General features: G+C 41.0%; 57 protein-coding genes and 4 tRNA genes (2 of these 61 running past the window's edge). 30 read left to right on the forward strand and 31 right to left on the reverse strand.

Features of this window, described 5'->3' with window-relative positions:
• Together ACJ7Z2_RS11075 and ACJ7Z2_RS11080 are read left to right on the forward strand one after the other, a co-directional pair.
• A protein-coding gene (locus ACJ7Z2_RS11075) for an ABC transporter ATP-binding protein (protein WP_409500329.1) crosses the window boundary here: on the forward strand, positions 1-603 show its 3' end. The gene continues 993 nt to the left of window position 1, outside the view; the window shows 603 of its 1596 coding nt (coding positions 994-1596); its start codon lies beyond the left edge, outside the window; it ends in the stop codon at positions 601-603.
• Between the two features lie 180 nt (positions 604-783).
• Positions 784-1179, forward strand: a complete 396-nt coding sequence (locus ACJ7Z2_RS11080; protein ID WP_409500330.1) for an adhesin — start codon at positions 784-786, stop codon at positions 1177-1179.
• Between the two features lie 199 nt (positions 1180-1378).
• Here the strand turns inward: ACJ7Z2_RS11080 and ACJ7Z2_RS11085 are convergent, their stop codons facing one another.
• Entirely contained in the window at positions 1379-3538 is a 2160-nt protein-coding gene (locus ACJ7Z2_RS11085; protein WP_409500331.1) for a TonB-dependent hemoglobin/transferrin/lactoferrin family receptor, read from the reverse strand.
• A gap of 129 nt (positions 3539-3667) precedes the next feature.
• Between ACJ7Z2_RS11085 and ACJ7Z2_RS11090 the strand changes: the two genes are divergently transcribed.
• Genes ACJ7Z2_RS11090 through ACJ7Z2_RS11100 form a run of 3 tightly spaced genes read left to right on the forward strand, consistent with a single transcriptional unit; the run spans position 3668 to position 6325 of the window.
• Positions 3668-4522: a hemin ABC transporter substrate-binding protein gene (locus ACJ7Z2_RS11090; protein WP_409500332.1), complete on the forward strand. Its 855-nt coding sequence runs from the start codon at positions 3668-3670 to the stop codon at positions 4520-4522.
• A 10-nt stretch (positions 4523-4532) separates the two neighbouring features.
• A complete protein-coding gene (locus tag ACJ7Z2_RS11095) occupies positions 4533-5519 on the forward strand; it encodes a FecCD family ABC transporter permease (RefSeq protein WP_409500333.1) in 987 nt (328 codons plus the stop codon).
• Positions 5519-6325 (forward strand): ABC transporter ATP-binding protein, encoded by an 807-nt coding sequence (locus tag ACJ7Z2_RS11100; RefSeq protein ID WP_409500334.1) that lies wholly within the window; start codon positions 5519-5521, stop codon positions 6323-6325. Before ACJ7Z2_RS11095 ends, ACJ7Z2_RS11100 begins: the two co-directional genes overlap by 1 nt.
• Positions 6326-6345: 20 nt before the next feature.
• On the opposite strand, the gene purN is transcribed toward ACJ7Z2_RS11100, so the two are convergent.
• The 9 genes from purN to ACJ7Z2_RS11145 form a co-directional block, all read right to left on the reverse strand.
• Entirely contained in the window at positions 6346-6984 is a 639-nt protein-coding gene (purN, locus tag ACJ7Z2_RS11105) for a phosphoribosylglycinamide formyltransferase (protein ID WP_409500335.1), read from the reverse strand.
• A gap of 106 nt (positions 6985-7090) precedes the next feature.
• On the reverse strand, positions 7091-9334 hold the full coding sequence (locus ACJ7Z2_RS11110) for a TonB-dependent receptor domain-containing protein (RefSeq protein ID WP_409500336.1): 2244 nt from the start codon (positions 9332-9334) through the stop codon (positions 7091-7093).
• An 8-nt stretch (positions 9335-9342) separates the two neighbouring features.
• Complete coding sequence (locus tag ACJ7Z2_RS11115; protein WP_409500337.1) at positions 9343-10140, reverse strand: ChaN family lipoprotein; 798 nt, start codon at positions 10138-10140, stop codon at positions 9343-9345.
• Between the two features lie 196 nt (positions 10141-10336).
• The gene (glyA, locus tag ACJ7Z2_RS11120) at positions 10337-11599 is read right to left on the reverse strand and encodes a serine hydroxymethyltransferase (protein ID WP_409500338.1); all 1263 of its coding nucleotides are present in this window, start codon (positions 11597-11599) and stop codon (positions 10337-10339) included.
• 276 nt (positions 11600-11875) lie between these two features.
• Positions 11876-12097 (reverse strand): hypothetical protein, encoded by a 222-nt coding sequence (locus ACJ7Z2_RS11125; RefSeq protein ID WP_154704686.1) that lies wholly within the window; start codon positions 12095-12097, stop codon positions 11876-11878.
• Between the two features lie 87 nt (positions 12098-12184).
• Positions 12185-13216 carry a methionine synthase gene (locus ACJ7Z2_RS11130; protein WP_409500339.1) on the reverse strand — a complete coding sequence of 344 codons (1032 nt, stop codon included), beginning with the start codon at positions 13214-13216 and terminating at the stop codon, positions 12185-12187.
• A gap of 106 nt (positions 13217-13322) precedes the next feature.
• Positions 13323-14300: a DUF1852 domain-containing protein gene (locus tag ACJ7Z2_RS11135; protein ID WP_409500340.1), complete on the reverse strand. Its 978-nt coding sequence runs from the start codon at positions 14298-14300 to the stop codon at positions 13323-13325.
• 140 nt (positions 14301-14440) lie between these two features.
• A complete protein-coding gene (locus tag ACJ7Z2_RS11140) occupies positions 14441-15325 on the reverse strand; it encodes an NAD(+) kinase (protein WP_409500341.1) in 885 nt (294 codons plus the stop codon).
• A gap of 9 nt (positions 15326-15334) precedes the next feature.
• A complete protein-coding gene (locus tag ACJ7Z2_RS11145; RefSeq protein ID WP_409500342.1) occupies positions 15335-16369 on the reverse strand; it encodes a TrmH family RNA methyltransferase in 1035 nt (344 codons plus the stop codon).
• Between the two features lie 180 nt (positions 16370-16549).
• Between ACJ7Z2_RS11145 and suhB the strand changes: the two genes are divergently transcribed.
• From suhB to ACJ7Z2_RS11165, 4 genes are all read left to right on the forward strand, one after another.
• Complete coding sequence (gene suhB / locus ACJ7Z2_RS11150; protein WP_409500343.1) at positions 16550-17362, forward strand: inositol-1-monophosphatase; 813 nt, start codon at positions 16550-16552, stop codon at positions 17360-17362.
• Between the two features lie 44 nt (positions 17363-17406).
• Positions 17407-19260 carry a 1-deoxy-D-xylulose-5-phosphate synthase gene (gene dxs, locus ACJ7Z2_RS11155; protein ID WP_409500344.1) on the forward strand — a complete coding sequence of 618 codons (1854 nt, stop codon included), beginning with the start codon at positions 17407-17409 and terminating at the stop codon, positions 19258-19260.
• 185 nt (positions 19261-19445) lie between these two features.
• The gene (locus tag ACJ7Z2_RS11160; protein ID WP_409500345.1) at positions 19446-21032 is read left to right on the forward strand and encodes a carbon starvation protein A; all 1587 of its coding nucleotides are present in this window, start codon (positions 19446-19448) and stop codon (positions 21030-21032) included.
• 60 nt (positions 21033-21092) lie between these two features.
• Positions 21093-21887, forward strand: coding sequence for a TatD family hydrolase (locus ACJ7Z2_RS11165; RefSeq protein WP_409500346.1), 795 nt, complete (start codon positions 21093-21095; stop codon positions 21885-21887).
• On the opposite strand, the gene ACJ7Z2_RS11170 is transcribed toward ACJ7Z2_RS11165, so the two are convergent.
• Positions 21878-22636, reverse strand: a complete 759-nt coding sequence (locus tag ACJ7Z2_RS11170; RefSeq protein WP_409500347.1) for a BPL-N domain-containing protein — start codon at positions 22634-22636, stop codon at positions 21878-21880. The genes ACJ7Z2_RS11165 and ACJ7Z2_RS11170 overlap by 10 nt on opposite strands.
• A gap of 80 nt (positions 22637-22716) precedes the next feature.
• Here ACJ7Z2_RS11170 and ACJ7Z2_RS11175 point away from each other — a divergent pair, with 80 nt between their 5' ends.
• The 3 genes from ACJ7Z2_RS11175 to thrS all read left to right on the forward strand — a co-directional run bounded on the left by ACJ7Z2_RS11175 (position 22717) and on the right by thrS (position 26936).
• A complete protein-coding gene (locus tag ACJ7Z2_RS11175; RefSeq protein WP_006252126.1) occupies positions 22717-23283 on the forward strand; it encodes a biotin transporter BioY in 567 nt (188 codons plus the stop codon).
• Positions 23284-23486: 203 nt separating this feature from the next.
• A complete protein-coding gene (locus ACJ7Z2_RS11180; RefSeq protein WP_409500348.1) occupies positions 23487-24836 on the forward strand; it encodes an MFS transporter in 1350 nt (449 codons plus the stop codon).
• 168 nt (positions 24837-25004) lie between these two features.
• The gene (gene thrS / locus ACJ7Z2_RS11185; RefSeq protein WP_409500349.1) at positions 25005-26936 is read left to right on the forward strand and encodes a threonine--tRNA ligase; all 1932 of its coding nucleotides are present in this window, start codon (positions 25005-25007) and stop codon (positions 26934-26936) included.
• 80 nt (positions 26937-27016) lie between these two features.
• On the opposite strand, the gene lolE is transcribed toward thrS, so the two are convergent.
• The 10 genes from lolE to rmuC form a co-directional block, all read right to left on the reverse strand.
• Positions 27017-28282, reverse strand: coding sequence for a lipoprotein-releasing ABC transporter permease subunit LolE (gene lolE, locus ACJ7Z2_RS11190; protein ID WP_409500350.1), 1266 nt, complete (start codon positions 28280-28282; stop codon positions 27017-27019).
• Positions 28279-28962 carry a lipoprotein-releasing ABC transporter ATP-binding protein LolD gene (gene lolD, locus ACJ7Z2_RS11195; RefSeq protein ID WP_006249575.1) on the reverse strand — a complete coding sequence of 228 codons (684 nt, stop codon included), beginning with the start codon at positions 28960-28962 and terminating at the stop codon, positions 28279-28281. Before lolD ends, lolE begins: the two co-directional genes overlap by 4 nt.
• Before the next feature lie 16 nt (positions 28963-28978).
• Positions 28979-30151: a lipoprotein-releasing ABC transporter permease subunit gene (locus ACJ7Z2_RS11200; RefSeq protein ID WP_409500351.1), complete on the reverse strand. Its 1173-nt coding sequence runs from the start codon at positions 30149-30151 to the stop codon at positions 28979-28981.
• A 146-nt stretch (positions 30152-30297) separates the two neighbouring features.
• Positions 30298-31245 (reverse strand): 2-hydroxyacid dehydrogenase, encoded by a 948-nt coding sequence (locus ACJ7Z2_RS11205; protein ID WP_409500352.1) that lies wholly within the window; start codon positions 31243-31245, stop codon positions 30298-30300.
• A 222-nt stretch (positions 31246-31467) separates the two neighbouring features.
• On the reverse strand, positions 31468-32322 hold the full coding sequence (gene kdsA / locus ACJ7Z2_RS11210) for a 3-deoxy-8-phosphooctulonate synthase (RefSeq protein ID WP_126302650.1): 855 nt from the start codon (positions 32320-32322) through the stop codon (positions 31468-31470).
• 86 nt (positions 32323-32408) lie between these two features.
• A complete protein-coding gene (locus ACJ7Z2_RS11215; RefSeq protein ID WP_126302651.1) occupies positions 32409-33275 on the reverse strand; it encodes a SirB1 family protein in 867 nt (288 codons plus the stop codon).
• 8 nt (positions 33276-33283) lie between these two features.
• The gene (gene prmC, locus ACJ7Z2_RS11220) at positions 33284-34150 is read right to left on the reverse strand and encodes a peptide chain release factor N(5)-glutamine methyltransferase (protein WP_409500353.1); all 867 of its coding nucleotides are present in this window, start codon (positions 34148-34150) and stop codon (positions 33284-33286) included.
• Positions 34151-34185: 35 nt separating this feature from the next.
• Positions 34186-35268, reverse strand: a complete 1083-nt coding sequence (prfA, locus tag ACJ7Z2_RS11225; protein ID WP_154704703.1) for a peptide chain release factor 1 — start codon at positions 35266-35268, stop codon at positions 34186-34188.
• Positions 35269-35363: 95 nt separating this feature from the next.
• Entirely contained in the window at positions 35364-35948 is a 585-nt protein-coding gene (locus tag ACJ7Z2_RS11230) for an anthranilate synthase component II (protein ID WP_409500354.1), read from the reverse strand.
• A gap of 183 nt (positions 35949-36131) precedes the next feature.
• Positions 36132-37751: a DNA recombination protein RmuC gene (rmuC, locus tag ACJ7Z2_RS11235; protein ID WP_409500355.1), complete on the reverse strand. Its 1620-nt coding sequence runs from the start codon at positions 37749-37751 to the stop codon at positions 36132-36134.
• A gap of 97 nt (positions 37752-37848) precedes the next feature.
• Here rmuC and ACJ7Z2_RS11240 point away from each other — a divergent pair, with 97 nt between their 5' ends.
• The 12 genes from ACJ7Z2_RS11240 to ACJ7Z2_RS11295 all read left to right on the forward strand — a co-directional run bounded on the left by ACJ7Z2_RS11240 (position 37849) and on the right by ACJ7Z2_RS11295 (position 43949).
• Positions 37849-38823, forward strand: a complete 975-nt coding sequence (locus ACJ7Z2_RS11240) for an aminodeoxychorismate synthase component I (RefSeq protein WP_409501147.1) — start codon at positions 37849-37851, stop codon at positions 38821-38823.
• Positions 38801-39421, forward strand: coding sequence for an aminotransferase class IV family protein (locus ACJ7Z2_RS11245; RefSeq protein ID WP_409500356.1), 621 nt, complete (start codon positions 38801-38803; stop codon positions 39419-39421). The genes ACJ7Z2_RS11240 and ACJ7Z2_RS11245 overlap by 23 nt, the downstream gene beginning before the upstream one ends.
• 100 nt (positions 39422-39521) lie before the next feature.
• Positions 39522-40628: a recombinase RecA gene (gene recA, locus ACJ7Z2_RS11250; RefSeq protein WP_126302657.1), complete on the forward strand. Its 1107-nt coding sequence runs from the start codon at positions 39522-39524 to the stop codon at positions 40626-40628.
• 58 nt (positions 40629-40686) lie between these two features.
• Entirely contained in the window at positions 40687-41163 is a 477-nt protein-coding gene (recX, locus tag ACJ7Z2_RS11255; protein ID WP_409501148.1) for a recombination regulator RecX, read from the forward strand.
• The gene (gene yqfB / locus ACJ7Z2_RS11260; RefSeq protein WP_409500357.1) at positions 41156-41467 is read left to right on the forward strand and encodes a N(4)-acetylcytidine aminohydrolase; all 312 of its coding nucleotides are present in this window, start codon (positions 41156-41158) and stop codon (positions 41465-41467) included. Before recX ends, yqfB begins: the two co-directional genes overlap by 8 nt.
• A 9-nt stretch (positions 41468-41476) precedes the next feature.
• Positions 41477-42013 carry a topoisomerase DNA-binding C4 zinc finger domain-containing protein gene (locus tag ACJ7Z2_RS11265; RefSeq protein ID WP_409500358.1) on the forward strand — a complete coding sequence of 179 codons (537 nt, stop codon included), beginning with the start codon at positions 41477-41479 and terminating at the stop codon, positions 42011-42013.
• Positions 42006-42560 carry a Sua5/YciO/YrdC/YwlC family protein gene (locus ACJ7Z2_RS11270; RefSeq protein WP_409500359.1) on the forward strand — a complete coding sequence of 185 codons (555 nt, stop codon included), beginning with the start codon at positions 42006-42008 and terminating at the stop codon, positions 42558-42560. The genes ACJ7Z2_RS11265 and ACJ7Z2_RS11270 overlap by 8 nt, the downstream gene beginning before the upstream one ends.
• Before the next feature lie 6 nt (positions 42561-42566).
• Positions 42567-43391 carry a shikimate dehydrogenase gene (gene aroE, locus ACJ7Z2_RS11275; protein WP_409500360.1) on the forward strand — a complete coding sequence of 275 codons (825 nt, stop codon included), beginning with the start codon at positions 42567-42569 and terminating at the stop codon, positions 43389-43391.
• A gap of 166 nt (positions 43392-43557) precedes the next feature.
• Positions 43558-43634: transfer RNA gene (locus ACJ7Z2_RS11280), tRNA-Met, on the forward strand.
• A gap of 2 nt (positions 43635-43636) precedes the next feature.
• Positions 43637-43721: transfer RNA gene (locus ACJ7Z2_RS11285), tRNA-Leu, on the forward strand.
• Positions 43722-43746: 25 nt separating this feature from the next.
• A tRNA-Gln gene (locus ACJ7Z2_RS11290) sits at positions 43747-43821 on the forward strand.
• A 53-nt stretch (positions 43822-43874) separates the two neighbouring features.
• Positions 43875-43949, forward strand: a tRNA-Gln gene (locus ACJ7Z2_RS11295).
• Positions 43950-44100: 151 nt separating this feature from the next.
• On the opposite strand, the gene uvrD is transcribed toward ACJ7Z2_RS11295, so the two are convergent.
• From uvrD to argR, 3 genes are read right to left on the reverse strand one after another with little or no spacing between them, the layout of a single operon-like run.
• On the reverse strand, positions 44101-46299 hold the full coding sequence (gene uvrD, locus ACJ7Z2_RS11300; RefSeq protein ID WP_409500361.1) for a DNA helicase II: 2199 nt from the start codon (positions 46297-46299) through the stop codon (positions 44101-44103).
• A 45-nt stretch (positions 46300-46344) separates the two neighbouring features.
• Entirely contained in the window at positions 46345-47241 is an 897-nt protein-coding gene (locus ACJ7Z2_RS11305) for a TIGR01777 family oxidoreductase (RefSeq protein ID WP_409500362.1), read from the reverse strand.
• 49 nt (positions 47242-47290) lie between these two features.
• Entirely contained in the window at positions 47291-47752 is a 462-nt protein-coding gene (gene argR / locus ACJ7Z2_RS11310; protein ID WP_154704714.1) for a transcriptional regulator ArgR, read from the reverse strand.
• Between the two features lie 194 nt (positions 47753-47946).
• On the opposite strand from argR, the gene mdh reads away from it, so the two are divergent.
• Together mdh and ACJ7Z2_RS11320 are read left to right on the forward strand one after the other, a co-directional pair.
• Positions 47947-48909, forward strand: coding sequence for a malate dehydrogenase (gene mdh / locus ACJ7Z2_RS11315; protein WP_409500363.1), 963 nt, complete (start codon positions 47947-47949; stop codon positions 48907-48909).
• Between the two features lie 73 nt (positions 48910-48982).
• Entirely contained in the window at positions 48983-49270 is a 288-nt protein-coding gene (locus tag ACJ7Z2_RS11320) for a hypothetical protein (RefSeq protein WP_126302667.1), read from the forward strand.
• A gap of 40 nt (positions 49271-49310) precedes the next feature.
• Here ACJ7Z2_RS11320 and ACJ7Z2_RS11325 read toward each other — a convergent pair whose 3' ends face one another.
• From ACJ7Z2_RS11325 to serB, 3 genes are all read right to left on the reverse strand, one after another.
• A complete protein-coding gene (locus ACJ7Z2_RS11325) occupies positions 49311-49496 on the reverse strand; it encodes a DUF5363 domain-containing protein (protein WP_409500364.1) in 186 nt (61 codons plus the stop codon).
• 84 nt (positions 49497-49580) lie between these two features.
• Positions 49581-50072: a YajQ family cyclic di-GMP-binding protein gene (locus tag ACJ7Z2_RS11330; protein ID WP_006249599.1), complete on the reverse strand. Its 492-nt coding sequence runs from the start codon at positions 50070-50072 to the stop codon at positions 49581-49583.
• 15 nt (positions 50073-50087) lie between these two features.
• On the reverse strand, positions 50088-50951 hold the full coding sequence (gene serB / locus ACJ7Z2_RS11335) for a phosphoserine phosphatase SerB (RefSeq protein WP_409500365.1): 864 nt from the start codon (positions 50949-50951) through the stop codon (positions 50088-50090).
• Positions 50952-51036: 85 nt separating this feature from the next.
• Between serB and ACJ7Z2_RS11340 the strand changes: the two genes are divergently transcribed.
• Together ACJ7Z2_RS11340 and infA are read left to right on the forward strand one after the other, a co-directional pair.
• Complete coding sequence (locus tag ACJ7Z2_RS11340) at positions 51037-51696, forward strand: YtjB family periplasmic protein (protein WP_006249601.1); 660 nt, start codon at positions 51037-51039, stop codon at positions 51694-51696.
• A 108-nt stretch (positions 51697-51804) separates the two neighbouring features.
• Positions 51805-52023, forward strand: coding sequence for a translation initiation factor IF-1 (gene infA / locus ACJ7Z2_RS11345; protein WP_005705342.1), 219 nt, complete (start codon positions 51805-51807; stop codon positions 52021-52023).
• Between the two features lie 52 nt (positions 52024-52075).
• On the opposite strand, the gene ACJ7Z2_RS11350 is transcribed toward infA, so the two are convergent.
• The 4 genes from ACJ7Z2_RS11350 to ACJ7Z2_RS11365 form a co-directional block, all read right to left on the reverse strand.
• On the reverse strand, positions 52076-53269 hold the full coding sequence (locus ACJ7Z2_RS11350; RefSeq protein ID WP_409500366.1) for an NAD(P)/FAD-dependent oxidoreductase: 1194 nt from the start codon (positions 53267-53269) through the stop codon (positions 52076-52078).
• A complete protein-coding gene (locus ACJ7Z2_RS11355) occupies positions 53269-53637 on the reverse strand; it encodes a DsrE/DsrF/TusD sulfur relay family protein (RefSeq protein ID WP_409500367.1) in 369 nt (122 codons plus the stop codon). Before ACJ7Z2_RS11355 ends, ACJ7Z2_RS11350 begins: the two co-directional genes overlap by 1 nt.
• A 108-nt stretch (positions 53638-53745) precedes the next feature.
• Entirely contained in the window at positions 53746-55041 is a 1296-nt protein-coding gene (locus tag ACJ7Z2_RS11360; RefSeq protein ID WP_126302672.1) for an NCS2 family permease, read from the reverse strand.
• A gap of 96 nt (positions 55042-55137) precedes the next feature.
• The gene (locus ACJ7Z2_RS11365; RefSeq protein ID WP_409500368.1) at positions 55138-56124 is read right to left on the reverse strand and encodes an oxidoreductase; all 987 of its coding nucleotides are present in this window, start codon (positions 56122-56124) and stop codon (positions 55138-55140) included.
• Positions 56125-56365: 241 nt separating this feature from the next.
• Between ACJ7Z2_RS11365 and ybfE the strand changes: the two genes are divergently transcribed.
• Together ybfE and fldA are read left to right on the forward strand one after the other, a co-directional pair.
• Entirely contained in the window at positions 56366-56641 is a 276-nt protein-coding gene (ybfE, locus tag ACJ7Z2_RS11370; RefSeq protein WP_409500369.1) for a LexA regulated protein, read from the forward strand.
• A gap of 5 nt (positions 56642-56646) precedes the next feature.
• Positions 56647-56879, forward strand: the beginning of a protein-coding gene (fldA, locus tag ACJ7Z2_RS11375; RefSeq protein ID WP_006250414.1) for a flavodoxin FldA. The gene runs 292 nt beyond the window's last position; 233 of the gene's 525 nt are visible here — the first part of the coding sequence; the start codon lies at positions 56647-56649; its stop codon lies beyond the right edge, outside the window.

Raw genomic sequence — 56879 nt, forward strand, 5'->3', positions numbered from 1 at the left:
ATTATGCAGATTTTGGATTATCGCGGCAATATTACGTTTGCAGGTAAGAATATGGCTAATCTGAATAAAGCCGAACGTCAAGCCCTGAAAAAAGATATGCAAATGGTGTTCCAAGACCCGTTCAACTCGCTTTCACCTCGCTTAACGGTAGGGGAAATTATTGCCGAAGGCTTAACCGTACATTGCCCTCAAATGAGCAAAGCCGAACGCCGAGAGAAAGTAATGAAAATGTTGGAAGAGGTCAATCTCAACCCTGCAATGATTAACCGCTATCCGCACGAATTTTCGGGCGGACAACGCCAACGGATTGCAATTGCCCGAGCCATTATTTTAGAGCCAAAATTTGTATTGCTTGATGAGCCGACCTCCGCACTCGACCGCTCTACCCAAATCACTGTAATTGAATTGCTTAACCGCTTACAGAAAAAATACGGCTTAAGTTATATTTTCATCAGCCACGATTTAGCGGTAATTAAAGCACTCAGCGACCGAGTGATTGTAATGAGCCAAGGTGAGATTATCGAAAGCGGTGATGTAGCACAAATTTTTGAAAATCCACAACAAGAGTACACCAAGCGGTTAATTTTGGCCTCTAATTTGTAACTCCTTCCAAAAGGTCTTATTCTACTAAAGAATAAGACCTTATCATTTTATGCTAACAAAACATTATAATTCTCATATTTTATTTCAATTTTTTAAAAAAATATGGAACTTTATATAAAGCTCTCTTTCTAAATAATATGTTATCTGAACTAAGATAATGTATTATTTAAAGGAGAATATATGAAAAAATTGATGATATTCGCAACAACTGCCATGATTGTAAGCAATTTAGCCCATGCAGCAGGTGAACAAAGTGATGCAAGAGAAGCTCATGAAAGCACCGTAAAGACTTCAACAGTTAAGTATAGCTGCCAAAGCGGCAAAAAATTAAATGTGAAGTACGGCTTCAATAAACAAGGCATTCCAACCTATGCAGAGGCGAAATTAAATGGCAAAACACGTTTTATGCCAATAAATCTAAATACAACTAATGCAAGTGGTACAAGCTTTGGAGACGAAAATAATTTCAGTCTTTACGGTGATGCAATGGAATTTGCCAGCCACCGAAAAGCATCAGTAAATATCCAAAGTCCTGCAAGTGAAATTTTATATAAAGGTTGCACACCTCAAAAATAGAATGAGTCCGCTCTGATAAGTGGCTTTTTAATAGCTGTTTATTGCAGGTAGAAAAGCATTTTGTTTTTTATCTACTATCCAGAAACAAGCGGTTAAATTTGTTTAATTTTTTACAAAAAATGTGCCAAAATTAACCGCTTGTTTATTACTATCAAGAAATAAGTACGTAAAAGTTAGTTCTTACATTTAATACTTATCTCTAAAATTTAAACTCCACTGATGCCATTGCATAGCGTTCTGGCGCAAGATAACGATTCAAACCTTCAGCTGTTACGCTGTTTGCAACTCCGGGGCTGGTCATTCCAATAGTTCTTAAACTATCCCAACTCCAATATTTTTTATTAAAGAGATTATAAACCCCAACTTTAACAATCGCTCTTTCCCCAAACTTTTTGTGTGCAACTAAGTCAAATACGGTCGCTGAATTACTTAAGTATGGGTAAGTGGTTAATGATTTATCGTAACTTAAATAACCAGTATTGGCTAAAATAGCATACTGTTGTGCATATTTTGCTTTTTTGCCTTGTGTATATGTACCGTTTAAATGCACTGCCCAGTCATTATTGGCTGCTCGATAACCTATACCAAATAAGGCTTTTAACGGCTGAACTGTGAGTAAATCAGCACCATCATTGCGTTTGCCACGAGCATAGCCAAATCCGCCATTAAGCTCAAAGCCTTGTGGAATTGCATTCCACGCTGTATTTAAGTCTAAAGTTCCGTTAATATCAACTCCTTTGATTTTAGCTCGGTTGACATTTTGCGATTGGTAAATATTGTTACCAATAGTGGCAAGATCAATCAGATTTCTATAGTGGGTATGGTAAGCGGTTACGCTCAAGTTGCCTAATGAACCATTACCTACCAGTGAAATTTCATTACCTAAGCTTGTTTCCGGTTTTAAGTTGGTATTTGCTAAGAAAGTTTGGCTTGCTCCACGCCCTTGAACTTCACGGTTAAAGAACATTTCACTTGCGGTAGGTGTTCTAAAACCACGGCTGAGTTTATAACCGATTTGCCATACAGGAGAGAGCTGATAATTTAAACCAATATCTCCTGCCCAATTGTTAAAGGTTTTATCTGACAAACTATTATCATCAGAATGTAATTTCGACTGCTCATATCGAGCATTTAAATGAGCAGATAGATTTTGTGTCAGTAAAATAGAGTCGCCCATCAAAATATGGAAAGACTTGTTTTTTGCCGGAGACTGCATATTTTGATCGGTTGGTGTAATACCTGCTGTATAGGTTTGCATATTAAAACTGAAATCAGATACACCATAGCCTAATTCCGTTGACAATTTATGTTCGGTATTACCTAGATCAACAGGCTTGAATGTAACACCTAAGCTACCTTCAACATTTTTAGTATTAAAAGCCCGTTTGGTATTATCTGTTTTTGTACCACGGGCAATAGTGATTTGATCGTTAATACCTGAAATTTCAGTATCCTGTTTGGTTACCGCAACTTTAATATTTTCAAGAATACTGTTTTTTGGAGTGTATAAATAAGTAACGCCATAAGTTTCAATTTCCTGCACATCAAAAAAATCACGTAATGTGACGGTAGAATAAGAAAGCTCTTGACCGGCGTTTTTACTGCGTTGCTTAGAAGTTTTTAATTCAAGGCGATTTTCATCATTCCATTTTAGCCCTAATTTTGCCAAGTAGCTGTATTGATTATTTTTGTAAGGATTTGGTAAACCACGACCACTTCCCATAATATCCGGACCTTTAGACGTTGTTTGTGTTTCGTGTCCTTGACGGTGGCTATACATAACCAAAGCATCCGCATATTGACCATCCGCAGCAATACCTGCCGTCTCAATATTCTCTTTATTTTGACCGTTATAGGTATATTTCAACATCCCACCAAATTGGCGACCTTTCATTAAAATATCACTTACGGTTTTAGTTTTATAGTTCACAGAGCCGCCTAATGCCCCATTGCCTACTTTTGTGCTTGAGCCTTTTTCAATGGTTACATCGCTCATTAATTCAGTATCGATTTCAGGGCGAGATTTATTGTAGTAACTATAGCGACTAAAGGTGGCATAGTTATTTGATGCTGCTTGCGATATGCCATCAACTGTTACTGCCACTTGATTGCCTTCAACACCACGGATATTAAACCCTTGTGGGCCAAAGCGACCTGTTTGCGGAACGCCCATATCGGTGCTATAACGTACTAAATCTTCATTGCTCATCACCGCTTGCTGTTTAAGTAGGTTCTCCTGCTGCTCATTTACTTCAATAGTATCTAGTTCAATGCTACTAATCTTTGTTTCTTGAGCTAAGGAGAGTTGAGAAATAAAGGGAGTAATCGCTATTGCTAATACAGTTTGCTTTATTTGCATATTTTAGATCCTCTAGTTAGTTTAATCCGTTTAATGTTAAAAAAATGTTAACACTATATCATTTTAATTGAAAATTGAAATAATAATAATTATTATTTAAGTTTAGCTAAAAATCAAATGGAGTATAAAATGAGAACCTTACTTTTTTCTTTCATTGCCCTATCAATGTGTTTAAATACCACAAAGGCGGCAGAAAAAATTGTTTCAACTGCGGGCTATGCTTCCGAAATTGTCGCAGCACTAGGAAAAGCTGATAAGTTAGTCGGTGTGGATACCACTTCAGTTAAACCTCAAACGATAATGGAGAAAAAACCTAAAATCGGTTATCGTCGCCAGCTTTCTGCTGAAGGTATTCTCTCTTTAACCCCAGATTTGATTATTTTAGCCCCTGATGCCGGCCCTAACGCAGTTATTGAGCAAATCAAAGCCAGCGGTATTCCATTACTTCACTTAGGAGAGAAACCAAGCTTAGCAGGGATTCGTGAGGATATTCAGCAAATTGCTAAGGCGATTGGTGCAGAATCGGAGGTAAAACAATTAACAGAAACCATTCTGGCAGATGAAAAAAAATTAGCGGACATTCGTAGCCAACATTCTCCTGACAAAGAAGCCTTAGTGCTGATTGACACCGCATCGCAAGGCATCTTTGGGCTAGGGAAAAAGAGTGTAGGTGAGCATTTCTTAACCTTGTTAAATCTCAACAATAGTTTCAATGCCGAAGGCAATAAACCACTCTCCAACGAGGCTTTAGCCGCAAGTAAAGCAGATGTTATTCTATTAGCCTCCCGCAATCAGGCAAAAGAATCTGCAACAATCAGCAAATTAGCAGAATCCAGCCCACAATACGCCCAACTCACAAATACACAAGCGGGCAAAAAAGGCTGTGTTTTTGCAATCAATATTTTAGATGCCTTGAGCTTTGGGCCTTACACTGCTCAATATGCACACCAAATTCTCACCACTATTCAACCTTGTTTAAAATAACGGATACGCTTTGAAACTGCATTTAACCTTAATTTTCACTTTAATTATCAGCTTAGTGGTTTGTACCCATTTAGGGGCGATGTCATTACCCCTATCCGCTTGGCACTGCAACAATGCTGAATGCGAAAGTGCAGCCTATATTTTATGGCAAATCCGCCTGCCTCGATTACTAGGGGCATTATTCATCGGGGCAGCTCTCGCTATTAGCGGAGCAACAATGCAAGGGCTGTTTCGCAATCCGTTAGTAGATCCGGGGATTATTGGTGTCTCTTCAGGTGCTGCATTGGCTGCGGCATTATATATTGTGGTGATTCAGCCACTACTGCCGGAATCAATCAGCTATTATGCTCTACCTATTGCCGCCTTTTTAGGGGGCTGGCTGGTAACTTTTATGCTCTATTTACTTTCTCAACGTAACGGGCAACTACATATCGCCATTATGCTATTAATTGGTATTGCTCTGGCTGCATTTAGCGGTGCTTTAACCGGCATACTGATTTACATTGCCGATGATAACCAACTGCGCAGTTTAACCTTTTGGAGCATGGGATCTTTAGCCGGTATGAATTGGCAAATGGTGGCAATGATGGCTACCGTTGTCTTCATTTGTAGCCCGCTTATTTGGCGGGAACACCGTGCGTTAAACGCCTTAACATTAGGTGAAGAAGATGCACAATACATTGGTTTTGACATTGCAAAAGTCAAACGCCGTCTTGTATTTTACGTTGCCTTATTAACCGGCACAAGCGTTGCCTGTGTCGGCGCTATCGGCTTTGTCGGGCTGGTTATTCCACATTTAATGCGTTTACTGGGAGGCAGTAACCACCGCCATTTATTACTCAATAGTTTGGTTTGCGGTGCAATCTTATTAATGATTGCAGATACTCTTGCCAGAACCCTAGCCGCTCCGGCAGAAATCCCGATTGGTATTTTTACCGCCTTATTTGGTGCGCCATTCCTTGCAGGAATGGTATGGAAAAGTGGGAAACATATCTAATGAGCAATTTATTAACTTGCCAAAATTTAAGCATCGTTCATCAACAAAAAAAGTTGCTGGAGATTCAAGAAATTGCCTTTGAACAAGGAAAATTTACCGCTATCATCGGTCCAAACGGAGCCGGCAAAACAACCTTACTCAAAGCCTTAAGCGGTAATAATGCACAAACTAACAGTGCCGTATTTTATCAACATCAATGCTTAACCAACTTAAACGGATATGCTCTGGCTCAAAAACGGGCAATGCTAAGCCAACAGAGCCAAATTGCCTTTCCCTTGAAAGTAGAAGAATTGGTACAACTCGGAAGAGAGCCATATCGCCAAAGTGAATTTGCAAAATTTAATGAAAAAATAACCGCTTGGGCTATGGAAACAATGTCTTTAACCGCATTAAAAGAAAGAAGTAGCACACAACTTTCCGGTGGAGAACAACATCGAGCACATATTGCCCGAGTGTTGGCTCAACTCGTTCCCGAACCGAATGCCGATTTAAGCGGAAGCTGGCTTTTGCTTGATGAACCCACCAACCATTTGGATATTCATCACCAATATCAGCTTTTCGCTTTACTACAAAAGCTGAAACAACAAGGCTTAACCATCATTGCGATTTTGCACGATCCTGCATTGGCGATAAATCAAGCCGATCATATCTTAATGCTAAAAAATGGGGAAAAATTTGCTGAAATGTCCGCTAAAGCCGTTGCAGAAAGTTGTTTATTAGATGAGCTGTATGAAATGAAAATGGGCTGTCGCTATTGCCCTCACAGCGGGCAATATTATCTTTGCCCTGCATTAGCTGAAAGTTAGGGTGCGATGCACCCTATCGTTTAATCTTCAGCATATCCACAAGCAGGCAGTAGTTTACCGTCTAAATACGCTTTGCCGTGCTGAGAAACTAATCTACCCGAACAGAACCACTCAATCACCAACGGATAATATCGATGTTCTTGCTCAACCACTCGAGCCATTACATCTTCAATCTCATCTTCAGGATAAATCGGCACTTTAGCTTGTAATACCACCGCACCCGCATCCACTTCTTCATTTACGAAATGAATGGTCGTGCCGTGTTCACTCTCCCCAGCCTCAATCGCTCTTTGATAAGTGTTTAGCCCCGGGTATTTAGGTAATAAGGAAGGGTGAATATTGAGTATTTTGCCAGCAAAACGTTGCGTAAATTCAGGCGTTAAAATTTTCATATAGCCGGCTAATACAATTAACTCAGCTCCTAACTGCTCAATTTGTTCGGCAATGGCAAGATCCATTTCCACATTGCTTTGGTAATCTTTACGAGAAAATACAAATGTTGGGATTCCCGCCTGTTTAGCTCGAATCAGCCCATAGGCATCTGCCTTATTGCAAATTACACCACAAATCTGACCGCTTGTATCCGCAGATTTTTGCGCATCAATCATTGCTTGTAGGTTAGAACCATTCCCTGAAATTAAAACCACAAATTTTTTCATATTACACACCGGCTGAATATTCATCGTTCTGGATATTATGCCTTGAATCTCAACATCAGTACAGGAAAGAAAAAGGGCTTATTGGTTAAAATAAGCCACTTTCAAGCTAGAAACGCACCTCTGCCCCTAGTGTGTAAGTTCGACCTCTGGCACTATTTGTGAAACGATAGGTGTCTGTATCATAGTCATACTCTTCTGCGGTGGAAGAGTTATACGCATTTAAGGCATCAAGATAATTTCGGTTCATCACATTTTGTACCCCGGCTTTTAAGGTTAAATGTTTATTCACTTTGTAATTTGCATATAAATCGATAATCACCGGAATATTCGGTAACTGCTCGTGAATAATGTTGCCATCTTCGTCTAAATCAATACCGACACGTTTCGCTTTGCCTGTATATTTAAAAATGCTAGACAGTGTTAATTTTTTATCCAGCAATTTAGTTCCTAGCTCCAAAGTCGCATAATCTTTTGGTAGCTGGGTATAAGCTTCGGTGCCAAATCCATAAAGAATCGTCGCACCTTTTGAAGTGGGTGCTGTGCTTTCAGTTCGGGTATAACTACCATTGACAAAAAAAGCATCGGAATCGTAAGCCAGCTCGACTTCCCAACCTCGATTTTTAACCTTTTCAGGGTGATTCACATAAATTTGGAACTGTATAGCATCGGTAGCATCACTTGAATTTCGACATACTGTTGGTCCGCAACCATACAGCGAGAGGTTATACAAATAGTCTTTAATGCGTGAGTTAAAATATACCGCTTTTAGCCCCAAAAGATCATTATTGAGTAATACATTATCTTGATGAATATTAAACCCAATCTCATAAGTTTTCGCACTTTCCGGTTTCAAAAACGGGTTCACACTCAAGCCATTTCGACTGGTATTAAACATTTCTTGCACATTAGGCGAACGGGAGGTTTGTTTGTAACTGACAAACGGTTGAAACCAATCAACAACCTGAAACGCTAAAGTAGCAGAAGGATTCAACTTGTAGTGTTTTTTATTAACATCAAACCCAAAAGAAGGGAAACAATAATCCATATCATCGCTATCACATTCTGGCTTATATCCTTTTAACTGATAGCGTGAATAGTGAAGACTTGAATTTAAAGTGACAATGCCGTATTTCCATTCGGTGTCTAGGTAAAGGGAATCAATATTTTGCTTACCTGCTGGCCCAAAAGCGGCATTGCTAATCGCTCCATCATTATTCTTACTTTCCGGTAAATCACGGGAATATTTATTTCGCATTAAATTTATACCATAAGTCAATAATGCTGATAATTTCCCAGACTCAAAACGGCTGGTGTTATTCAAATCAAACATCCACATTTTGTTTTTGGTTGAGGCATCTTCTAATGTCCATAGTTTTGCATCATCGTGGAAATCTTGCTTAGTTTCTGTCACTGCCGTCAGGAATTTCAGATCAATCCAATCAGATTGAGGCTGGTAACTGGATTCTAAGGAATAGGTCGCACTATCAATATTACGCCCCACTAAGCTATTTTTATATTGACGTCCGGACAATTTAAACTCTGAGTCTTGATTTGGCTTAAAGGCAATTTTTCCCATATAAGATTCAGGGTGATTTTTTAACCCTTGCATATAAGCAGAATCCGTTGCCATTGTGCCATTACCTCGGCGATAATTTTGACTGATACTACTTTTGCTAAAAGCCAATAAACTGCCAAGAGAGCCACTTTCCAGCACATCAACTTTTCCGGCTAGCGCAAGCATTCCGTTTTTACCTAGATCATTATTACCATAATTAAAACGGCTTAAAACGCCAACTTTATGTTGTTCTAGTAGAATATCTTCGACATCAATCGTTTTAAAATTAGCACTACCGGCTAAAGCATTCAATCCGGCTGCACCATTGTTGTAGCCTTTCGCAATATCAACTCGGGTTAAAAAATTTTGATCAATTAAAGTGCTGAATTGGCTCATCGGTCCGTTACCATCAGTGTGGAACTTACCACCTCCGTTTGCTGATGTACCAAGCTGTGTTTGTGGCACGCCATCAACTAAAGTATTTACCCGACCAAGACCACTCATATTACGAATATTAACACTCACGCCCCCTTGCCCCGGGTCAATTTGGGTATAGCCACCTGCGACAGAACGGACAATACTATCTAAACTTTGCATTGCATTCACATTCATTGCTCGAGAACTCACCGAGCCGGCTTTACTGAAATTCTCAAAATTAGGGTTTTCCATACTGCCATAAACCGTTACCGTATCAAGTTCCGCAATATTTTTCGCCTTTTCCTCTGCCAATGCAGCTTGCGATCCCCCCATACACAAAACCGGAAGCAAAATGCGTGTGATTATATTAAATTTCATAATTCTCCTTATTGAGTGACCCAAAGATAATCTGCCTGTGAAGAAGTAATTTCTTCTCTCTCTGTTTTAAGCATTAGCACCGCTACTTTTTTTGTTCGGTCATATTCCGCAATATGCAACGGAACGCCAAGATCTTTGCGAACGTGATGGTTGCCGGCAATCAGCAAGCTAGTCGATAACGCATTTTTTACTAATTTTTCTGCCATTCTGCGATCACGGAATTGTTGTACTGCCACCATATTTTCCATCGGATAAGCCATTCCGTGATTCATTGACAGCAACAGTTGTGCGATCTTTTGCTTAACTTCAGAGGAAGTGGATACAGAACCTTTCAAGGGTTCCGCTCCATTTAATAAAATTTCAACCTCTTTATTTGTTAAGTTAGTGGCTAAAACACGGCTATTTGAACGCAAACTCTCTACCACTAAATCTTGATACATCTTCCAATCCCATTTTTGCCATTGAATTGCTTCTCTTAAATCTGTGGCTGATAAATTAACCGGTCGGTTAAACTGAATGCGATCAATCGCAGGCTGCTGATCCACATTTAACATCTCCAACGCAATTAAATGTAACTTGGCTTTCTTCGTAAGTTGATTAAATAAATACAATTCAATTTGGTGGTGAATTAACTGAGTATGTTCCTCACCAACTAAAACGTAATCTTGAGAAGATAGACGGGAAAGTAGTTCAGTAAATGAAATCGTTTGATTGGTATTCAGATCAATAATTTGGCCGATAGAGTCCACATTTTGTTCATTAAGGGGCTGTGTTGAAACCGAGCAGCCTAAAAGAAAAAAAGCCATAAAAAGGCTAGCTAAAAAAGAGGAAATACGAGGTAACATAACAAAAAATAAATTAATGAGAATTATTATCATTATGTTATGTAAAAAAAGAAAAATCAATTCATTTTCAGAAAACAGATAAAGAAAATGATTGATAAAACAAAAAGCGGTAATATTTCTAAAAAATATTACCGCTTGAAAAAGTGTAAAGTTGAGATTATGCGTACACTGGTAAACGTTTACAAATGTCTAAAACTTTCGCTTTAGTCTCTGCAATCACCTGTTCGTGATTATCCTTACCAATGCTATCTAGCACATCACACATCCAGCCAGCTAGTGCCGTCACTTCTGCTTCTTTAAAACCACGGCGGGTCACAGAAGGCGTACCCACACGAATACCTGAAGTCACGAATGGTTTTTGAGGGTCGTTCGGCACCGAGTTTTTATTCACGGTAATGTTCGCAGCCCCTAATGCAGCATCTGCCGCTTTGCCGGTTAAACCTTGTTTTACAAAGCTAACAAGGAATAAATGGTTTTCCGTACCGTTTGAAACAACATCAAAACCACGTTGCTTAAATACCTCAACCATTGCTTTCGCATTTTTCACAACCTGCTGCTGATATGCCTTAAATTCCGGCTCTAAAGCTTCTTTAAAACAAACCGCTTTTGCCGCAATAACGTGCATTAACGGACCACCTTGACCAGCTGGGAATACAGCAGATTGCAGTTTCTTATACATTTCTTCATCACCAGATGCAGATAAAATCAAACCGCCTCGAGGGCCGGCTAAGGTTTTATGGGTTGTTGTCGTCACGACGTGAGCGTGTGGAAGCGGATTTGGATAAACCCCCGCCGCAATTAAGCCGGCAACGTGAGCCATATCCACAAATAAATAAGCCCCAACTTCATCGGCAATTTCACGCATTTTTGCCCAATCCATAACTTGCGAATAAGCAGAGAAACCTGCAACAATCATTTTCGGTTTCACGTCTTGGGCTTGTTTACGTAATGCATCATAATCAATTAAGCCTTCATCAGTAATGCCGTATTGCTCTGCTTTATAAATTTTACCGGAGAAACTGACCGAAGCACCGTGAGTTAAATGCCCGCCGTGTGCTAAACTCATTCCTAAAATGGTATCGCCCGGATTAAGCAACGCCATATATACGGCTGCATTCGCTTGTGAGCCTGAATGCGGTTGAACGTTGGCATAATCTGCCCCAAATAATGCTTTTGCACGGTCAATTGCGAGTTGTTCTACAATATCCACATACTCACAACCACCATAGTAACGTTTACCCGGATAACCTTCTGCATATTTATTGGTTAATTGTGAGCCTTGAGCCTGCATTACACGTGGACTTGCATAGTTTTCAGATGCAATTAATTCAATATGTTCTTCTTGACGGCGATCTTCATCTTGAATTGCTTGCCATAATACTGCATCGTAATCAGCGATATTCATATCACGTTTTAACATTTTTGGACTCCTAATAAGCTTAAGTAAACGTTTGCGTAAGTTGATTTCACGTTATTTTACGCATTTTTTAGTTTCATAGATAGTATTATTTATATAAAAATTAACTTCGAGTGAAAGAAAAACAAGCGGTCACATTTTGTAAAAAATTTACCAAATATGACCGCTTAGTATTATTCATTGAATTAATGATTATGATCTTTTAAATGCTTTGCCCATTGCATTGCAGCAAATCCTAAAATTGCTAAAACTAACAAACCAATAGTTAATCCATCCATTTTACATTTCCTCCGCTGTCTCTCTAAATGCCCTGGCGGTTGTTAAAAAAGAATATATGACCGTAAATAATGTAGCCAAATGCACAAACTTCATCAATAGTGAATATTCTCCATAGAGAATAACAGGAATTGCTAAAATTGCAACTTTTGCCACGTCGTCCATTAGCTTTGCCCAAGCCTCAAATGAGCTTTTCTTAATTGGCTTTTTAAATAGATTTAGCATAATGCCTCCGTTATTTCCAGTTATTTTGGAAGAAAATCTGGAAACGAGCAAAAGGCAAAGTTGATATTTTCGATGCAGATCGCAAAATTATTTTGCTAATTCCGCACGCAAAATCGCAGCCCCTTGGCTGAGTGCCTGCAATTTACCTCGTGCGACTTGGCGTGAAAGTGGTGCCATTCCGCAGTTGGTGCTTGGGTAGAGTTTATCTGCATCGACAAATTGTAATGCTTTGCGTAACGTATCTGCCACTTGTTCCGGTGTTTCGATAATGTTGGTTGCTACATCAATCGCTCCCAGCATTACTTTTTTGCCACGCACTAATTCGATTAAGTCCATTGGCACACGGGAGTTTTGGCACTCTAATGAGATAATGTCGATTTTTGATTGTTGCAGTTTCGGGAAACTCTCTTCGTATTGACGCCATTCGTTGCCGAGGGTCTGTTTCCAGTCGGTATTGGCTTTAATGCCGTAGCCGTAGCAGATATGCACCGCCGTTTCGCATTTTAAGCCTTCCGCCGCACGCTCTAACGCTGCCACGCCCCAGTCATTCAGCTCATCGAAGAAGACGTTAAACGCCGGTTCGTCAAATTGAATAATATCGACACCTGCCGCTTCCAACTCTTTGGCTTCTTCGTTGAGGATTTTGGCAAATTCCCACGCCAGTTTTTCACGGCTTTTGTAATGACCGTCATAGAGGGTATCGATCATCGTCATCGGGCCGGGTAATGCCCATTTAATTGGCTTGTCGGTATGCGCACGCAAGAATTTGGCATCGTCCACAAACACCGATTTCGGACGGGAAACTGCCCCTACCACGCTCGGCACGCTGGCATCGTAACGGTTACGAATACGCACAATTTCACGCTTGCTAAAATCTACCCCTTCTAAATGCTCGATAAAGGTGGTCACAAAGTGCTGGCGGGTCTGTTCGCCATCGCTAACAATATCAATCCCTGCCACAGTTTGTTCGGCAAGAGAGACCAATAGGGCATCTCTTTTAGCCTGTAGTAGCTCATCGCCACTAAATTTCCATTCCGACCACAATTTTTCAGGCTCGGCAAGCCAAGCCGGTTTTGGTAAGCTGCCGGCGGTAGAGGTTGGGAGAAGAATGTTGCTCATAATTTGTGTTCCTGTAAATGCGTAGAGGCGGGGTTTAACCCACCCGAAAAATTAACCGGAGATGGGCGGGTTAAAACCCGCCCCTACGAATATGGTAAAGGCAGAATTATTTTTCTGCTGCCCAAGCCTCTAAAATCGCTTGGTAACGTTTAATAAAATGTTCTTCGGTGTATTTACCCTGTTTAATTGCCAGCTGGGTGCGTTCTTCACGGTCATATTCCACTTTGGTAACGGAATAATCTTGGTAAGTCAGGCTACCTTTATATACCTGCCCTGCCACCGAATTGGCATTGTAAATTTCCGGACGGTAGATTTTTTGGAAGGCTTCCATAGTTGCAATAGTGCTGATTAGCTCTAAGTTAGTGTAATCATTGAGCAAGTCTGCATTCTCATCAAAATAGAACGCATAGGGTGCAACGGATTTTGGCGGCATAAAGTAACGCACTTTTAAGCCCATTTTCGCAAAATAGTCATCGGTTAAAGAGTAATCATTTTGTACATATTCCACACCTAAAATCGGGTGAACATTGGTGGTACGGTGGTAAGTTCGAGTGGTTGCCACGCTTAAACAGATCACCGGTGGTTTTTTATATTTTGCGGTATATTCAGGCGATGCCAATAAATGCTTAAACAGCTTGCCGTGTAACTCGCCATAGCCTTCCGGCACGCTAAATTGCGGTTTGTCTTTATTGTGATCTAACAATAATACGCTGAAATCGTAATCACGCACGAATGATGAGAAGTTATTGCCGATAATGCCGTCAATGGTTTTGCCAGTTTTGTGGTCGATAACAGAGGTTTTCAGCCACTCAATCGCGGGGAAGAACTCGCCTTTGCCTTCGACATCAATATCTAATGAGACAATATCTAATTTCACTGAATAACGATCCGCATTCGGGTTATCCCAGTTCGCTAAATCGTTAAAACGGTTGTTGATCATCGCAATCGCATTTTGCAGGTTCTGCTTGCGGTTTTCGCCACGGGCAAGGTTGGCAAAGTTGGTGGTTAAACGGGTGCTTTGCTCCGGTTGGTAATCTTCATTAAATTCAATGGTATGCACTTGGCATTTAAAATTTGTTGTCATTTTATTGTCCCCTCTATTTTTCAAGATGACTTATTGAACCACAAATTTTTATTGAATAAAAATGATATATTTTTGAAATTTATATGAAAGCAATTCATATTGAATTTGCAAATTTAAGTAAAAAAAGCACCGTTTGTCATTTAAAACAGCTTACTTGCCCAGCCTAATTTAGAGCCTAATACGGTAAAGTAGTTATAATCTTTTAAATGCAGTAGTTGTAATTTATCTGGGCTTTTACGCACCAATACTCTATCTTCAGGCGTAAAGTGCATATTCACCTGCCCGTCACAAATCACTTCCAAATCAGGGGTATTATATTTGGCAAAACGAAGTGAAATTTGGCTATCGCCATCAACCACTAAAGGACGAGAAGAAAGAGTGTGAGGGTGCATCGGTACTAATGCCATTGCATTCATATTCGGGGTTAAAATCGGGCCACCAGCAGAAAGTGAATAGGCGGTTGACCCCGTAGGCGTTGCTACAATCAAACCATCTGCACGTTGTGAAAAAGCGAATTTTCCGTCAATATACACCTCAAATTCAATAATCCGAGCCACTTGGGTTGGGTGAACCACAATTTCATTCAAGGCATTATTTGCGGCAATAATTTTACCGTTTCGCTCAATGAAAGCCTCTAACAGGAATCGCTCTTCAATCACATATTCATTTTTTACTAAGCAACTATAAAGCTGTTCAAAAGCCGTTTGAGGTGCAATATCGGTTAAAAAGCCCAGATTTCCCCGGTTAATGCCTATCAATGGCACTCGGTATTTAGCTAAAGCTCGGGCGATGCCAAGCATATTACCATCACCACCAATCACAATCACCAACTCTGCACGCTGACCAATCTGATCTAAGCTGTAGCTTTCCTTAAGCTGTAATTGCATGGCAACCTCTGTTTCCACTAAAATTTGATAATCACGATCTTTTAACCAATTATAAACGGCAAGATGTGTTTCAAATGCACTATCGTGTCGAGGTGTGCCAACAATCGCAATCACTTCAAACGGTTTTTGCTGATTCATTTCGATTCCTTAAAGAATGTGAGTTTGATACCATTGATTAAGTAGAATACCTGCGTTTACCGCCACATTTAAACCACTATTTAACGGATTATTAAAGGAAAGCTGTACTGTTGTATCTTCTGTGTAAGCCACATCACTTGCTGGAATCTCACTTAGCACAAAGACTACCTTTTCCGCCAGCTTAATTTTGGTTAAAGAAGGGGCTTGCTTATGGCGTGTGAGGTGTACGATTTGGTAACCAGCTTGGCGTAGCTGTACCAAAGCAATATGCTTGTTTTTAGTTTCTAACGCCCGCACAAATTCCAAGCCACCTTCTGCAACACGAGCTGCGGCACTGGAATTTAAACTATCTACATTTTCGGTAATAATACCTTTCACCCCATAAAAAGCACAAGTTCTGATGATTCCACCTACATTCTGTGCATTATTAACACCATCTAACAGTACCAAACAATCTTGTTTTTTCGGCACTTGTAAATAGCCCTCTAACACAAACGACGCAGATTTTTTGACTAATAAGCACATATCGCCGTGATGTTCAGTGCCGGTAACACGCTCCATCTCTTCACGGTCAATAACGTGATAGGCTTTTTTGTTCTGAGCCAAATAGCTCATTAAATCGCCTAATTTTTTGGCTCCTTCCACTGTTGCCCATAAACGCACAATAGATTCAGGACGCTGTTGGAACAAGCTGATACAAGCATTTTCGCCATAGATTTTCATCTCTTCCAAACGATTTTTCTTAATTTTCTCAGGCGCTCGTGGTGAAAGCGGGCCGGTTTTCTTCTGTTTAACTGAGCTATTCCCACCTTTTACCCAAATTTGCACGCTACCCTCACCGCTGGCTTTTTTGCCTTCGGTTGGATAAATCTGTTCCGTGCTTGAATAAGTCTCTTCACGCTTAAAATGTAGCTTATGCGGTCTGTCACTTTTAACTTCATTTCCTCGCATTTTGCCTTTATCTGAAAAACGGGGAGAACGCTCATCTGAACGGCGTTCTTCTCTTTGTTTAAAACGAGGTTGGTTATTTTCTTTAAATTGCATTTTTAGTACCTAAATGGGTGGCTTGAATGGGAGGTATTATAACGAATCCAAACTACAAGCGGTTAGAAAAAGCCATTTTTTTGCAAAATTTTTCACAGATTAGACCGCTTGTTGTTTCTTTATTTCGCTACATTCTTTATAATTCGTACTTTATTATGTTCTTTAAAATCTGGTGGAAATATGAACCCAATGTTAAACATTGCTATTCGTGCTGCACGAAAAGCAGGCAATATTATTGCCAAAGGCTATGAACAATCGCCTCAAGATACACAAGTTTTACAAAAAAATACGAATGATTATGTGACTGAAATTGATAAAGCAGCGGAAGCGGCAATTATTGATGTGATCCGTAAATCTTACCCTGAACACTCGATCGTGACCGAAGAGTCCGGCGTGTTAAACGGTAGCAATGAAAATGTACAATGGGTGATCGATCCATTAGATGGTACAACCAATTTTGTAAAACGCTTACCTCATTTTGCTATCTCGATTGCCGTGCGTGAAAACGGACGTACGACAGTAGGGGTAGTTTATGATCCTATCCGCAACGAGCTTTTCACTGCGGTGCGTGGCGAAGGGGCTAAATTGAACGAGTTCCGTTTACGCATTGATGCAGAACGCCGTGATTTAAAAGGCACTGTGATTGCAACCGGTTTTCCTTTCAAAGTCATCAGACATCGTGATGCACATTTAAATATGCTTGAAAGCTTAATGAATAACGAAGTAGCTGATTTCCGCCGTACCGGTTCTGCCGCTTTAGATCTTGCCTATGTTGCAGCAGGTCGTGTTGATGGCTTCTTTGAAATCGGCTTAAAACCGTGGGATTTCGCAGCCGGTGAGCTCATTGCCCGTGAAGCCGGTGCGATTGTGACTAACTTTGTTGGCGGAACAGACTACTTGAAAACAGGTAATCTGGTTGTTGGTAATGGCCGTGTGGTTAAAGAAATTTTAAATAGCATTCAGCCTACTTTGACCGAAGAACTCAAAGCTTAATTTAATATCATCTATTATTTGATGGTTGTGGGTAATAAAACATTATGGAAAAGAAGTATCCTCTGTTAAGCGAAATCAACTCACCGGAAGATTTACGTTTACTTTCTAAAGACCAGCTTCAAACCGTAGTTGATGAACTGCGAGCCTATTTATTGGAATCAGTCAGTCAAACTAGCGGACATTTAGCCTCTGGCTTAGGGGTAGTGGAGCTTACGGTAGCTTTGCATTATGTTTATCAAACGCCTTTCGACCAATTAATTTGGGACGTTGGTCATCAAGCTTACCCACATAAAATCCTTACTGGACGTCGGGATCAAATGCACAGTATTCGCCAAAAAGATGGTATTCACCCCTTCCCTTGGCGTGAAGAAAGCCCTTACGATGTATTAAGCGTTGGGCATTCTTCCACTTCGATCAGTGCAGGTCTTGGCATTGCAGTAGCGGCAGAAAAAGAAAATGCCGGACGTAAAACCGTCTGTGTAATCGGTGATGGTGCAATCACTGCCGGAATGGCATTTGAAGCATTAAACCACGCAGGTGCATTGCATACCGATATGTTGGTTATCTTAAATGATAATGAAATGTCAATCTCTGAAAATGTCGGAGCATTAAACAACCACCTTGCCCGCATTTTTTCTGGTTCGCTCTACACTTCCGTTCGTGATGGCAGTAAGAAAATTTTAGATAAAGTACCTACTATCAAAAACTTTATGAAAAAAAGCGAAGAGCATATGAAAGGAGTCATTTTCTCCCCTGAAAGCACTTTGTTTGAAGAGTTAGGCTTTAATTATATCGGCCCGATTGATGGGCATAATATTGACGAGTTAGTCAAAACCTTGAGCAATATGCGTGAGCTGAAAGGTCCGCAATTTCTGCATATTCGCACGAAAAAAGGCAAAGGCTACACACCAGCAGAAAATGATCCGATTGGCTACCACGGCGTACCTAAATTTGACCCAACAGCAGCAGAGTTACCAAAATCAAAAGCAGCACCTACTTATTCCAATATTTTTGGCGATTGGTTATGCGAAATGGCAGAGCGTGATCCGAAAATTATCGGCATTACGCCAGCAATGCGTGAAGGCTCTGGAATGGTGGAATTTTCCAAACGTTTCCCAGAGCAATATTTTGATGTAGCGATTGCCGAGCAGCACGCAGTGACTTTCGGGGCAGGCTTAGCAATCGCAGGTTACAAACCGGTAGTCGCAATTTATTCCAGCTTCTTGCAGCGAGCTTATGACCAATTAATTCACGATGTCGCTATTCAAAACCTACCGGTGATTTTTGCGATTGACCGAGCCGGAATTGTCGGTGCTGACGGGCAAACTCACCAAGGTGCATTTGATTTAAGTTTTATGCGTTGTATTCCCAATATGACCATTATGGCACCGAGCGATGAAAATGAAATGCGCCAAATGCTTTATACCGCTTACACGATGAATACACCAAGTGCCATTCGTTACCCTCGAGGCAATGCTAAAGGGGTAAAACTTGAGCCAATGCAAAGACTTGAAGTAGGTAAAGGAAACATTATTCGTGAAGGTAAAAAAGTTGCGATTTTGAATTTTGGTGCTTTGCTTGATGAAGCCAAAATTGTGGCTGAAAAACATAACTACACGTTGGTAGATATGCGTTTCATTAAACCATTAGATGAAGCATTACTTCAAAAAGTGGCGGATTCACACGAGTTGTTAGTTACGCTTGAAGAAAATGCTATTCAAGGTGGTGCAGGTAGTTTTGTGAATGAATATTTGCAAAATATCGGCAAAATCAAACCGCTTGTAATGCTTGGTATTCCTGACTTTTTCGTTCCCCAATCTACTCAAGCTGAAGCTTATGCCGATCTTGGATTAGATGCCCAAGGCATTGAAGCAAAAATTCAAAAATTCGATATTTAACTTTAAAAAGTCCCTTTGATTGATGCAGAACAAAGGGATTTTTTGATGAACCTCACATTTTCAGTAAATTATTCACACAAATCTAACAATTCATTTTACTTTATCCTCACTCCTCACTTACAATGGCACGCCTTTAGCAGTTCTGCTAAAAATGATCATTTATCTCAATTTATAGGATTTCTACTATGTTGTGGTTCTTTTTCTGTGTAGCCGTGCTTGTGCTTGGCTATTTCACTTATGGGAAAATCATTGAAAAAATCTTCGTGATTAACCCAAAAAGATCGACACCGGCTTACTCTATGAATGACGGTGTGGATTATATGCCAATGTCTAAAACTAAAATTTGGCTGATTCAATTATTAAATATTGCCGGTACAGGTCCTATCTTTGGACCAATTTTAGGGGCATTATACGGGCCGGTTGCGATGCTTTGGATCGTATTAGGCTGTATTTTTGCCGGTGCTGTACACGACTATTTCTGCGGTATGTTAAGTATCCGTAATGGTGGTGCGACAATGCCAAACCTTGCAGGTAAATTTTTAGGTCGCCCTGTTAAATTATTTATCAACGTAATGGCACTTATCTTACTTTTATTAGTAGGCGTAGTATTCGTTGCAAGCCCTGCTCAATTACTCTCTACCATCACGATGGATATTGCAGGGGCAACTCAAGGGGCAATGGAATTAGGTGATGTGGAAGCGGTGAAAGAAGCCGTTGCAGCGGGCGGTATCACCGTTTGGGGAATGGATAAGGCAACCGTCATTTCTGTGTGGACGTTAATCATTTTTGCTTACTATATTCTTGCTACATTACTACCTGTTGATAAAATTATCGGTCGAATTTATCCTTTCTTCGGAGCATTATTACTCTTTATGTCTGTAGGTATGGTATATGGTCTAGTCAGTGCTCACTTAAGTGCGACTGATCCTATCGACTTCTTCCGTACAGTGAATGCAGACGGTCAAGGCTTAACGTGGGAAAAATTCACCCAAAACTTCCAAGTGAAAGGTGATGTTCCAATTTGGCCATTACTATTCTTAACTATTTCTTGCGGAGCATTATCCGGTTTCCACGCAACCCAAACCCCATTAATGGCTCGCTGTGCGCAAAATGAGAAAGAAGGCCGTTTTATTTTCTACGGTGCAATGATTACTGAAGGGGTAATTGCATTAGTATGGTGTGCAGTAGGTCTTTCATTCTATGAAAACCCACAAGCCTTACAAGATGCGATCTCTGCCGGTTCACCGTCTAAAGTGGTATATGACAGCTCGTTACACTTCTTAGGGTTTATTGGTGGTATTTTTGCCGTATTAGGCGTTGTAGTATTACCAATCACCTCAGGTGACACTGCATTCCGAGCCGCTCGTTTACAACTAGCGGAAATCTTTGGTTTAGAACAACGTACCTTAGTAAAACGTTTGTATATTGCCGTACCATTATTCGTACTTGGTTTCATTGTCTCAAAAGTTGATTTCAGCGTATTATGGCGTTACTTCACTTGGGCAAACCAAATGACCGCAATGGTAATGTTATGGACTGCCGCAGGTTATTTATACCGCTATAAAAAATTCCACTGGGTATGTTCAATCCCGGCGTGGTTTATCACTACAGTGTGTGCAACTTATTTAGCAAATAACAAAATCGGTTTCGGCTTAGATTACCAATTATCGGTCTATATCGGTTTTGCAATTACCGTAGTTTGTGTTATCTGCTTCTTCGCATTCCTCAAACCTTCGAATGAACGTGATGAATCCGCTTATGTAACAAACTAATCACTTGCTTAAAGCGATAAAAATGGGGACAATTTAGTCCCCGTTTTTATTGGTTTTATTATGCGATTTTTTGACACTCATACTCACCTCGACTATCTCGCAGAAAGCCTGAATTTAAGCATTCCGGAATTGGTTGAGAATGCCAAACAGCATCAGGTTGAATGCATTCTTATCGTTGCCGTATTTGCAAAAAATTTTGCAAAAGTGACCGCTTGTGCCAAACAAAAACCGGAAAATTTGGTGTATGGATTAGGGCTACACCCACTCTATATCCAACAGCACCAAGAGCAAGATTTAATCTTATTGGAAAATTTGTTAAGCGAACAAGATCCGCAATGTACCGCAGTGGGTGAAATTGGTTTAGAAAAAGCGGTAGCTGAAGTTTGCACGCCATCACTATGGCATAAGCAATGTGAATTTTTAGAGGCACAACTTTCCCTTGCGAAAAAATTTAATTTACCCGTTAATCTTCATTCACGTAAAAGCCACGATCAACTTTTTGTGTTTCTCAAAAAAGCCCAGCTCACAAAAACCGGTGTAGTGCACGGTTTTGCCGGTAGTTATGAACAGGCAAAACGCTTTGTCGATCTCGGTTATAAAATTGGTGTCGGGGGAACAATTACCTATGAACGTGCGAACAAAACACGTGAAACGATCCGAAAATTGCCGTTAGACAGTTTGTTGTTGGAAACCGATTCCCCCGATATGCCGGTGTTTGGCTTTCAAGGGCAGCCGAATCGACCGGAACGGCTTTTAGTGACTTTCAATAGTCTATGTGAATTAAGAACAGAATCACCAAATCTGATTGCAGAAACCATTTGGCAGAATAGCGAAAGGTTATTTTTTTACGCTTGATTTAGTCGTTGCTTTAGATGTTGCCAAATTTGCGAGCCATAATTTACATTAAAATTAGAGCAAATTGCTTCTTCTTGTGTTTTTATGTCAAGATTTTCACAGCAATTTACAATTTTTTGCCAATAAACGACCGCTTGTAATTCAAAATGTACACCCGACAACAGATAATAACCTCGCCCTAGCTCTCCCTCTATCATTGCTACTGAGCCATCAGGATAATAAGCCAACGGGTTGTAAATCACTGTTGTTGAATTTGGTTCAAAACAGCAACCACCGTGATAATAAAACGGCATTTTTCCACCCTCTGCAAGTGTTACTTCAACTATCGCTTTGCTACCAATGTTTTCATCGTAAAGTTGCCCGTTGGTAAACTGCGGCAGACTGCCTTTCGCAATGCCATTAAATAAAGCTAGTTCTCGATTGCCATTTACGCTATAGTCACGCCCTACAAAATTCAATTCAGCACAGCCATAATAAGCTCCGGCACAGATACCGAGATAAGCTCCACCTTGTTCAATAAATTGGCGGATTCTACGATTGCCTTCTCCGTTTAATTTTTTGCAGTAAGGTAAATCGGCTCCACCGGGCATGATTAATAAACAGCCATCGGAAAACTTGCTTTGAATAATTTGTTTGGCATTGATGAGATAAGCCGGACGCTGTAAATGCTGTTTTACTGCCAATAACAGTGATTGAACACCAATTTCACTGCTACCTTCATCACAATAAATATAAACTGGTTTTACCATTTTAAATTCACTCTTACCCTAAAAGACATCTTCCTATATAATCGGTTGAGAACATTTTAACCATATTAAAGGAGAGGATTATGTTCACTACGCAATTAATTCAAACTAAACGTTGGCTAGAAGCCAATAGTATAACTACATTTTGGTTGAAAACTTTTATTGGAGCAACACTGCTTGCTATTTTTGCACAAATTTCTGTGCCGATGTACCCTGTACCCATTACAGGACAAACACTTGCTTTAACTGTGGTTGGTTTTGCAATGGGTCGTAAAGCCGCAACTGCTGCAGTATTACTTTATCTTTTTGAAGGGGCGATTGGTTTACCTGTCTTTGCCGGCGGTGCTTCAGGTTTCCATCATTTCTTTGGTCCAACAGGCGGATACTTATTAGGCTATATTCCAACCGCCTATTTCTTAGGCTATTATAGCGATAAAGGCGTATTAAACTCTTTTTGGAAAAGTTTATTTGTCGCCTTAATTGCAAGTGTGATCACCTTTGCTTTCGGCTTGGCTCAACTTTCTTTCTTTGTACCAGAAGGCACAGTATTACAAGCGGGCTTATATCCATTTATTTTAGGTGGTGTGCTTAAAGCACTCCTAGCAAGTGTTTTGGTTAGCCCAAGCTACAAATTCTTCTCGAAACTCTAATCTTTCTAAAGGCTTTGTTACGGCAAAGCCTTTTTCAATTCTGATTGCTCTATTTTTTACTACATTTCAAAATCACCTTCATTTGATTTTTTAATCAAAATAGCCAAAAGTTATTTTCTCAACGCTAATAATAACTTTTTTGCCTAAAAGGTATTAAATCGGTACAATGATTTAATACTGGCAGAATGTTTGAAGGAGCATTGATGAATAGCACTAAATTTTACTCCCTTTATTCAGGTATCTTTTTTCTGTTTTTCGGCTACGGTTTATTTCTCAATTCAGCAGGAATTAAGCTTGCCGAAATGGGGGTAACGGATATCATCATCGGTTTACTTAACGCTGCTTTCTTTATTGGGGCGGCATTAAGCACTATTTTTGCTCACCGCATTGTATCAAGTGTTGGGCATATCCGTTCATTTAGCGTTTTCTGTGCTGTTTTTGCTATCGCCGCTCTCGGTCATATTATGATTGATACTTTGTGGATCTGGGGCGTGTTACGAATTATTTTGGGATTCTGTCATTATAGCTTGCTGCTTTTAGTCGAAAGTTGGTTAAGCGAAAAAACCAATGTCGATACGAGAGGCAAAGTGCTTGCCACTTATAACATTATCTTCTATCTCGCCTTTATTTTAGGCGTAAGTTTATTAAGTTTAGAACTTAGTAGCCGAAACATTTTTATCTTATCTACCATTTTGGTTGTGATGTCGATGATCCCAATTGCTTTAACTAAAATGGTTCAGCCTGATATTCCGGCTCGAGAGCGCATTAGTATTCCTAAACTATTTGCGATTTCACCGTTAGCCTTAGCAACCAGCTTTATTAGCGGAATGTTGGTAAACGGCTTTTTTACAATGGCGTCAGTCTTTCTGCTGAAGTTTAGCTTTTCATTAAGTGAAATCTCGCTTTATTTGATGATCTCGATGATCGGTGGTTTTATCAGCCAAATGCCGATGGCGATATTATCGAATCGTATTGGCAGACGTAACGCCATTTTAGCTTGTTCAGTGATTGCCACTTTAACCGCACTTGCCGGATTATTTGCAATTTTCCAAGAAAATTTGACCGCTTGGGGACAGTATATTATCGCCTTTTTCTTTGGCTGTAGTCTGTTTAGCTTATATGCTTTGAGCATTGCCCGTGCCAACGATGAATTGCCGAATAATATGAACACGGTTGAAGTAAGCAGGGGTTTACTGTTTTGCTATGGTGTGGGGGCGTTAGTTGCTCCACCGCTTATCGGTTTTGCGATGAGCCTTTCCACTGAATATGGCTTTTATGCACTTTTTGGACTGTTCTCACTTAGTTTATTTATTTGTGCTTTCCGCACCAAATCAATCCCGAAAGCGGAACGAGCAGAGATGCAATACGCTACCCCAATTGCCACCGCAAGCCCGCTTGAAGAAATTGAAACAGTTGAGGAAGAACTTATTCCGTTTGATGAAGAGGCGGTGCAAGAATATCAAGCTCAACTTGAAACATTTGAAGAAGAGCCACAAACAGAAAATGAAAATATTGAGCTTGATGAAAAAACCGCTGAAAACAGCAAAGTTTAATTTTTCTTTGTTTTATGCTAGAATTTCTGTGCTTTTATTCCCCACTTGTAAGGGAAATAATAAGCAAATTGCAAAATTTTAATCAAAAAAGACCGCTTGTAGGCGGTTTTTTCATTATCAAACTCAACAAGTAATCTCTCGTATGGATTACCACTGTAAGGATTTATTATGCCAATTATCACTTTACCGGACGGTTCACAACGTTCATTTGACAACCCGGTTTCTGTAATGGAAGTTGCCCAATCTATCGGGGCAGGTTTAGCAAAAGCGACCATTGCCGGTCGTGTAAACGGTGAACGCCGTGATGCGTCTGATATTATCAGCCAAGACAGCACACTCGAAATTATAACTGCCAAAGACGAAGATGGTTTAGAGATCATTCGTCACTCAACCGCTCACTTATTAGGTCACGCCATCAAGCAATTATTCCCTGATGTCAAAATGGCTATCGGTCCGACTATCGAAAATGGTTTCTACTACGATATTGATTTAGACCGCTCTTTAACCCAAGAAGACTTAGACGCCCTTGAAAAGCGTATGTTAGAGCTGGCAAAAACCAACTATGACGTGGTAAAACGCCCGGTAAGCTGGCAAGAAGCTCGTGATACCTTTGAACAACGTGGTGAGCCATACAAAATGGCGATTTTAGATGAAAATATTGAACGTACTGCAACGCCTGCGTTATATCACCACGAAGAATATATTGATATGTGCCGTGGACCTCACGTGCCAAATATGCGTTTCTGCCACCACTTCAAATTACAAAAAGTTGCCGGTGCTTACTGGCGTGGTGACAGCAAAAACAAAATGTTACAACGTATTTACGGTACCGCTTGGGCTGATAAAAAACAATTAGCCGAATATTTACAACGTTTGGAAGAAGCGGCAAAACGTGACCACCGCCGTATCGGTAAAGCGTTAGATTTATACCATATGCAAGAAGAAGCACCGGGTATGGTGTTCTGGCACAATGACGGCTGGACGATTTTCCGTGAACTTGAAACTTTTGTGCGTACCAAATTGAAAGAGTACGATTACCAAGAAGTAAAAGGTCCGTTTATGATGGATCGTGTGCTTTGGGAAAAAACCGGACACTGGCAAAACTATGCAGATTTAATGTTCACTACCCAATCGGAAAATCGTGAATATGCGATTAAGCCAATGAACTGCCCGGGTCACGTTCAAATTTTTAATCAAGGCTTGAAATCTTACCGTGATTTGCCGATTCGTATGGCAGAATTTGGTTCGTGCCATCGTAACGAGCCGTCTGGTTCATTACACGGCTTAATGCGTGTGCGTGGTTTTACCCAAGATGATGCCCATATTTTCTGTACCGAAGAGCAAATCGAGTCAGAAGTAACCAGCTGTATCAAAATGGTTTACGACATTTACAGCACCTTCGGCTTTACTAACATTGCAGTAAAACTTTCAACCCGTCCGGAAAACCGTATCGGTGACGATGCAATGTGGGACAGAGCGGAGGAAGGGTTAGCCAATGCCTTACGCAACAACGGACTTGAATATGAAATCCAAGAGGGCGAAGGTGCATTCTACGGGCCGAAAATTGAGTTTGCATTGCGTGATTGCTTAGGTCGCGAATGGCAATGTGGCACGGTGCAACTTGACTTCGCTCTACCGGGTCGTTTAGAAGCCTCTTATGTAGCAGAAGATAATGGTCGCCGTACACCGGTAATGATTCACCGTGCGATTTTGGGTTCAATCGAACGTTTCATCGGGATTATCACCGAAGAATATGCTGGTTTCTTCCCAACTTGGCTTGCACCAACCCAAGCAGTGGTAATGAACATTACCGACAGCCAAGCAGATTATGTGCAACAAGTGGTGAAACAGCTTTCTGATGCAGGCATTCGTGTGAAAGCAGACTTACGCAACGAAAAAGTCGGCTTCAAAGTGCGTGAGCACACCTTACGCCGTGTGCCTTATATGTTGGTTTGCGGTGATAAAGAAATCGCCGAAGGTAAAGTGTCTGTGCGTACCCGTAAAGGTGCAGACTTAGGTACTTACCTTGTTTCAGACTTAGTTGAGATTCTGAAAAACCAAATTAAGGCTCGTGAGCTGAAATTATTAGGCGAAGAGTAATAACATAAATAAAAGCAGCTACCTTTCTGACATAATCAAGGGTTAGCTGCTTTTTTATTGGAATAGGAATAGGAAAATGATTAATGCCCACTTAACACTTTTGCCGGTTCTAATTTAGCGGCACGGTTGGCGGGATATAAACTTGCACAAAGACTTAAAATAATCGTAGCTGCCAAGACATAGACAACATCTTGCCAGTGCAATTCACTTGGTAGGAAATCAACAAAATAAACCCCATCTGAAAGCAATTTCATCCCAAAGAATGCCTCAATCGCTTTGATGATAGCGGTCAAATTTAGCGATAAAATCACACCTAAAATCAGCCCGAATAACGCCCCTTTCATACCTGAAATTAAGCCATACCATAAGAAAATGCGGCGGATAAAACCGTTATTTGCACCAAGTGTTCGTAAAATCGCAATATCGCCCTGTTTATCTTTCACCGCCATTATCAAGGTGGAAATAATATTAAAACAAGCAACGCCAATTACCAGAACCATTGCAATGTACATCACGGTGCGAATCAGCTGAATATCGTTATACATATAACCGAATTTATCGATCCACGTATTCAAATAAAGCGGTTGGGTATAGCCGTTAAGTTGTGGCATTTCAAGCTGTTGTACATCAAACGGATTGGCAAGGCTGATTTCAAGTCCTGACACTTCATTCGCTTGGTATTCCATTAGCTCTTGAGCTTTATTTAGTGGCATCAAGGCATAACTATGATCCAGCTGCCCGTCTAGCCGCAAAATGCCGGTCACAGGCAGATTAAAACGCAGGGGCTGGGCTAATTTGCCGTCTTCTGTAGGCTGAGGAATTAAAAGCGTAACCTCATCGCCTGCTTCAACTTCCAACGCTTTAGCAATACCGGCACCCAAAATCAGACCATCTTCATCGGCTTGAAATTGCTGAGTGAAGGCTTGCCATTGCTCGGGCGGAATAAATTGGCTTAATTGGCTGACCTGATCTTGCTTTTTAGGATCAACGCCTCGCACTTGAGCAATTTTAAGCTGAGCCCCATTTTCAATTAAAGCGGTAAAGCTCACAAAAGGGGAACTAGCGGTCACATTTTGCGATTTTTTTACCAATGCCTCTAATTTTTTGCTATCAAAAATTGGTTGAGGCTGATTGCCTTGAAATGAAACCAGTTCAGCGTGTGGCACAACCGAAAGCACACGATTATTCAGCTCTCGCTCAAAGCCGTTCATTGCACTTAGCCCGATAATCAACACTGCGACCCCAAGGGCAATCCCGATGTTGGAAAAGAGTGCAATTAGTGAAACCAGTCTGTTTTTCTGTTTACCCCGTTGGTAACGCCAGCTAATGAAAAACGGCGTACTCATAAGCTCCCCTCGCTTAACACCCCATCTCGCATTACAAGACTGCGTGAAAGTTTATTCGCTAGGTTTAGATCGTGCGTCACTAATAAAAACGCAATATTTTGCTCTTGGTTGAGCTGTTGAATCAGCTCAAAAATGCTTTCAGTGGTTTTTTGGTCTAAATTACCGGTCGGTTCATCGGCAAGTACCAGAGCAGGATTATTAACCAATGCACGGGCAATCGCCACCCGTTGGCGTTCGCCGCCTGAAAGTGCTGATGGGCGATGTGTCATTCGATGAGCTAATCCGACCGCTTGTAGCATTTTCTCGGCACGATTGGCAGCTTCAGTTTTGTTCTGTTTGCCGATCAACATCGGCATCATCACATTTTCAAGGGCGGTAAAGTCTGCCATTAAGTGATGAAACTGGTACACAAAGCCTAAGTTTTGGTTACGCAATAACGCCAATTTGTCTGAACTGAGCTGTTGCAGTGATTGCCCTCGAATCCAGACTTCACCGGTGCTTGGCTGATCTAGCCCGCCTAATGTGTGCAATAGGGTGCTTTTGCCGGAACCTGAACTACCGACAATCGCCACCAGCTCACCTTCGTTCATCGAAAATGACACCTCTTTTAGCACCTGAACTTTCTGTTCGCCCTCATCGTAAAATTTGCTGATATGTTCACAGCGAAGTAATTCTGTCATTTTATTTCCGTTCTTATTATTCATATCTCAATGCCTGTGCCGGCTCAATTTTTGAAGCTCGGTATGCCGGATAAAGCGTGCAAAGGAGTGAAAGCAACATCGACACCCCAACAATAACCGCAATTTGCGTGCCTGAAATTAAGGTAGGCAGATGGATGCTCGGATTTAATAACAGGATAATCTGATCTAAATTGTAGGCAATCAGCACTCCAAGCAAACCACCAATAATCGAGCCAATTACCCCGACAATCGCCCCTTGGAACACAAAAATCTGCATCACTTGTTTTTTGGTTAAGCCTTGAGTTTGTAAAATCGCAATTTCGCCCTGTTTGTCCACCACCATCAAACTGAGTGAAGTCACAATATTGGAAATTGCCACCACAATAATTAGGCTAATAAGTAAACCCATCATATTTTTTTCCATTTTTACCGCTTGGAAAAATTCACCTTTTTGCTCCCGCCAATCACTGATTTGGTAACGTTCTGCATCGAAATATTGGCTAAGTTCGGTAACTTGGAGCGGATCTTGCAAATATAAACGCACGCCTTGTACTTGATCTTCACTGATACGGAGCAAACGCCCGACATCGGCTAAATTGGCAAAGAGGGTAAATTCGCTCGCTTCCCGATTAGATTGATACACGCCCGAAATTTCAAACAAACGTTGCACCGGCACTCGACCCAGTGGCGTATATTGGCTGTTTTCAGTGATCATTAAGCGAAGCTTATCGCCAATGGTTACATTCAATTTATTTGCCAAGCGAGAGCCAATTACTACCTTAAATTCACCGCTAGGCAGTAATGCGGGGATATTTTCCGCCACTAACAACGGATCGTCTGTGGCATTTTCCACACCGATTAACTGACCGGCGTTAATGCCTTGTGAACTTTGGATAATCACATTCGCACGGTTAATCACCACACTTTGCTTGGCAAATTCAGGTAGAGCCAGTTTTTCATCTTTGGCAAAATGCCCCTCTTGAGGGGTAATGATAGCGTGAGGCAAGGTGGATAGCAGATTGGTTTTCTGCATATTTTCTAAACCGTTCATAACCGACAGTACAATCACCAGTGCCATTACACCCAGCACAATACCCAGACTGGCAAGATTAGTGACTAACCGCCCGAAACGGTCAGCACTTTTCGATCTAAAATAGCGAAAAGCAATAAAAAAAGGGGTTAAATTCATCTGTTTCTTCTAAAAAATAAGCAATACAAGCGGTCACAAAAGCATTGATTTTTGCACGTTGGCTCTGCCCAACGGTAACGAAGTTGCGAATAATTTTTCCAAGAAAATTTGCAAATTTTCTTGAAAAAATGACCGCTTGTTATAGGTTACTTACCTGTTGCCACAAACTCTTCCATATTTTGTGTTACTTTGTTCACTAGCGTTGTGACCGCAGAGTCGCTTGCCCACGCAACGTGTGGCGTAATCAGTAAATTTGGTAAACGTTTTGCCGCTAACATTAAAGGATTATCTTTTTCAGGCGGCTCTTTCACTAAAACATCTAATGCTGCTCCGGCAATCTTGCCTTGCTCTAATGCCTCAAGCAATGCCTGTTCATCAATCAGTGGGCCTCGACCCGTATTGATAATATAAGCGGTCGGCTTCATTAAGGCTAAGGTTTCTGCATTAATCAGGTTTTGAGTCTGCTCGGTTAAAGGGCAATGTAGTGAAATAATATCTGCTTGTTTGAATACCTCTTCAAAGGCGGTATAGCCTTCTCGAATTTCAGTTGCCCCTTGATGTTCTGCAAAAATAACCTGCATTCCGACCACTTGTGCCAGCCGTGCCACTTCAGCCCCGATGTTCCCTTTACCGAAAATACCTAAGGTTGAGCCACGCACATCGTGAATCGGGTAATCTACATAGCAAAATTGCCCGCAGGTTGCCCAGCGATCCGATGTGATTAAATCACGATGGTAATCGGCTAAGCGGTGTTTCAGGGAATAAATCATACCAATGACGTGTTCCGGCACGGTGACGGTGGAATAGCCGGTTACATTTTTCACTGCAATCCCTAACTCTTTTGCTGCCGCTAAGTCCACATTGTTCGTGCCGGTTGCTGTGATCGCAATTAATTTCAGCTTGGGTAATTTAGCCAGTAAATCACGTTGGAGCAGCACTTTGCTGGTGATGATAATATCCACCTCTTTTACCCGCTCAAAAGTTTGATCGGCAGAGGTGGTGGCATATTCTGTCCAAGTATGTGGAAAATTCGGGCGAGGAATCTCGTGAGTGGCAGGAATGCCGGTGCGGTCAAGAAAAACAATATTTAACATTATTTTCTCCTATTCTGTCTTTTTACGTTTCTTACATCCCTTCTGAGCCACCTGAGCGTGTTTGAATGGGTAGGAAAATTTACTCTGAGCGAAGCGAATGTAAATTTTTCGTTAAGCCCATTCACACTAAGCGAAGAAAAGTAGCGAAGTAGGGGCGCCTTTCTTTGCCTACTTTCTTTGGCGAAGCAAAGAAAGTAGGAAAGGATTTAATGCGGAGAAAGTTTATTTGGAAGTATCAATTTCTTCAAAGCTCTTAACCAACTCATCAATCGCTTTCATCTGTGAAACAAAGGCTTCTAATTTTGATAGTGGTAATGCTGATGGACCATCACATTTTGCCGAATTTGGATCCGGGTGAGCTTCTAAGAACAAGCCGGCTAAGCCAATCGCCATACCGGAACGTGCCAGTTCGGTTACTTGATCTCGACGACCACCGGAAGCTGCACCGAATGGATCACGGCATTGTAGTGAGTGAGTCACATCAAAAATCACCGGACAGCCTTTTGACACCTTTTTCATAATGCCGAAACCAAGCATATCTACAACTAGGTTATCATAGCCAAAGTTTGTGCCACGGTCGCACAAAATCACTTTATCATTGCCACATTCAGCAATCTTTTCTACGATATTCCCCATTTGCCCAGGGCTTAAAAATTGTGGTTTTTTGACATTAATAACCGCACCGGTACGAGCCATTGCTTCCACTAAATCGGTTTGGCGAGCTAAAAAAGCAGGAAGTTGAATCACATCAACTACTTCTGCTACAGGCTTACACTGATAAATTTCGTGTACATCGGTAATGATATTCACGCCAAAGGTTTGTTTTAATTCTTGGAAAATCTTTAAACCTTCTTCCATTCCCGGCCCACGATAAGAGTGGATTGAAGAACGGTTTGCTTTGTCAAATGAGGCTTTGAACACATAAGGCACATTTAGTTTTTGCGTGACTTCAACATATTGCTCACACACTCTCAGTGCCATATCGCGGCTTTCCAGCACGTTCATACCACCAAAGAGGGTAAACGGCTTGTGATTCGCCACTTCAATATTGCCAACTTTTACAATTTTATCTGTCATAGGGAGTCCTTGTTTTCTTATTTTCTACCTAGCACGGCAGAGCCGTACTAGGTTAATCATAGCCCAGCCCCTTTGGGGCTGTTATCTTAATGCACCAAACTTTCTTGGCTTTTTTGTTGTAGTCCTTTCACTTCCATTTTCAAAATTTCAGCGGAAGGATCTTCAGGGCATTGGTCGATGAAATAATTAATATCCTCTAACGCTGCTTGGTAGCAATCCATACTTGCCAGCACCATACCTCTGTCTCGTATTTCATACGGATCTTCCGGGCTAAATGCCAAACGGTATTCAATCAAACGTAAGGTTTCTTCATATTTGCCTTCACGGGTGAGTGCCATTTTAAATACGGTTTCGACTCTTTCCAGCAGCTCTTGTGGTTCTGCCCGTCTTAATAAATCAGGGGTAACTTCTACGCCAAAGCCCATTTCACCTTCGAGCCATTTATTCAGCATTTCGATAGTGAGAAATTCACCGTTCCACGGGTTGATAAAACGCACTTTGGTTGCACCGTTCGGCTGGCGTATTTCAGCCCGTAGCACAAGCTGAGTCGGGAAATTGACTGGGTAAAGCGGTAAATCCAATACCGCCGCTAAATAAAGCACCACCGCCCCGAGTGAAACCGGCATTCCACGCCGTTTGCGAATTACTTGATTTAGCAACAAATTTTCGGTGTGGAAATAGTCTTCATAGTAGCAATGAAAGCCCCAGTCTTGATAGACTAAATGAAGTAATTGGTTAATTCGCTCTTCATCGCCTTCGCCATTCACATTATAGCGAGCTTTTTTCACCAATGCTGACATCTGCCCAAACACTTGCTGCTCGCTTACATTGTTATCAATTAGCGTAGTTAATCTTAAAATTTCACGGTAAAGAAACTTTTTCAGCTCGGTTTCGCTTATGATTGGTTTTGGATCTTCCAACTCTTTTAACAATTCTTCAATAATATCGTCCATTTTCTGCCTTATTTTAAAATCGCTTTGGTCACTCTGTCATTGCCGGCATAGTCTTGAGCAGTTTCCACCTGTTCCCATAAACGCAAATCAAATAAATCTCGAACTGCATTCCCCTGTTGCCAGCCGTGTTCTAGCATTAACGCTCCTTGCGGCTTTAAGTAAAGCGGTGCATTTTCGATGATTTTTTGCAAATCGCTCAACCCTTTATTATCGGCAACTAAGGCGGTTAAGGGTTCAAAACGTACGTCTCCCACCGTCAAATTTTCGTCCGATTCATCAATATAAGGCGGATTTGAGACAATTAAATCAAATTGTTGATTTGCAAGTGAACTGAACCAATCGCTTTGTAAAAATGTAACTTGATTTAAGCCTAAGTTTCGGCGATTTTCTTCTGCCAGTTGCACCGCCTCATTTTGGAAATCCACCCCGATAATTTGGGCTTTCTCGCCTAATTCACTCGCCAGTGCCAACGCAATCGCCCCCGTGCCGGTACCGAGATCCAGAATTTGCAACATTTTCTGATTTCCTAACCGCTTGTTAGCATATTCCAACGCCAACTCAACCAGTCGTTCCGTATCAGGGCGAGGAATCAGCGTTGCCGGTGAAACCTTTAACGGCAACGACCAAAATTCCCGATAGCCTAAAATATATGCCATTGGTTCACCTTTGGCACGCCGAGCTAATTTTTCCGCTAATTCTGTAAGCTCGCTTTCAGAAAGCTCTGTTTCAGAAAAAGCAAAAATGGCCGATTTTGAGCGTTTTGTGACCGTTTGTAGTAACAAATTAGCATCGAATTTGGAGTTTAAAAACGGGTCTTGCTCGGCATTTTCAAGGAGGGTCTGCTCGGCAAGTGTTAGCCATTGTTGATAATTCATAAGTAGCAAAGGCGTAGATCATACGCCCAATCATACTAAGGTTGATCCGACAACGCCGCTAACTGATCCGCTTGATATTCAGTGATAATCGGTTGGATCAGCTCGTCAATTTTGCCGTTCATCACTTCGTCTAAACGGTAAACAGTGAGGTTAATACGGTGGTCGGTCACACGCCCTTGCGGGTAGTTGTAAGTGCGGATTTTATCCGAACGGTCGCCCGAGCCAAGTAAGTTACGGCGGGTGTCCGCTTGCTCTGCCGCTTGGCGTTCCTGCTCGACTTGTACAATACGAGAGGCTAACACCGCCAACGCTTTGGCTTTATTTTTGTGTTGTGAACGCTCATCTTGGCACTCGACCACAATGCCGGTCGGAATATGGGTAATCCGCACCGCAGAGTCGGTGGTATTAACGTGCTGTCCGCCTGCACCGGATGAGCGGTAAGTGTCAATTCGCAGATCAGATGGATTGATTTCCGGCATTTCGCTTTCCGGCAACTCTGGCATTACCGCTACGGTGCAAGCAGAGGTGTGAATACGCCCTTGTGATTCGGTTTTCGGCACACGTTGTACACGGTGTCCACCCGATTCAAATTTAAGCTGACCGTAAACGCCTTCGCCTGAAATTTTCACAATGATCTCTTTATATCCACCTTGTTCGCTCTCATTTGCCGACATTTCTTCAATCCGCCAGCGTTTGCTTTCGCAATAACGGCTGTACATACGGTATAAGTCGCCGGCAAAAATACCTGCCTCGTCACCGCCCGTTCCGGCACGGATTTCAAGGAAGGCGTTGTATTCATCATTCGGATCTTTCGGCAACAATAAAATTTGTAAATGTTGCTCAAGATTCTCGATTTCAGCTTTGTTTTCCGCAATTTCTTCCGCTGCCATATCCTTCATATCAGGATCATCGAGTAATAATTGGGCCTCTTCAATATCGTTGTTCAGCTTTTTCCAACGGTTAAAGGTGCCAACCACTTCTTCTAATTGAGAATATTCTTTGGAATAAGCACGGAATTTGTCTTGATCGGAAATAATTGAGGCATCGCCAAGTAACGCCTGCAGTTCTTCGTGGCGTTCACTTAAACTTTCTAATTTATTGATAATTGAATCTTTCATTTAAATTATCTCTTGCATATTAAGTAAGGCGAAAAATTTTCGCCTCTACAGATTTTAAAAGAGTGAATAACTAACGGATTATAGCGGATTTCAGGCTAAAAATCTTGTTTAATCTCAAGCCAGTTTGCCAACATTTGCTGACCAAATTCAGTGATAAAAGACTCCGGGTGAAACTGCACGCCAAAAATCGGCAAATGTTGGTGCTTAAACGCCATTAACACATTTTGATCGCAAATTGCGGTCGGCACAAGCGGTGTATTTTGCAAGGAATTTTGCAAAATGCCCCAAGAGTGATACAGCCCAACTTTCAACTGCTCAGGTAAGCCTTTAAATATGGGGTTCGGCTCAATTTGAGTGAGTGTGCGTTGCTGCCCGTGTCTAACATCTTTTAAGTTATACAACGTGCCGCCAAAAAACTCGCAAATCGTTTGATGCCCCAAGCAAACGCCTAGAATTGATTTAGTTTGATGATAACGCTCCAACATCGCAAAAGTTTGTGGATAGGCTCTCGGCACATCAGGGCCGGGCGAAATCAAAATATGGCTAAAATGCTCCACCTCATTGAGGTCAAGCTCTTCAACCAGCACCACTTTCGCCGGCACATCAAGCTTACGGAGTAAATCCACTAAGTTAAAGGTGAAAGAGTCGTGGTTGTCGATGATTAATAGTTTTTTTTGCATTTTGTTCATTATTTAGTTATTTCATTCAAATCTCCACCTCCCCTCTTTGTCTAAAGAGGGGTAATCATTCAGAGGAGGTATTTAATTCCATCTGGCTATTTATTTTACTAACTAAAGATGAAGTTATGAATTTCGGAGATCTAGTTCCCCTCTTTAGACAAAGAGGGGATAGGGGAGATTTGACTATTCTTCCAATAATTCTCTCGATACTATTTCCAATTTAATAGTATCCACCTCGTTTTCAATTAGCTCAACCTGCGGCACAATTTGGCTTGCTTTGCTGGAAAGATGTTGGAATCGTTCCACTTTGCCCAGTAAGCCTTGCCGCCCCACTAACGAGGTAACGGTCTGATTGTATTGATTATTTGCGGTATTTAGCGTGTTACCTAACTTAGCTAACCGATCGGCAACTGCACACACTTGGTTGTAAATTTCGCCGGCTTTTTCGCTGATTTCACGAGCCTCGCTGTTGCCTCGTTCAATCCGCCATAAATTAGCGACCGTGCGTAAAATCGGCATTAAAGTGGTGTGAGAAACCAAAATCACATTGCGTTCATAACCAAAGTTAAACAGTTGCGGATCGTGCTTCATCGCCTCAATATAAGCCGGTTCAATCGGAATAAACATCAGCACAAAATCCGGGCTTTTAATGCCTAATAATGCACTGTAGTTCTTCCTAGACAACCCCTCAATATGATTTCGTAGCGAACGGCAATGTTCGTCTAAGGCTTGAGAAATTGCAAAATTTTCCTCAGTTCTGACCGCTTGATCGTATGCCACTAACGAGACTTTGCTGTCAATAATCAGATGTTTTTGATCCGGCAAATGCACCACAAAATCGGGGGCAAAACGTCTCCCCTCTTCATCACGAAAACTCTCTTGGGCTTGGTAATGCTCGCCTGCGAGTAAACCGGCAGATTGCAATGCACTTTCAAGTTGTACTTCGCCCCAGTTGCCGGCAATTTTATTATTGCCTTTTAATGCCGTTGCCAGATTTTGTGCCTCTTCCGACATTGAAACGCCAATTTGCAGCACCCGCTTAATTTCAGCTTCTAAATTTGCCGAGCCTTTGAGCGACTCACTATGTACCTCATTCACCCGTTTTTGAAAGCCTTCAATTTGCTCTTTGAACGGTTTCAGTAGTGCTTCTAACGAGCTTTGGTTTGTTTCACTAAAACGCTTGCTTTTTTCGTCAAGAATTTGTTGAGCCAAATGTTGAAATTCCACATTAAGCTGTTGTTTTACCTCAATAAAATTGCGTTGTTGTGCTTCAAAATTTGCCTGTTTTTCCGACAGCGTAGTACGCAGTTCGGTCAGCTCGTTTTGTACCTCGTTTAAACGGCTAAATAACGCTTGATTTTCCCGCTCTTTAGTTGAGAGTGAACTTTGGCTAAATTGTAGCTGTTCTTCCAAACTTTCTGCCTTTGCTTGGGAAGAACCCACACGTTCTTTTAGCTCATTAATATAGCGTTCCAGCTGGTTTTCTTGCTGTTCGGCAAGCTCGATTTTTTGTTGGAATCGTTGCAGTTGCCCGTCTCGCTCGTTTAAACGTTCACTCATTGCTTCATATTTGGTCTGTTGCTGAATTGCCCACTGCTCAAGCTGATTTTTTTCTTGAGCCAACACCTCATATTTTTGCTGAATTTGTTCAAAATTTTCGGTGATTTTGCCAAGATCTTGGCTTAATTCGTAGACATCTCGCTGATAACGGGATTTCAAGAAAAAGAGATAAACGCCTACCAGCACACAAACGGCAAGGGCGATGTAGATCCCAATTTCTTGAAAATGAATGGTGTTGTTCATCGGTAAAACCTTTTTTAAAAAATGCTTTTCAAATCTATTGCTTTGCATTATAACAGAGCTTTTGATGATTCAGCCAATTTCAGCCATTGTGTTTTCTATGCAAGATTTTATTCACCAAGCCAATCACTACGGGCAAGCAAAACGCCCTTTTTTCTTTTTAATTGATTTTGAGCAGCAAAAGCCACTTATTTTTCCGCTAGAACAGGCTCACGCAAGCGGTCTTTTTTTTGAATTTTTTGGCAAATCGAATCTCGAAAAGCCGGTTGAAAAACCGACTAAAGCTTTTGAATTATCGGCAAATCCGATTCTGTTTAGCGAATACCAAACTGGGTTTGAATTAGTGAAAAAGGAAATTCAAGCCGGCAATAGCTACTTGCTGAATTTAAGCTACCCGACTGCGATTGAAACCAATTATTCATTGGCGGAAATTTTTGCCGCCAGCAAAGCAAAATATAAATGTTATTTGCAAGACCGATTCGTCTGTTTTTCACCGGAATGCTTTGTGCGAATTGAAAATAACCGCATTTTTTCCTACCCGATGAAAGGCACAATTAATGCAAATGAGGAAAATGCCGAGCAGAAATTAATGGCTTCGGAAAAAGAGTTTACCGAGCATAATACCATTGTAGATTTGATCCGAAATGACCTGGCGTTAGTGGCGAAAAATATTGAAGTGACGAAATACCGTTATGTGGAAAAAGTCGAAACCCATCGAGGGGCAATTTTGCAGACAAGTTCTGAGATCTGCGGCGAACTTGCTGAAAATTGGCAAGAAAATATCGGTTCGATATTAGCAAAATTACTACCTGCCGGCTCCATTAGCGGTGCACCGAAAGAGAAAACGGTTTCGATTATTCAGCAAGCGGAATTAGGAAAACGGGGTTACTACACCGGTATTTTTGGCTATTTTGATGGCGAGAGCTTAGAAAGTGCGGTGGCAATTCGTTACATTGCTCAAACTGCAAACGGGCTTGTGTTTCATAGCGGTGGTGGCATTACCTCACAAAGCGTGTTAGCCGAGGAATATAATGAAATGTTAGAGAAAGTCTATGTGCCGATTTCCGCTATTTGAAACCCTTTCGATTATTGACGGACAAGTTCAGAACTTGCAATATCATCAGCAACGTTTTGAGCAAGCAACACAAGAATATTTCGATTATGAACCTCGTTTTAGGCTCGCTGATATTTTAGTTGTGCCAGAGGCTTATCAACAGGGAAAAGTACGTTGTCGAATAGATTATAACGCAACAGAATTTGAGCTGAAATTTTTTGCTTATTCGCCCAAAAAAGTAGAACGTTTTCGCTTGGTTGAGGTGGAAAATTGGGATTATCACCTCAAATTTAGCGACCGCAAGCGGTTTGATTTGCTCCCTATTTTGCAAAATGAAGAAGTGATTATTCTTAATAACGGCTATGTAAGTGATTGCTCCATCGGCAATTTACTGTTCCTAAAACAAGGGATTTGGTATAGCCCACAACATTATTTGCTCAAAGGTACACAACTTAGTAAATTGCTTGATGAGGGGAAAGTCGTTTTAGCCAAAATAGCCAAACAAGATTTGCATCAATATGAAAAAATTATGTTGATTAATGCTCTTAATCCCTTTGAGGAACCAAGGGCATTGCCTTGCTCGCAAATTTATTTTTGTGATCTTGATCGAAAATCCTAAAAAAATGCTTGCAACTGGATAAGTAAATACTATAATAATATACAGTTATTTTGTAGCAACAAGCGGTTGCTTTTAGATAAAAGTTTACAAAGGATAGAATATGGCAGAGAAAAAAAGTCAAAAGAACACGCCGGTTAAACAGGTTGATCCGGAACAAAAAGAAAAAGCGTTGGCAGCCGCATTAGCTCAAATTGAAAAGCAATTTGGCAAAGGCTCAATTATGAAGTTAGGCGATACTCAAGCCCTTGATATTGAAGCAGTTTCAACCGGTTCTCTTGGTTTAGACTCAGCATTAGGCATTGGTGGTTTACCAATGGGTCGTATTGTGGAAATTTATGGGCCGGAATCTTCAGGTAAAACCACATTAACTTTATCTGTGGTGGCTCAAGCCCAAAAAAATGGTAAAACTTGTGCCTTTATTGATGCCGAACACGCACTTGATCCTATTTATGCCCGTAAGTTAGGGGTAGATACAGATGGATTATTAATTTCGCAACCGGATAACGGCGAACAAGCCTTAGAAATTTGTGATGCGTTAGTTCGCTCTGGTGCGGTTGATGTGATTATTGTGGACTCTGTTGCGGCACTTACACCAAAAGCAGAAATTGAAGGCGATATGGGTGATTCCCATATGGGTTTACAAGCTCGTTTAATGTCACAAGCATTGCGTAAATTAACAGCTAATATCAAAGCAACCAACTGCTTGGTGATTTTCATTAACCAAATTCGTATGAAAATCGGGGTAATGTTTGGTAACCCTGAAACTACAACCGGTGGTAATGCTCTGAAATTCTATGCTTCCGTACGTTTAGATATTCGCCGTTCAGGCGTAGTAAAAGACGGTGATGAGGTTATCGGTAGCGAAACAAAAGTGAAAATTGTGAAAAACAAGGTTGCTCCACCGTTCCGTGAAGTGCAATTTGATATTATGTACGGTGAAGGCATTGCCCGTATGAATGAATTGCTCATATTGGCTGAATCTCACGGCTTTATTAATAAGGCAGGCGCTTGGTTCTCTTATGAAGGTGAGAAAATCGGTCAGGGTAAAAATAATGCGATTAAATGGTTAAAAGAACACCCTGAAGTGGCGAGTAAAATTGAGCAAGATATTCGAAATCTACTCATTTCAAACCCGACTTTTACAGCTACTCCGGATTCTGAAAATGCAGACAATGCAGATGATGAATTCAGTGAAGAAGAACTTTAATTAAATGTATGCGGTTTTCGCTCAACGTGAAAATCGCATTTTTATTTATAACCGACAAATGACAACATCTACTGCTAAAACAAATAAATACAGTGCTACGAATTATCTGCTATATTTGCTATCAAAACGAGATTACAGCGAGCAAGAATTGCGGCAAAAACTCAAGCAAAAAGAGTATGATATAGCGGATATTGATAGTGCTATTGAAAAAGCCCAAACTAATCAGTGGCAAAGTGATGAACGCTTTTGTACCGCTTTTATCCGTTATCGTTCAATGCAAGGCATCGGTCCTCGCCGTTTAAAACAAGAGCTAAAACTTAAAGGGGTGAAAGATTGGTTAATTAATCAAGAATTAGAAAACGCCGAAGTGGATTGGTTTGAATTAGCAGAGCAAATTTTTGAGAAAAAACGATCGCTTGTATGGGATCTGAAAGCAAAGCAGAAAATGTGGCGATTTATGGTCAGCCGTGGTTTTTATAACGATCATTTTAGTCATTTAATGGATCTGGATTATAGTAGCGATGAATATGAATAGAGAGAAAATTACCTTTTTCAGCCGATTTGAAGCCGATATTTTAAGCGGTAAAAAAACAATTACGATTCGGGATAAATCAGAGTCTTACTTTCAACCAAACCAAGAATTAGCGGTTTTTACCAACGAAACTGATAGATTTTTCGCCAATATTAAAGTGCTGTCGGTAACACCTATTACGTTTGATGAGTTAAACGAGCAACAGGCTCGGCAAGAAAATATGAGCTTAGCCGAATTGAAACAAGTTATTCGAGAGATTTATCCGAATGACAATGCGTTTTTTGTGATTGAATTTATGCTTATTTAGTGAATTCGTATGGTGCTTTTTAAATCAACCAAACAGACCGAAATCTGCCCACAATGTGGCTCGCCCTTGCAAATTAAGCAAGGTAAAAAAGGGTTATTTTTGGGTTGTTTAGCTTACCCCGATTGCGATTATATTAAGCCCTTACACCAAGCCAGCCACGTTATTAAGGAATTAGATGAACTTTGCCCGGAATGTGGTGGAAAGTTACAATTAAAACAGGGAAATTATGGCATTTTTATCGGCTGTAGCCATTATCCTGAATGCCATTTTATCGTCCACGAAGAAGCTGAAGTTGAAGAAGAGTTTGAGTGCCCGGAATGCCAAACTCATAAACTGGTGGCAAGGAAAGGGCGTTCCGGTAAAACATTTTATGGTTGTGCCGGTTTTCCAAACTGCAAATTCACTCTAGCCGGCAAGCCGGTTAAACATCAATGCGATGTATGTGGCTCTAAATTGGCAAGCGTGAGAAAAGTAAAAGGCAAATTAAGCTATATTTGTGCCAATAAACGCTGTCAGAAACAAACAGAAGTTGAAGAAAATGAATAATTTTTTAGATATTATTAACCAACTGAAACAGAATGAAGTAATTGCTTACCCAACCGAAGCGGTTTTTGGCTTAGGCTGTAATCCGCAAAGTGAAACTGCCGTTCGTAAATTGCTTGCATTAAAGCAACGCCCTGAGGAAAAAGGGTTAATTTTACTGGCTTCCGATTTGAAGTATCTGCTTCCTTATATTGATGAAACTCGAATGACGGAGCAGGCTTGGCAACGCCTAAGCCATATTGGCGAGCAGGCAATTACTTGGATCGTACCGGTTAAAAATACTGTGCCAAGTTACCTCACCGGCAAATTTGATTCTATTGCCGTACGTTTATGTAATGTGCCGGCGGTGGTTCAGTTGTGTGAGGCAAGCGGCGTTGCGTTGACCTCTACCAGTGCCAATTTGAGCGGAGAACCACCTTGCCGCAATGTAAAAGAAGTCATCGATCAGTTTGGTCAAGATTTTCCTGTATTACACGCAGACACGCTAGGTAGAGAAAACCCTTCCGAAATTCGAGATATTTTCAGCCAACAGATTTTTAGACAAGGATAAGCCGAAATGAACCGATATGCCGTGTGGGGCAACCCGATTGCTCAAAGTAAATCCCCCCGTATTCATCAACTCTTTGGTTTACAAACCCAACGCAACATTGAATATATCGCTAACTTAGGAGATGAAACGGCTTTTGAGCAACAATTAGCCGATTTTTTCGCTTCTGGAGCAAAAGGTTGCAACATCACCGCCCCTTTTAAAGAAAGAGCCTTTAAATTGGCAGATGAATTTAGCGAAACCGCTTTGTTGGCACAGGCGTGTAATACGCTTAAACGCTTAGAAGATGGACGGTTATATGCCGATAATACTGACGGGGCCGGTTTAGTTTCTGATTTGGAACGGCTAGGTTGGTTACAAAAAGGGCATAAAACCTTAATTCTTGGAGCAGGTGGAGCAACCAAAGGCGTATTACTTCCGTTACTTAAAGCGGGGTTAGAGATTACTCTATATAACCGCACGCAGGAGAAAGCGGTCGTTTTAGCCGAAAAATTTGTAAAATTTGGCAAAATTCAGACCACTTGTTTAAGCGATTTGGCAAACCAACGGTTTGATTTAATTGTCAATGCCACCTCTCTCGGTCTGCAAGGCAAATATGTTGAATTGCCTGAATCTGTTATAGCATCGGCGAATATTTACGATATGCAATATGCCCCCAATATGCAAACTCCTTTTCTCAATTATGCAAGACGTTGTGGAGCAACAGCGTGCCAAGACGGGTTAGGAATGTTGGTTGGACAGGCAGCGTTTGCGTTTTCTTTGTGGGAAGGGCAATTCCCCGATGTTGAGCCTGTACTGGCTCAATTAAAATTAGAAATGCAAACGGTGAAATAGCAGAATATAAGCTATTATTTTATAAACAAAAAATGCTAGATTTAAGCCAAAACGACGAATAACTATACAAGCGAACCAAAAATTCAATTTTTTTAAAAAAAGTATTTGACGGAAAGCCCTAAAATCAGCATAATGCACACCGTTGACCGATATGGTGAACGCAAATGGCTACATAGCTCAGCTGGTTAGAGCACAACACTCATAATGTTGGGGTCGCAAGTTCGAATCTCGCTGTAGCCACCATTGCGGGACTGGCGAAATTGGTAGACGCACCAGATTTAGGTTCTGGCGCCGCGAGGTGTGTGGGTTCAAGTCCCTCGTCCCGCACCATTTATCGATTAACAAAAATTAGTGTTGGGGTATCGCCAAGCGGTAAGGCACCGGGTTTTGATCTCGGCATCCCTAGGTTCGAATCCTAGTACCCCAGCCACTTAATTTCAAATATTCAAATCTCTAAGCTAACGTAAGTTAGTTTTTTTCTTTTGGGGTATCGCCAAGCGGTAAGGCACCGGGTTTTGATCTCGGCATCCCTAGGTTCGAATCCTAGTACCCCAGCCATCTATTCTTTATCTTAAATTAATATCTTATTTCTGATACTTTACATTATATCTAGCTTGCATTATTTAATTTTATTTACCCTTAGTTTAAGGTTAAGAGGCAATATCTCTTGCCCCTTATATCTATTTCCTGCAAAAAACTTTTTATTCGCCTAAATCCGCTCTAAATTTGCCATTTTGGCAATCAGCCATTTAATACCATTGCCAACAAAAGCAACTTGTAAACGGGTAGCTTCGCCTGAGCCTTCCACATTGATGATTGTGCCTTGCCCAAATTTAGCGTGGTTCACTTTCTGCCCCATTTTCCAAGTATCATCGTTTAAAAGGGAAGCGATCGTTTTTGTCGGATTTTTTGCAAATGAATTAGCTTGGTTAAAACTTGCTGCTCGATTAATCGAACCTCTCAATCTCACTTCTCGAATATGCTCTTCCGGTAATTCAGCAATAAAGCGAGACGGAACGTGGCGTTCTTCTTTGCCATAAAGCCGTCTTGATTCGGCATAGCTAATCGTCAGCTTTTTCTTGGCTCGGGTAATACCGACATAAGCCAAACGGCGCTCTTCTTGCAATCTACCTTCATCAAAACTCATTCCGCTTGGGAAAATCCCCTCTTCCACGCCCACCATAAACACACGAGGGAATTCCAACCCTTTGACGGAATGTAGCGTCATCAGTTCGACATAATCTTCGTGTTGTGAGGCTTGGGCTTCTCCAGCCTCAAGTGAAGCGTGAGTTAAAAATGCAGTAAGATCGGTCAGCTCTTCCGCTTCGTCAGGTTTTACAAACTGCTTAGTTGCGGTGACTAACTCTTCTAAGTTTTCAATTCTCACCTCACCCTTTTCGCCTTTTTCTTGCTTATACATTTCATATAAGCCCGATTTTTTAATTACAAAATCGGTTTGTTCCACCAGCGACATCTGCTCGGTTTCTTGATCAAGAGCGTTAATAAGTTCCACAAAACGCAATAAAGAAGAGGCAGCCCGCCCTGACAGTTGCTCTTCTTGCACCGCCACTTGAATTGCTTGCCACAGCGTAATTTGGCGGGTTCGGGTAATTTGACGCAGAGTGTCTAAAGTGCGATCACCGATTCCTCTAGTCGGGGTATTGATCACCCGCTCAAAGGCTGCATCGTCTTGACGATTGGCAATTAAGCGTAAATAAGCTAACGCATCCTTAATTTCTTGGCGTTCAAAGAATCGCATTCCACCGTAAATGCGATAAGGAATATTCGCTTGAATTAAGGCTTCCTCAATCACGCGGGATTGGCTGTTGCTGCGATACAACACCGCACATTCCGCCAAATCGCCCTCGTCTTCTTTCCATTGTTTGATTTGCGAGGCAACAAAACGTGCTTCATCAAGTTCGTTGAAAGCACAGTAGATGTCCACAGGCTCACCATCGCCACTGTCTGTCCATAAATTTTTGCCTAAGCGGTTATCGTTATTGGCAATTAATTCATTGGCACAGCTTAAAATATTGCCGGTGGAGCGGTAATTTTGCTCTAAGCGAATGGTTTGGGCACTGTCATAATCGCTCAAGAAACGTTGGATATTCTCGACCTGTGCCCCACGCCAACCATAAATGGATTGATCGTCATCGCCAACTATCATCACTTTGCCGACATCGCCAGCAAGCAAACGAATTAAGTCATACTGAATATTGTTGGTGTCTTGAAACTCATCAATCAAAATTTGCTGAAAACGCTGTTGATAACGTTGCAAAATGGTTGGTTTGGTTTTGAATAGTTCATAAGCCCGAATCAACAGCTCGGCAAAATCCAACAACCCCGCTCGGTCGCAGGCATCTTGATAGATTTGATAAATCTCCACCAATTTTTTTTCATTCGGATCGTTATAGTGGTCAATATCTTTCGCCCGTTTTCCTTTATCTTTTTGGGCATTGATATACCACGCAACGTGTTTTGGCGGAAAATGTTTCTCATCAATATTGTGCAGTTTCAGTAAACGTTTGAGCAAACGTTGCTGATCTTCGGTATCCATAATTTGGAAATCTTGCGGTAAATCCGCATCTAAATAGTGGGAACGAAGTAAGCGATTGGCAATGCTGTGGAAAGTACCGACCCACATTCCAAACAAGCGGTTATCACCCGATTGGGAAAGGGTATATTCAATACGATGCCGCATTTCCGCTGCTGCTTTATTGGTAAAGGTAACGGCCAGAATATTGGATTCCGGCACATTTTCTACCCCAATCAGCCACGCAATACGGTGAGTTAATACCCGAGTTTTGCCCGAGCCGGCACCCGCCAGCACCAAATAATTGCCAATCGGGGCGGCAACCGCCTCTCTCTGCTTGTCATTTAAACCGTCTAATAATAATGAGAAATCCATAATCACCTTTTAATCTGTGCTTTTATACAGCATTATAGCCTATTTTTAAGGTTTGATAAAAAGTTTCTCGGTTAAAATCGGGTTTTGGAATTGAAAACCTGCGTCGAGTAGTTTTTCAGGCATTAATTGCTGATTATCCAGTAGCAAACAAGCTCTTTCGCCTAATGCTAGTTTCAAGGCAAATTCCGGAGCAGCCAAAAAAGCCGGGCGATTTACCGCTTTCGCAAAGGTTCGGTTAAATACTTCATTTTTCACCGGATTTGGAGCAACAAAATTGTACGCCCCCGAGCAATTTGCATTTTTAAGTAAAAAAATCACCGCTTGTACGTGATCTTGAAGGCTAATCCACGCCCAATATTGCTTGCCGGAACCGAGCTTTCCCCCCAGACCGCATTGGTAAATTGGTAACATTTTTTTTACTGCCCCACCTTCAGGGGAAAGCACCGTGCCGGTGCGAATGAGGCAGACTCGGGTTTTATCGCTTGATGCTTTTAATGCAGCGGCTTCCCATTGTTGGCAAAGATGATTGGCAAAGCAATCTTGATAACAAGCGGTCGATTCTGTATAAAAATTTGCAGAAGGAGGCAAATCGCCATAAATCCCGATTGCCGAACCGGAGAGAAAAGTATGCGGAGGGTTAGCACTTGCCTTAATTAATTCGCTGAGTTTATTCGTTACTTTAACTCGGCTTTCAATCAATTTCTGTTTTTGTTCGTCTGTCCAACGTTTATCAAAAATCGGCTCACCGGCAAGGTTAATTACTGCATCAAAATCATTTAAATCAACAAGTTCATCAAGTGAATAGCAATAATTAATCTGTAAATCATCACTTTTCGCTTCTGTATCTCTAGTAAGAAGTGTAAAGTGGTGATTTTCAGATTTTAATTGCTGGATTAATTCACGCCCAATAAAACCCGTACCACCTGTTATAAAAATGTGCATAATAATCTCCTAAAAAATAAGGAGAACATTAAGTCCTCCTTTACTTATTCTATAATGATGTTTCAAATAACTGTGTCACATTCTTCACCAATTTTTCAATTTGCATATTGCGTACCGGCGTAATAAAAATTGTATCATCGCCGGCAATAGTGCCTAAAATGCCTTCGGCTTTACCCATTGAGTCGAGCAAACGGGCAATCAGTTGAGCCGCACCGGGGCTGGTTTTTACCACAATTAACGCATCATTATGATCAATATCTACCACCAAATTTTTAAGTGGGCTGGAGGTAGTCGGCACACTTAATTCGGCAGGTAGCTGATACACCATTTCCATTTTAGGATTACGGGTTCTAACCGCACCAAATTTTGATAACATCCGAGAAACTTTGGATTGGTTGATATTATCAAACCCCATCTCTTGTAGTGCGGCAACAATTTCACTTTGCGAGCCGAATTTTTCTTCCTTTAAAAGCGATTTAAACGCTTCTGATAAACTATCTATCTTGTCCACTTTCACACTCTTATTCACAAAAACTTAAAAATATTCATAATTCTTGCTTATTTATGCAAATAAATCAATAAAACCCGTAAAAATCAGCTAAAAATTTGCTCTATGTCTCAAAAATGAGATTTGCCGTTTGAATCGCCCCAAAAATTGGCTTAGACTAAATTGGTCTAAACTTCCATAACATTTAGGAGAAATTTATGTGTCAAAGTAAAAAAGTTGCCCTTTTAGGTGCTGCAGGTGGAATCGGTCAATCGCTCGCCTTATTATTAAAACTCAATTTACCGGCTAAATCTGAATTATCTCTTTACGATATTTCCCCTGTTACTCCGGGAATTGCAGTGGATTTAAGCCATATTCCGACTGATGTAAAAGTAACCGGTTTTGCAGGTGAAGATCCGACTGAGGCACTAAAAGATGCCGATGTGGTCGTTATTTCTGCTGGTGTTGCCCGTAAGCCGGGGATGACACGTGCCGATTTATTCAATACGAATGCCACTATCGTGCATAATTTAGTCGAAAAAGCAGCGAAAGTTTGCCCGAAAGCTTGCATTGCAATTATTACTAACCCGGTAAACACCATTATTCCGATTGCAGCAGAAGTATTGAAAAAAGCCGGTGTGTATGACAAAAATAAACTTTTCGGTGTTACAACATTAGATGTTATTCGAGCGAATACCTTTGTGGCTGAAGCGAAAGACGTGAATGTGAAATATGTAAGAGTGCCTGTTATTGGCGGACATTCCGGCACAACTATTCTTCCATTACTTTCACAAGCAACAGTAAATGGCTTAAAACTTGAGTTCACTCAAGAACAAATTGAGCAATTAACGCATCGTATTCAAAATGCCGGTACTGAAGTGGTTGAAGCAAAAGCAGGCGGTGGTTCAGCAACCTTATCTATGGCTCAAGCAGGAGCAGAATTTGCACTTGGCTTAGTGAGAGCATTAATTGGGGAAGATGTCATTCGTTATGCTTATGTCGATAACACCAATGGCGAAACCTCTCCGGCATTCTTTGCTTACCCGATTCATTTAGGCACAAATGGGGTGGAGACAGTGCTTCCTATCGGTAATCTGAGTGAATTTGAAAAAGATCAATTAGAGCAATTAATTCCGGTATTAAATGACGAAATTCAATTAGGACAAAATTTTAATAAATAATTTTTAATAAATAATATAAAGGGCTGTTTATCAGCCCTTTATTTCAATCAAAATAATTTATCGAGGAAATTATATGCTAAAACACATTATTTCAATCAGTATAGTCGCATTTATTGCCGCTTGTTCACAGAATAAACCGGTAGAAGTTGTAAGTGATGATAAAAATATTGATTATGCACAACAAAAAAATATTCATATCAGTGAATCAACATCTACTAAAACTCAAACCGAGAATACCATTCAAAAACCTAAAAACGCCACTGCTCTTTGTTTTAACGGCAACTATTCAACAGATATGCAAAACCCTTGTGTTAAAGACGGTGGAGTAAAAGAAAGATTTAATCATTATCACGCAGATTAAATAAAAATGCACAATAGTTATCTCGCTATTGTGCATTTTTTTATGCTTTATTTTCCGCTTTTTGTGTTTTTTCAGACGGCTCTTTTTCCGGTTCAGGGTCAAATTTCACTACAGGTACACAACCGCGGCAAGTACCTTGATTTACCCCTAGCTCATCGCAAAAGGCATCATATTTCTCAAGGGCTTTTTTAAACCAGCCTTTCTTTTCTGTTTGCTCGCTCATCATCTCTTCCTTTTATGTTGAATTATTAATGCAAGCGGTCAAATTTTGCTGAATTTTTCCACTTGTCATCATTAATTGCAGAAATTGCTAATCACGGAAATTATTAAATTGGAATGGCTGCCCTAAATCTGCCCCTTTCACTAGCTGAATTGCGGCTTGTAAATCATCTCTGGATTTACCGGTCACACGCACTTGTTCACCCTGAATTTGGGCTTGAACCTTGATTTTAGAATCCTTAATCAGCTTGGTAATTTTCTTCGCCATATCTGACTCAATCCCTTGCTTGAGCTTAATTTCTTTGGAATAGAGTTTACCGTGATGCTCACTTTCTGTAGGGATATCTAATGAACTATGCTCGATCCCACGTTTTACGCAAGAGCCGATTAAAATCTCAATTAACTGCTCTAATTGGAAATCCGATTCGGTCGTGAGCTTAATGCTTTCATTTTTTTCATTTAACTCAATAACGGCTTCCACCCCACGGAAATCGTAGCGGGTGCTTAATACACGATTGGCATTTTCTACCGCATTACGCACTTCGTGCATCGTGATTTCAGATACAATATCAAATGATGGCATTGTTGTTCCTCTCAATTAATGTTGAAATAAATGATTGGCATTAAGTAATAAACATAATGCCGTTAAGTCTCCAAAGTTTACCACAAAATCAGCTTGTTCTTGCACTTTTGGTTTAGCGTGCAAAGCAACGCCTAAGCTGGCAGTTTTTAACATTGGCAGATCGTTCGCCCCATCACCGACTGCCACCCATTGATTTGGTGGAATATTAAAGGTTGTCGCTAAATTCTGTAAGGTATCGGCTTTATGTTGGGCATCTACTACTTTACCTAACACCTTGCCGGTCAATTTACCGTCAATGATTTCCAGTTGGTTAGACACCGCAAAATCCAGCCCGTATTTTTGTTTTAAGTAATCGGCGAAATAATCAAATCCACCGGACGCAATCGCTAATTTCCAGCCGTGTTCCTTAAGAATAGCAACCATCTGCTCAAAGCCGTCCATAAGCGGTAGATTTTCCCGCACTTTTTGCAAAATGCTTTCCGATGCGTTTTCCAGCGTGCCGACTCGCTTGCGTAAACTTTGCTCGAAATCCAGCTCGCCCCGCATTGCACTGGCGGTAATGGCGGACACCACCTCGCCGGTGCCGGCAAGTTTGGCAATCTCATCAATACATTCAATTTTAATAGCGGTGGAATCCATATCCATTAATAGCAAACCGCCTTGGTTTAAGGTTGGAATAATAGTGAGATCGCTAATATCCACATTGATTTTCTGTGCCGTTTCACGCAGCTCGCAAGCGGTTAAATTTGTGGAAAAAAATGCAATTTTGTAGTCTAAATAGACCGCTTGTTTCAGCAAAAACGCTGCCGTTTGTTGTGAAAACAGCGCAATTTCACGCTCATCTAAGTTTTTTGAATAGATAAAAATTGTGTTTGTCATTGTCTTATTTTAGGTTGTTTAAATTTACTGCACTAATCTAACAGAAAAGCGTGCTACAATCACGCATCATTTTGAGGGAATTTCGATGTACATTAGTCGTGAAAAAATAACGAAAACGCTTTTGCTGGCAGGGATTACGCTACTCTGCTGTGGGATCGTAGCTGTTATTTTAATGGGCGTAAACCAATTTAAGCTAGGCTCACAATTAGCCAGCATTAATCAAGTATCAAACCTTTCACACCTATTGGTTCGCCAGCAAGCGAATATTTTTTCGTTTTTGTTAGTTAAAAATGCCAAAACCGATGAGCTGGTTGATGCGTTGGATAGTTTTGCCAAAGAAGATTTTATTATTGATGCCAATATCTATTCACCAAATGGCGTGCTACTGGCTCAAAGCCAAAATGCGAAAGATTTAAAAGTATTGCTCGATTCAGAGCAATCTGCCAAAACTCAGCAAATTGTTGAGCCAATATTTTCTCAACAGGCGTTGGTTGGCTTTTTGCGGGTCACGTTTGATGCAGAATATGGGCAAACGACTAAAGCACGAGTAGAGCAACAATTTCATCAACTTTATGGGGAAATAATTATTTTGCTACTCACAGGTATATTGTTGGCAAGTAGCATTAACTACTATTTTCGTCGTAAAATTCATCATGTACAGATAAGTCCAAAACCACTTATGAGTCAAGTAAAAACCCAAACCCAGCGTTTTCACTCACGTCGCCGTTGGATTAAGCGTAAATAGTTTACACTCAAATGGATAAACGATTGTAATTTGAGCGAATAAGCGTATAATATCCGCCGTTTTTCGCCGAATGGCATCATATAAAAATAAAACTTTAAAGAGGAATAAATGGCTAAAGAAGATTGCATTGAGATGCAAGGTACGATTTTAGAAACCTTACCAAATACAATGTTCCGTGTGGAATTAGAAAACGGTCATATTGTTACCGCACATATTTCAGGCAAAATGCGTAAAAACTACATTCGTATTTTAACCGGTGATAAAGTAACGGTTGAAATGACTCCATACGATTTAAGCAAAGCACGCATTATTTTCCGTGCAAGATAATTCAGTATAAAATAAGGCGAACATTGTTCGCCTTTTTGTTTAGTTTTTTTAGTTATTTGCTTTTTTCAATAATCCCTTCCGCACAGGCAAAAGCCGATGACCACGCCCATTGGAAATTATAACCGCCAAGCCAGCCGGTCACATCTAACACTTCTCCGATAAAATAAAGCCCTGCGGTGTTTTTCGCTTCCATCGTTTTAGATGAAATATAGTCGGTATCAACCCCACCTTTGGTGACTTCCGCCGTGCGATAGCCTTCCGTGCCATTTGGCAAAAAGAGCCAATGATGAATAAATTGCTCTAAAAAGGTCAGTTCTTTTTTACTCAAATCGGCAATGATTTTATCGGTCAGCAATTTCTGTTCCAGCCAAACTTCAACCAATTTTTTGGGTAAATAGCGAGATAATACGGTTTTTAGCTGCAATTTCGGCGAAGATTGGCGTAGTTCGCTCAATATGTCAGTAATGGACTGTGAAGGTAGCAGATCAATCTCTACCGTTTCACCTAATTCCCAATAATTGGAAATCTGCAAAATTGCCGGACCGGATAAGCCTCGATGAGTGAACAACATCTGATTGCTGAAACTTTTGCCATTGGCGGAAACAGTAATCGGCATTGCAATGCCGGAAAGCTCGGCAAAATATTTATCGCTCTCTTTCCAAGTAAAAGGCACAAGGCTTGCACGTGGTGGCACAACAGGAATACCAAACTGCTCGGCAAGTTGATAGCCAAAAGGGCTTGCTCCGAGTGCCGGCATCGAAAGCCCTCCGGTTGCAATCACTAAATGTTCGGTTTGGAACTTGCCACAAGCGGTCGAAATTTCAAAAAAATTTGCAACTTTTTCCACAGAAATGACCGCTTGTCGTAACAGAATCTCAACCTTGCCTTTGTTGCATTCCGCTTGCAGTAAATCGACAATTTGTTGCGAGCTTTCATCACAAAAAAGCTGTCCTAACTCTTTTTCGTGATAGCTAATGCCATAGTGGCTGACAAGTGAAATAAAATCCCATTGGGTATAACGCGAAAGAGCAGATTTCACAAAATGGCGGTTTTGGCAGAGGTAATTATTCGCCCCAACCTCTAAATTAGTGAAGTTACAAAAGCCACCGCCCGACATTAAAATCTTACGACCGATTTTTTTGCCGCTGTCTAACACCACCACTTTTTTGCCGGCTTGCCCCAGTTGGGCGGCACAAAACAGCCCTGCCGCACCGGCACCAATCACTACAACATCAATATTTTGCATTAAAAATTCAGTACCTTGTCTGCTTGAACTGTCCAATCTGCCAGTTCAATTAATGTGCCAATCTCTACCCCATCGGCTAAAGGCAAATCGGTAATCCCTCGAGCATTGGTACAGGTTTTGCACAATTTTACGCTCGCTCCTTGTGCGGTTAAAATTTCCAGCATTTGCTGAATGTGATAACCCTCTGCCGGATTTTGCTTTGCCAGCCCTGCGGTGACTGCATCCGACATTAAGAAAAGTTTAATTTCGGTGTGAGCCTTATGCTGCTCTTGGATCTGCAAAGCTAAACGCAACGCACTGAAAAACGTTTCATTGCCATAAGGAGCGGAATTAATGATAAAGAGAAGTTTTTGAACTGAATTAGACATTGTTTTACCTCGGAATACACGAAACACATAGATAATAATAACCCGACACGAGCCGTGCCGGGCTGACTAAACCGAGTCGCTTTGCGACTCAAGAAAGTAGTGTTGAGCTTAACCTACCCACACAAATTTAGCAATAAAGAGAAGTGAAACCACTAAAACAGAAAGGTTGATTTCTTTCCAACGCCCGGTGAAAGCTTTCATTACGCAGTAGCTGATAAAGCCGAATGCAATCCCTTCAGTGATAGAGTAAGTAAACGGCATCATTGCGGTAGTAATAAATGCCGGTGTGGCTTCAGTTAAATCGTCCCATTTTACTTCAATTAAGCTAGATGCCATTAAAATTCCTACAAATACCAACGCCCCCGCAGTTGCATAGGCAGGAACTAACCCTGCAAGTGGTGAGAAGAAAATGGTTAATAGGAATAAGATCCCAACTACCACCGCAGTTAAACCGGTACGACCGCCAACTGAAACGCCGGAGCCACTTTCAATATAGGTAGAAATCGCTGAAGTTCCCATATAAGAGCCTGCCATTGCCGCGGTACTATCTACTAGCAGAGCTTGTTTCATTTTCGGGAAACGCCCTTGTTCATCCGCAAAGCCTGCTTTGGTCGTCACCGCAATTAAGGTGCCAGAAGAGTCAAACAGGTTTACCAACATAAAGGAGAAAATAATTCCAAGTAAAGCCACATCAAAAGCACCGGCAATATCCACTTGCCCTACCACAGCACCAAGGCTTGGTGGCATAGACATTATGCCGTTAAAGCTTACAGCCGGGTCAAAGGCTAAGGCAAGAGCGGTAACAATCACAATTGAAATTAACACGCCTGAGTGAATACCTTTCGCCGCTAATACAACAATGATGAAAAAGCCTAAAATCCCCATTAACACTTTCGGGTCGTGCAAATCACCTAGTGCCACAAGCGTTGCCGGATTTGGCACCACCAAGCCCATATTTTTAAAACCGATTAGGGCAATGAATAAACCGATACCGGCACCAATACCTACACGTAAACCAAGTGGAATCGCAGACATAAACCAGTAACGAACTTGTAATACAGTTAATAGAAATAAGCCGACAGAACCCAAGAAGATCGCCCCCATACCCACTTGCCACGAGTAACCTAATTTTTGCACTACTACGAATGCAAAAAAGGCATTTAAGCCCATTGCCGGTGCAAGAGCAATCGGTAAATTACTGAATAGCCCCATTGCAATTGTGCCAAAAGCCGCAATTAAACAGGTAGTGACAAACACCACTTGGGTGTCCATTCCCGCCACGCCTAAAATAGACGGATTGACGAAAACAATATAAACCATTGTGAAAAAGGTAGTAATACCGGCGATAATTTCGGTTTTCACATTACTGCCTTTTGCTTTGAGCTGAAATAATTTTTCTAACATAAGACCTTCGGTGTTTAAACAAAATGACAACGCCCAAGCAATCGGTTGCTCGGGCGTTGACGATTTTTATCACGGAATAAATACTTTTGCAAGCACTTAATACGCTAAAACTAATTTTAGTAATTTCACCGCTAAAAATGCAAGGCTAAAACGCTGCTCATCAGCGACTGTCCAGAACTGGATTTCCTGTTCGGATTTTGTTAATAACTGACTGATTTCTAACGCATTTTTCTCTTCGCTTTCGCCATTTTTCACCGCGGTCATCACTGAATTTTCGTTGAAATTCAGCCAATTTTCGGCTTTCCACGCTTCACTTAAAACATTGGCATCTAGCTGATATTCAGATTGCACCGACACCATTTGGGAAACGCCATAAAAAACCGGCACTTGCACGCTGTGGAAGGTAGTACAAGCGGTCAAATTCGGTAAAACTTTTGCAAGTTGCAGCTCAAAGGCTTTTGAGAATGGTAGATTTTTCTCCTCTCCCTGCACATTTGCCGGCACAACATCAAAGGCGATACGTTCAGCATTTTCATCAAACGGAATGCCATTTAACAAACGGGCAGTTTGTCCGGCAAGCTCTTTGACTTTTTCATCACCAAAATAGGCAGAGGGTAAAAGTGACGTCACCCACACCTGTTTTAACGGCCCGTTCAGCAACGGTTTTAACGCTAATGCCAGTTGTGAAATTTGCGGATTGGCTAAGGCTACAATATTTCGCTCACGCAGATTTGCCACATTTTCATCATTTACACTTGGCACAATCACCGGCACATCGCCAATAAGTGAAGTAATGCCATATAAATCAACAATCACGCAACCGGCTTTTACCGCATCTGCCAGCACTTCGGCTTGTGCCATTTTGCCGGCAAACAGCACATGGCTAAATTCTGCCCAATTTACTTCATCTAACGCATATTGTGCGACTGCTTTTGCTCCAAAGCGTAAATTCTGCTCTTCGCCAAACGGCTCAAGCTCAACAGCTGAAATATGTTCAATCCCTAAATCTTGATTTTCTAATGCCTCAAGTAATTTTTCTGCCAGCGTAAAATCACTGGCAATCGCTAAATGGATATTCGACACACGTTCTCCTTTATTCATCACATTATTCGGTTTCATTATAAGCTAATTTCACGCTTCAGAAAAATCATAACTCATAATGTGTAATTTATGGTTTTTGCAAATTTTAAACCTAAAAACACCGCTTGTTTTGCCTGCAATTTGCTTTTCAAATGATTGAACTTTTGATATAGTTCACACTTTAAAAGTAGCTTATCATTCTCATTAAAACTGAGGATTAGCTAAAGCCCAATAGTAAAACAAAATGGCAAAACAAGATTCAGATTGTATAACCTTAGATCTGTTTGCGACTGTACCAAAAGTTGGGCGTCCTCGTACAAATCCTCTTGATAGAGAACAACAACTTCGAATCAATAAACGTAACCAACTAAAACGAGATAAATCTTCCGGTTTAAAACGGGTAGAATTAAAACTGCATTCGGATTTAGTAAAGTTATTAGAGGAACAGGCGTCTGAACAAGGTGTTTCACGCGGGCAGTTAATTGAAACAATTCTAAATAATTATCTCAAAAATAGGTAGTAGAAATGGCAGTTGTAGGTTTATTTTACGGTAGCGATACAGGCAATACAGAAAATATTTCAAAAATGATTCAGAAAAAATTAGGGGCTGAATTAATTGATATTCGAGACATTGCCAAAAGTACAAAAGAAGATATTGAAGCATACGATTTTCTGATGTTTGGGATCCCAACTTGGTATTATGGTGAGTCACAAGCCGATTGGGACGATTTTATGCCTACCCTAAAAGAGATTGATTT

This window comes from Mannheimia glucosida, from assembly GCF_046267875.1.
In the GTDB taxonomy this organism is placed as follows: Bacteria; Pseudomonadota; Gammaproteobacteria; order Enterobacterales; family Pasteurellaceae; genus Mannheimia; species Mannheimia glucosida.

What these genes read in the sequence shown, in the direction of transcription:
- ACJ7Z2_RS11125 (WP_154704686.1), bottom strand. Translation starts at nt 12,097, where the DNA reads ATGCTAAATCTATTTAAAAAGCCAATTAAGAAAAGCTCATTTGAGGCT.
- yqfB (WP_409500357.1), top strand. Translation starts at nt 41,156, where the DNA reads ATGAATAGAGAGAAAATTACCTTTTTCAGCCGATTTGAAGCCGATATT.
- ACJ7Z2_RS11320 (WP_126302667.1), top strand. Translation starts at nt 48,983, where the DNA reads ATGCTAAAACACATTATTTCAATCAGTATAGTCGCATTTATTGCCGCT.
- ACJ7Z2_RS11325 (WP_409500364.1), bottom strand. Translation starts at nt 49,496, where the DNA reads ATGATGAGCGAGCAAACAGAAAAGAAAGGCTGGTTTAAAAAAGCCCTT.
- ACJ7Z2_RS11145 (WP_409500342.1), bottom strand. Translation starts at nt 16,369, where the DNA reads ATGCAATTTAAAGAAAATAACCAACCTCGTTTTAAACAAAGAGAAGAA.
- rmuC (WP_409500355.1), bottom strand. Translation starts at nt 37,751, where the DNA reads ATGAACAACACCATTCATTTTCAAGAAATTGGGATCTACATCGCCCTT.
- ACJ7Z2_RS11205 (WP_409500352.1), bottom strand. Translation starts at nt 31,245, where the DNA reads ATGTTAAATATTGTTTTTCTTGACCGCACCGGCATTCCTGCCACTCAC.
- ACJ7Z2_RS11240 (WP_409501147.1), top strand. Translation starts at nt 37,849, where the DNA reads ATGCAAGATTTTATTCACCAAGCCAATCACTACGGGCAAGCAAAACGC.
- ACJ7Z2_RS11350 (WP_409500366.1), bottom strand. Translation starts at nt 53,269, where the DNA reads ATGCAAAATATTGATGTTGTAGTGATTGGTGCCGGTGCGGCAGGGCTG.
- ACJ7Z2_RS11340 (WP_006249601.1), top strand. Translation starts at nt 51,037, where the DNA reads ATGTACATTAGTCGTGAAAAAATAACGAAAACGCTTTTGCTGGCAGGG.
- uvrD (WP_409500361.1), bottom strand. Translation starts at nt 46,299, where the DNA reads ATGGATTTCTCATTATTATTAGACGGTTTAAATGACAAGCAGAGAGAG.
- ACJ7Z2_RS11215 (WP_126302651.1), bottom strand. Translation starts at nt 33,275, where the DNA reads ATGGACGATATTATTGAAGAATTGTTAAAAGAGTTGGAAGATCCAAAA.
- ACJ7Z2_RS11360 (WP_126302672.1), bottom strand. Translation starts at nt 55,041, where the DNA reads ATGTTAGAAAAATTATTTCAGCTCAAAGCAAAAGGCAGTAATGTGAAA.
- suhB (WP_409500343.1), top strand. Translation starts at nt 16,550, where the DNA reads ATGAACCCAATGTTAAACATTGCTATTCGTGCTGCACGAAAAGCAGGC.
- ACJ7Z2_RS11330 (WP_006249599.1), bottom strand. Translation starts at nt 50,072, where the DNA reads ATGCCATCATTTGATATTGTATCTGAAATCACGATGCACGAAGTGCGT.
- ACJ7Z2_RS11245 (WP_409500356.1), top strand. Translation starts at nt 38,801, where the DNA reads ATGTGCCGATTTCCGCTATTTGAAACCCTTTCGATTATTGACGGACAA.
- ACJ7Z2_RS11355 (WP_409500367.1), bottom strand. Translation starts at nt 53,637, where the DNA reads ATGTCTAATTCAGTTCAAAAACTTCTCTTTATCATTAATTCCGCTCCT.
- dxs (WP_409500344.1), top strand. Translation starts at nt 17,407, where the DNA reads ATGGAAAAGAAGTATCCTCTGTTAAGCGAAATCAACTCACCGGAAGAT.
- recX (WP_409501148.1), top strand. Translation starts at nt 40,687, where the DNA reads ATGACAACATCTACTGCTAAAACAAATAAATACAGTGCTACGAATTAT.
- glyA (WP_409500338.1), bottom strand. Translation starts at nt 11,599, where the DNA reads ATGTTAAAACGTGATATGAATATCGCTGATTACGATGCAGTATTATGG.
- ACJ7Z2_RS11115 (WP_409500337.1), bottom strand. Translation starts at nt 10,140, where the DNA reads ATGGCTTTTTTTCTTTTAGGCTGCTCGGTTTCAACACAGCCCCTTAAT.
- mdh (WP_409500363.1), top strand. Translation starts at nt 47,947, where the DNA reads ATGTGTCAAAGTAAAAAAGTTGCCCTTTTAGGTGCTGCAGGTGGAATC.
- lolD (WP_006249575.1), bottom strand. Translation starts at nt 28,962, where the DNA reads ATGACAGAATTACTTCGCTGTGAACATATCAGCAAATTTTACGATGAG.
- ACJ7Z2_RS11140 (WP_409500341.1), bottom strand. Translation starts at nt 15,325, where the DNA reads ATGAATCAGCAAAAACCGTTTGAAGTGATTGCGATTGTTGGCACACCT.
- ACJ7Z2_RS11090 (WP_409500332.1), top strand. Translation starts at nt 3,668, where the DNA reads ATGAGAACCTTACTTTTTTCTTTCATTGCCCTATCAATGTGTTTAAAT.
- ACJ7Z2_RS11165 (WP_409500346.1), top strand. Translation starts at nt 21,093, where the DNA reads ATGCGATTTTTTGACACTCATACTCACCTCGACTATCTCGCAGAAAGC.
- serB (WP_409500365.1), bottom strand. Translation starts at nt 50,951, where the DNA reads ATGACAAACACAATTTTTATCTATTCAAAAAACTTAGATGAGCGTGAA.
- prmC (WP_409500353.1), bottom strand. Translation starts at nt 34,150, where the DNA reads ATGAATTATCAACAATGGCTAACACTTGCCGAGCAGACCCTCCTTGAA.
- ACJ7Z2_RS11100 (WP_409500334.1), top strand. Translation starts at nt 5,519, where the DNA reads ATGAGCAATTTATTAACTTGCCAAAATTTAAGCATCGTTCATCAACAA.
- ACJ7Z2_RS11085 (WP_409500331.1), bottom strand. Translation starts at nt 3,538, where the DNA reads ATGCAAATAAAGCAAACTGTATTAGCAATAGCGATTACTCCCTTTATT.
- ACJ7Z2_RS11135 (WP_409500340.1), bottom strand. Translation starts at nt 14,300, where the DNA reads ATGACAACAAATTTTAAATGCCAAGTGCATACCATTGAATTTAATGAA.
- lolE (WP_409500350.1), bottom strand. Translation starts at nt 28,282, where the DNA reads ATGAGTACGCCGTTTTTCATTAGCTGGCGTTACCAACGGGGTAAACAG.
- infA (WP_005705342.1), top strand. Translation starts at nt 51,805, where the DNA reads ATGGCTAAAGAAGATTGCATTGAGATGCAAGGTACGATTTTAGAAACC.
- ACJ7Z2_RS11180 (WP_409500348.1), top strand. Translation starts at nt 23,487, where the DNA reads ATGAATAGCACTAAATTTTACTCCCTTTATTCAGGTATCTTTTTTCTG.
- ybfE (WP_409500369.1), top strand. Translation starts at nt 56,366, where the DNA reads ATGGCAAAACAAGATTCAGATTGTATAACCTTAGATCTGTTTGCGACT.
- ACJ7Z2_RS11170 (WP_409500347.1), bottom strand. Translation starts at nt 22,636, where the DNA reads ATGGTAAAACCAGTTTATATTTATTGTGATGAAGGTAGCAGTGAAATT.
- ACJ7Z2_RS11080 (WP_409500330.1), top strand. Translation starts at nt 784, where the DNA reads ATGAAAAAATTGATGATATTCGCAACAACTGCCATGATTGTAAGCAAT.
- kdsA (WP_126302650.1), bottom strand. Translation starts at nt 32,322, where the DNA reads ATGACAGATAAAATTGTAAAAGTTGGCAATATTGAAGTGGCGAATCAC.
- ACJ7Z2_RS11175 (WP_006252126.1), top strand. Translation starts at nt 22,717, where the DNA reads ATGTTCACTACGCAATTAATTCAAACTAAACGTTGGCTAGAAGCCAAT.
- ACJ7Z2_RS11230 (WP_409500354.1), bottom strand. Translation starts at nt 35,948, where the DNA reads ATGCAAAAAAAACTATTAATCATCGACAACCACGACTCTTTCACCTTT.
- thrS (WP_409500349.1), top strand. Translation starts at nt 25,005, where the DNA reads ATGCCAATTATCACTTTACCGGACGGTTCACAACGTTCATTTGACAAC.
- ACJ7Z2_RS11305 (WP_409500362.1), bottom strand. Translation starts at nt 47,241, where the DNA reads ATGCACATTTTTATAACAGGTGGTACGGGTTTTATTGGGCGTGAATTA.
- ACJ7Z2_RS11160 (WP_409500345.1), top strand. Translation starts at nt 19,446, where the DNA reads ATGTTGTGGTTCTTTTTCTGTGTAGCCGTGCTTGTGCTTGGCTATTTC.
- ACJ7Z2_RS11110 (WP_409500336.1), bottom strand. Translation starts at nt 9,334, where the DNA reads ATGAAATTTAATATAATCACACGCATTTTGCTTCCGGTTTTGTGTATG.
- ACJ7Z2_RS11200 (WP_409500351.1), bottom strand. Translation starts at nt 30,151, where the DNA reads ATGAATTTAACCCCTTTTTTTATTGCTTTTCGCTATTTTAGATCGAAA.
- prfA (WP_154704703.1), bottom strand. Translation starts at nt 35,268, where the DNA reads ATGAAAGATTCAATTATCAATAAATTAGAAAGTTTAAGTGAACGCCAC.
- ACJ7Z2_RS11130 (WP_409500339.1), bottom strand. Translation starts at nt 13,216, where the DNA reads ATGAGCAACATTCTTCTCCCAACCTCTACCGCCGGCAGCTTACCAAAA.
- recA (WP_126302657.1), top strand. Translation starts at nt 39,522, where the DNA reads ATGGCAGAGAAAAAAAGTCAAAAGAACACGCCGGTTAAACAGGTTGAT.
- ACJ7Z2_RS11265 (WP_409500358.1), top strand. Translation starts at nt 41,477, where the DNA reads ATGGTGCTTTTTAAATCAACCAAACAGACCGAAATCTGCCCACAATGT.
- purN (WP_409500335.1), bottom strand. Translation starts at nt 6,984, where the DNA reads ATGAAAAAATTTGTGGTTTTAATTTCAGGGAATGGTTCTAACCTACAA.
- aroE (WP_409500360.1), top strand. Translation starts at nt 42,567, where the DNA reads ATGAACCGATATGCCGTGTGGGGCAACCCGATTGCTCAAAGTAAATCC.
- ACJ7Z2_RS11270 (WP_409500359.1), top strand. Translation starts at nt 42,006, where the DNA reads ATGAATAATTTTTTAGATATTATTAACCAACTGAAACAGAATGAAGTA.